General features: G+C 62.1%; 32 protein-coding genes and 1 pseudogene (1 of these 33 cut by a window edge). 20 read left to right on the forward strand and 13 right to left on the reverse strand.

What is annotated here, in order from left to right; translation table 11 throughout:
• On the reverse strand, window positions 1–1808 hold the 5' portion of the coding sequence (locus CGA22_RS23440) for an EAL domain-containing protein (RefSeq protein WP_041022697.1). Its footprint begins 484 nt before the window's first position; 1808 of the gene's 2292 nt are visible here — the first part of the coding sequence; the start codon lies at window positions 1806–1808; the stop codon falls past the left edge of the window.
• 229 nt (window positions 1809–2037) lie between these two features.
• Here CGA22_RS23440 and CGA22_RS23445 point away from each other — a divergent pair, with 229 nt between their 5' ends.
• The 4 genes and pseudogenes from CGA22_RS23445 to CGA22_RS23460 all read left to right on the forward strand — a co-directional run bounded on the left by CGA22_RS23445 (window position 2038) and on the right by CGA22_RS23460 (window position 5183).
• Entirely contained in the window at window positions 2038–3405 is a 1368-nt protein-coding gene (locus CGA22_RS23445; RefSeq protein WP_041022696.1) for an HD domain-containing phosphohydrolase, read from the forward strand.
• 213 nt (window positions 3406–3618) lie between these two features.
• The gene (locus CGA22_RS23450; RefSeq protein ID WP_041022946.1) at window positions 3619–4047 is read left to right on the forward strand and encodes an NUDIX hydrolase; all 429 of its coding nucleotides are present in this window, start codon (window positions 3619–3621) and stop codon (window positions 4045–4047) included.
• A gap of 4 nt (window positions 4048–4051) precedes the next feature.
• Window positions 4052–4689, forward strand: a pseudogene (locus CGA22_RS23455) (LysE family translocator).
• Window positions 4686–5183, forward strand: coding sequence for a GNAT family N-acetyltransferase (locus CGA22_RS23460; RefSeq protein ID WP_041021593.1), 498 nt, complete (start codon window positions 4686–4688; stop codon window positions 5181–5183). Before CGA22_RS23455 ends, CGA22_RS23460 begins: the two are co-directional and overlap by 4 nt.
• A 113-nt stretch (window positions 5184–5296) precedes the next feature.
• Here the strand turns inward: CGA22_RS23460 and metR are convergent, their stop codons facing one another.
• On the reverse strand, window positions 5297–6214 hold the full coding sequence (metR, locus tag CGA22_RS23465) for a transcriptional regulator MetR (protein ID WP_139645131.1): 918 nt from the start codon (window positions 6212–6214) through the stop codon (window positions 5297–5299).
• A 109-nt stretch (window positions 6215–6323) separates the two neighbouring features.
• On the opposite strand from metR, the gene metE reads away from it, so the two are divergent.
• Window positions 6324–8636 (forward strand): 5-methyltetrahydropteroyltriglutamate--homocysteine S-methyltransferase, encoded by a 2313-nt coding sequence (metE, locus tag CGA22_RS23470; RefSeq protein WP_041021592.1) that lies wholly within the window; start codon window positions 6324–6326, stop codon window positions 8634–8636.
• Between the two features lie 260 nt (window positions 8637–8896).
• On the forward strand, window positions 8897–9916 hold the full coding sequence (locus CGA22_RS23475; protein ID WP_041021591.1) for an alpha/beta fold hydrolase: 1020 nt from the start codon (window positions 8897–8899) through the stop codon (window positions 9914–9916).
• Window positions 9917–10108: 192 nt separating this feature from the next.
• Here CGA22_RS23475 and CGA22_RS23480 read toward each other — a convergent pair whose 3' ends face one another.
• On the reverse strand, window positions 10109–10990 hold the full coding sequence (locus CGA22_RS23480) for a LysR substrate-binding domain-containing protein (protein ID WP_041021595.1): 882 nt from the start codon (window positions 10988–10990) through the stop codon (window positions 10109–10111).
• 114 nt (window positions 10991–11104) lie between these two features.
• Between CGA22_RS23480 and CGA22_RS23485 the strand changes: the two genes are divergently transcribed.
• The 6 genes from CGA22_RS23485 (at window position 11105) to CGA22_RS23510 (ending at window position 18632) form a co-directional block, all read left to right on the forward strand.
• Window positions 11105–12742 carry a 5-guanidino-2-oxopentanoate decarboxylase gene (locus CGA22_RS23485; protein WP_041021590.1) on the forward strand — a complete coding sequence of 546 codons (1638 nt, stop codon included), beginning with the start codon at window positions 11105–11107 and terminating at the stop codon, window positions 12740–12742.
• Window positions 12739–14187 (forward strand): aldehyde dehydrogenase family protein, encoded by a 1449-nt coding sequence (locus CGA22_RS23490; RefSeq protein WP_041021589.1) that lies wholly within the window; start codon window positions 12739–12741, stop codon window positions 14185–14187. The genes CGA22_RS23485 and CGA22_RS23490 overlap by 4 nt, the downstream gene beginning before the upstream one ends.
• A 214-nt stretch (window positions 14188–14401) precedes the next feature.
• The gene (locus tag CGA22_RS23495) at window positions 14402–15505 is read left to right on the forward strand and encodes an extracellular solute-binding protein (RefSeq protein ID WP_041021588.1); all 1104 of its coding nucleotides are present in this window, start codon (window positions 14402–14404) and stop codon (window positions 15503–15505) included.
• A gap of 302 nt (window positions 15506–15807) precedes the next feature.
• Window positions 15808–16716 carry an ABC transporter permease gene (locus CGA22_RS23500; protein ID WP_188258719.1) on the forward strand — a complete coding sequence of 303 codons (909 nt, stop codon included), beginning with the start codon at window positions 15808–15810 and terminating at the stop codon, window positions 16714–16716.
• Window positions 16713–17561, forward strand: coding sequence for an ABC transporter permease (locus CGA22_RS23505; RefSeq protein WP_041021586.1), 849 nt, complete (start codon window positions 16713–16715; stop codon window positions 17559–17561). Before CGA22_RS23500 ends, CGA22_RS23505 begins: the two co-directional genes overlap by 4 nt.
• A gap of 15 nt (window positions 17562–17576) precedes the next feature.
• The gene (locus CGA22_RS23510; protein ID WP_041021585.1) at window positions 17577–18632 is read left to right on the forward strand and encodes an ABC transporter ATP-binding protein; all 1056 of its coding nucleotides are present in this window, start codon (window positions 17577–17579) and stop codon (window positions 18630–18632) included.
• 126 nt (window positions 18633–18758) lie between these two features.
• Here CGA22_RS23510 and CGA22_RS23515 read toward each other — a convergent pair whose 3' ends face one another.
• Window positions 18759–19688, reverse strand: a complete 930-nt coding sequence (locus CGA22_RS23515; RefSeq protein ID WP_041020318.1) for an AraC family transcriptional regulator — start codon at window positions 19686–19688, stop codon at window positions 18759–18761.
• A gap of 323 nt (window positions 19689–20011) precedes the next feature.
• On the opposite strand from CGA22_RS23515, the gene CGA22_RS23520 reads away from it, so the two are divergent.
• A complete protein-coding gene (locus CGA22_RS23520; RefSeq protein WP_041020317.1) occupies window positions 20012–20356 on the forward strand; it encodes a putative quinol monooxygenase in 345 nt (114 codons plus the stop codon).
• A gap of 41 nt (window positions 20357–20397) precedes the next feature.
• The gene (locus tag CGA22_RS23525; protein WP_041020316.1) at window positions 20398–20631 is read left to right on the forward strand and encodes a hypothetical protein; all 234 of its coding nucleotides are present in this window, start codon (window positions 20398–20400) and stop codon (window positions 20629–20631) included.
• A gap of 71 nt (window positions 20632–20702) precedes the next feature.
• On the opposite strand, the gene CGA22_RS23530 is transcribed toward CGA22_RS23525, so the two are convergent.
• Window positions 20703–21323 (reverse strand): flavin reductase family protein, encoded by a 621-nt coding sequence (locus CGA22_RS23530; RefSeq protein ID WP_041020315.1) that lies wholly within the window; start codon window positions 21321–21323, stop codon window positions 20703–20705.
• A 172-nt stretch (window positions 21324–21495) separates the two neighbouring features.
• Window positions 21496–21906, reverse strand: coding sequence for a heme utilization protein (locus tag CGA22_RS23535; protein ID WP_188258720.1), 411 nt, complete (start codon window positions 21904–21906; stop codon window positions 21496–21498).
• Between the two features lie 341 nt (window positions 21907–22247).
• On the opposite strand from CGA22_RS23535, the gene CGA22_RS23540 reads away from it, so the two are divergent.
• Entirely contained in the window at window positions 22248–23003 is a 756-nt protein-coding gene (locus CGA22_RS23540; protein ID WP_041020313.1) for a membrane protein, read from the forward strand.
• A gap of 174 nt (window positions 23004–23177) precedes the next feature.
• Here CGA22_RS23540 and CGA22_RS23545 read toward each other — a convergent pair whose 3' ends face one another.
• The 5 genes from CGA22_RS23545 to CGA22_RS23565 form a co-directional block, all read right to left on the reverse strand.
• A complete protein-coding gene (locus tag CGA22_RS23545; RefSeq protein ID WP_041020312.1) occupies window positions 23178–24497 on the reverse strand; it encodes an MFS transporter in 1320 nt (439 codons plus the stop codon).
• A 310-nt stretch (window positions 24498–24807) separates the two neighbouring features.
• Window positions 24808–26142: a sigma-54-dependent transcriptional regulator gene (locus tag CGA22_RS23550; protein WP_041020311.1), complete on the reverse strand. Its 1335-nt coding sequence runs from the start codon at window positions 26140–26142 to the stop codon at window positions 24808–24810.
• A complete protein-coding gene (locus CGA22_RS23555) occupies window positions 26135–27901 on the reverse strand; it encodes an ATP-binding protein (protein ID WP_188258721.1) in 1767 nt (588 codons plus the stop codon). Before CGA22_RS23555 ends, CGA22_RS23550 begins: the two co-directional genes overlap by 8 nt.
• 122 nt (window positions 27902–28023) lie before the next feature.
• Window positions 28024–32475 (reverse strand): SpvB/TcaC N-terminal domain-containing protein, encoded by a 4452-nt coding sequence (locus tag CGA22_RS23560; RefSeq protein ID WP_041020309.1) that lies wholly within the window; start codon window positions 32473–32475, stop codon window positions 28024–28026.
• A 195-nt stretch (window positions 32476–32670) separates the two neighbouring features.
• A complete protein-coding gene (locus CGA22_RS23565) occupies window positions 32671–34194 on the reverse strand; it encodes a fumarate hydratase (protein ID WP_041020308.1) in 1524 nt (507 codons plus the stop codon).
• Window positions 34195–34575: 381 nt separating this feature from the next.
• Here CGA22_RS23565 and CGA22_RS23570 point away from each other — a divergent pair, with 381 nt between their 5' ends.
• Both CGA22_RS23570 and CGA22_RS23575 read left to right on the forward strand, forming a co-directional pair.
• Window positions 34576–35682: a sensor domain-containing diguanylate cyclase gene (locus CGA22_RS23570; protein ID WP_041020319.1), complete on the forward strand. Its 1107-nt coding sequence runs from the start codon at window positions 34576–34578 to the stop codon at window positions 35680–35682.
• On the forward strand, window positions 35675–36622 hold the full coding sequence (locus CGA22_RS23575; RefSeq protein ID WP_041020307.1) for an iron-sulfur-binding ferredoxin reductase: 948 nt from the start codon (window positions 35675–35677) through the stop codon (window positions 36620–36622). The genes CGA22_RS23570 and CGA22_RS23575 overlap by 8 nt, the downstream gene beginning before the upstream one ends.
• A 180-nt stretch (window positions 36623–36802) precedes the next feature.
• On the opposite strand, the gene pyk is transcribed toward CGA22_RS23575, so the two are convergent.
• Entirely contained in the window at window positions 36803–38254 is a 1452-nt protein-coding gene (pyk, locus tag CGA22_RS23580) for a pyruvate kinase (RefSeq protein ID WP_041020478.1), read from the reverse strand.
• Window positions 38255–38627: 373 nt separating this feature from the next.
• Between pyk and CGA22_RS23585 the strand changes: the two genes are divergently transcribed.
• Window positions 38628–39002, forward strand: coding sequence for a tetratricopeptide repeat protein (locus CGA22_RS23585; RefSeq protein ID WP_024781023.1), 375 nt, complete (start codon window positions 38628–38630; stop codon window positions 39000–39002).
• A gap of 269 nt (window positions 39003–39271) precedes the next feature.
• Window positions 39272–39631, forward strand: a complete 360-nt coding sequence (locus CGA22_RS23590) for a PilZ domain-containing protein (RefSeq protein WP_041020477.1) — start codon at window positions 39272–39274, stop codon at window positions 39629–39631.
• Between the two features lie 207 nt (window positions 39632–39838).
• Here the strand turns inward: CGA22_RS23590 and CGA22_RS23595 are convergent, their stop codons facing one another.
• The gene (locus CGA22_RS23595) at window positions 39839–40207 is read right to left on the reverse strand and encodes a DUF6124 family protein (RefSeq protein WP_041020476.1); all 369 of its coding nucleotides are present in this window, start codon (window positions 40205–40207) and stop codon (window positions 39839–39841) included.
• 434 nt (window positions 40208–40641) lie between these two features.
• Between CGA22_RS23595 and CGA22_RS23600 the strand changes: the two genes are divergently transcribed.
• On the forward strand, window positions 40642–43232 hold a 2591-nt coding region (locus tag CGA22_RS23600; RefSeq protein ID WP_188258722.1), incomplete at its 3' end, for a hypothetical protein.

Raw genomic sequence — 43232 nt, forward strand, 5'->3', positions numbered from 1 at the left:
CGGGCGGTGGTGCGCAAGACGTCGTAGATCAGTTCCGGCCCGGTCTTGAGCTGGGTCAGGGACAGGTCGAGGGCGATCACCGGCGGCGCCATGCCCTGGTCGCGCCACTGGCGCATCTGTTGGCAGGCCTGGTCCAGTACCCAATGTCCGAGGGCAATGATGATCCCGGTTTTTTCGGCCGCCGGCATGAACGCCGACGGCTCCAGCCAACCCCGTTCGGGGTGCTTCCAGCGGACCTGCACGCCCATGCCCAGAATCTTGCCGGTGCCGAGGTCGACTTCCGGCAGGTAATGCAGGTGCAGCTCGTGGTTCTCGATGGCCTGGCGCAGGTCGTTGGTCAGGGCGACCCGGTCTGTCACCTCCTGGTTGATCTCCTCGTTATGGAAGTGGTACTGGTTGCGGCCTTTTTCCTTGGAGCGATACAGGGCCATGTCGGACTGGGCCATCAGGCTGTCGGCGCTCTGGCTTTCTGGGGTGTACAGGGCGATGCCGATGCTCACGGAGATCCGTACGTCGTTGCCGTCCAGGGAGTAGGGCGCCACGAGGGTGTCGCGGATCTTGGCCGCCAGGGCGGCGCATTGGGTGGGTTCGTGGACATCCAGTTGCAGGATGGCGAACTCGTCGCCGCCCAGGCGCGCGACCACGTCGTTTTCCCGGGTGCAGCCCTTGATGCGCGCGGCGACTTCCTGCAGCAGCAGGTCGCCGATGGGATGGCCCAGGGTGTCGTTGATCCGCTTGAAATGGTCCAGGTCCAGGTAGAACATCGCGAACGCCGGCGCCCCCCGGCGCGCAGCGGCGAATGCCTGGTGCAGCCGTTCGATCACCGTGGCGCGGTTGGCCAGCCCGGTCAGGCCGTCGGTACGGGCCAGCAGGGCGATTTTTTCCTCGGCCAGCTTGCGCTCGGTGATATCCAGGATGATGCCTTCCACCTCCAGCAACAGGCCTTGTTCGTTGCGCACCGGGATGTAGCGGTTCTCCACCCAGCGGCACGTACCCTCGCCGGTGCGCATGCGGAATTCGATGGACGCCCCGGCCATGTCCCGATCCAGTACCCGGACCATGGCCTGGTCGATCTTGGACTGGTCATCGGGATGGATCAGCGCCTGCGCCCAGTCCGGTGAGTTGACCAGTTGCGCCGCGACATGACCGAACTTGGTGATGTTGTGGGAGATGTACATCAACGGAAACGGTGGTTCGCCGCGCAGACGATAGAGAATGGTCGGGCTGTTCTGCACGATGATGTTGGCGTCGGCCAGTTCCCGGGTGCGTTCCTCCACGGCCTGTTCGAGCATGTCCATCTTCAGCGCCGCGTCTTCGGTCATCTGCCATTTGACGGTCAGGGTGCTGGCCATCTGGCGGATCTCGATGGCGTCGAAGGGCTTTTTCAGGATGAGCAGGCGGTCGCCCAGTTCGAGGCGGTCGGCGATGTCTTCCCAGGAGTAATCCGAGTAAGCGGTGCACAGCGCCACTTGCAGCTTGGGGTCGGCGCGCCACAGCCGTTCGATGGTTTCCAGGCCATCCCAGCCAGGGGGCATGCGCATGTCGATGAAGGCCATGGCATAGGGAAGCCCTTGGGTCAGCGCTGTCTCGACCTTGTTCAAGGCTTCCATGCCCTGGAAGGCCGAATCAAGCACGAAACTCTGGGTAGCGACCGCGACCGGTGCGCCGAACAGGGCCTCTTCGGCACTGCTCAGGTTATCTTCGGCAGGTGCCTGGGGGCTGAGGATCTTGCGAAAATCCTCATGGATGGTCAGGGTGTCGTCGACAATCAGGATTCGCCGATTGGCTTTTTCCAGGGGCAGACTCATGGCCGTGCACCGAGGTGATGCTGACTACAGAACCGTGGGTACATCTGATATCCCTTTCGCTGGCATGAGTATTCTGGCCTGTACTTGGCCCTTCATGGGGTACAGCATAGTCGTCTGATCGGGATGCGCTTGGTCAGCGATGGCAAATCGTGTCTAAATTTACGCAATCTACTAGCCTGTCTTTTGGGGGTAAGGTAGAACGGTGGTCGTCTTATAGGAGGGGGTAGTAATGGAAGATCAATCGCCGGACGTTCCGGTTACGAAGCCGACGGTGCTGTTGGTCGATGACGAAGAGTCGATTCTCAATAGCCTGCGTCGGTTACTGCGCAGCCAGCCCTATGAAATCCTGCTGGCCGACAGCGGTGCCAAGGCCCTGGAAATCCTCAAGGAACGGCCGGTCGACCTGGTGATGACCGATGCGCGCATGCCCAACATGGACGGTGCGACGCTGCTGGCCCAGATCCGCAAGCTCTATCCGTCGACCCTGCGCATCCTGCTCACCGGCTACGCCGATGTGGACATGATGACCAAGGCCATCAACGAGGGGGGGCTGTATCGTTACCTCAGCAAGCCCTGGAACGACGACGAACTGGTGCAGGCCTTGCGCCAGGCCCTGGCCCACCAGCATTCCGAAAGCGAACGCCAGCGCCTCGAAGCGCTGAACCGCGAGCAGAACCAGCAACTCAAGACCCTCAACGCCACCCTGGAAAAGCGCGTGGCGTCACGTACCGCCGAGCTGCAGCAGACCGCCGACATGCTCGACCTGGCCTATGAAGAGCTCAAGCGCAGCTATGTGACCGGCACCGAGGTGTTCTCGCTGATCGCCAACCTGCGCCTGCCCAAGGCCAAGCAGACCAACCGGCAAATCATCGAACTGATCCGGGTCTACAGCCGGCTGCACTTTCTCGACGAGTCCACCGACCGCGACCTGACCATGGCCGCGGCGCTCTACAACATCGGCAAGCTGAGCTGGACCGATAACATGATGGTCACGCCGGCCGACCTGCTGCATCACAACGAATTGGACCTGTATCGCTCCTATCCGAAGCAGAGCGAATCGCTGCTGATGACCCTGGACCCGATGAAGGACGCGGCGCGAATCATTCTCCATCACCAGGAGCGCTGGGACGGCAGTGGTTTCCCCGATCACCTCAAGGGCGAGGCGATCCCGTTCGGTTCCAGGCTGTTGAAGCTGGCGGTGGACTTCATCGAGTTGCAGCGCGGGTTGATTCTCGAACGGCAGATGAACAGCGACGAGGCGCTGGTCTACATCCGCAAATACGCCGGCAAGCTGTACGACCCGGACATGGTGGAGGACTTCATCAAGGCGTGTGGCGAGTACCTGGAAGACGTCACCTTGTCCGACCCGACGGTGAAAGTCATGACCACCCGGGAACTGGAATCCGGCATGGTCCTGGCCCGCAACCTCAACGCCGACAACGGCATGTTGCTGCTCAATGCCGGCAAAGTATTGAGCGGCCCGTTGGTGGAGAAACTCATCGCCTTCGAAGCGATGGAAGGGGCCCGGTACAGCGTGTTCGTCAAGATCCCCGAGGAGGCGCTGGATCCTTCGGCACCGAAGCCGATGTTGGGGTGATCCAAGCCTGACTGGCGACTCGAATCCCCTGTGGGAGCGAGCCTGCTCGCGAAAGCGGAGTGTCTGATGTTGAGCAGTCAACTGATACACCGCTATCGCGAGCAGGCTCGCTCCCACAGGGGTGGTGTCGTGCCTGTACAACTGGGGTAGGCTTTGCTCCAGTCTCTGTGGTCTGTAATCTCCCCGGCATTTTTCCGCCAAGGCCAATCATTCATGACCACTCCCCTCATCCACATCGCCGCCGCCCTGCTGATCGGGCCGGACGGTCGAACCCTGCTGGTGCGCAAGCGCGGTACCCAGGCCTTCATGCAACCGGGCGGCAAGATCGAGCCTCATGAGCAACCGGTCCAGGCCCTGGCCCGGGAGCTGGAAGAAGAGCTGGGGCTGATAATCGATCCGGCACAGGCTCGCTACCTGGGCCCGTTCAGCGCGCCGGCCGCCAACGAGCCGGGTTTTGTCGTCCAGGCGCAGGTGTTCCTGCTGGACATCGATGCTGCGGTTTCCCCCGCTGCCGAAATTGAAGAGGTTCGCTGGATCGACCCGGCCGGCGACGGCGGGTTGTCGTTGGCACCATTGACAGGCGAGGTGATCCTGCCGTTTTATCGGGCTACAGAGCTTTCGAACCCGTGCCTCAAGGATTGACCCCATGATTCCCTTGCCGGACCTGCTGGTTTTTGCCGCCGCCGCGTTGCTGATGGTGCTCACGCCCGGCCCGAACATGATCTACCTGATTTCCCGTTCGATCTGCCAGGGCCGCAAGGCGGGGGTTACCTCCTTGCTGGGGGTGGTGGCGGGGTTCTTCGTGCATGTGTTCGCGGCGGCGGCAGGGCTGACGGCGGTCTTCCTGGCCGTGCCCATGGCCTATGAGATCCTGAAATGGGCCGGCGCGTTGTACCTGTTGTGGCTGGCCTGGCAAGCCGTGAAGCCAGCGCGCGTTCGCCGTTCCAGGCACAGCAGTTGCCTGCGGACTCGACGCGCAAGCTGATCACCATGGGCTTTCTCACCAGCGCCCTGAATCCGAAGATCGCCGTGTTCTATCTATCGGTATTTCCCCAGTTCATCAGCCCGGAACACGGGTCGCTGTTCACCCAGAGCCTGATCCTCGGGCTGACCCAGATCAGCGTCAGTTTCAGCGTCAACCTGTTGATCGCCCTGTTCGCTGCGGGCATTGCTTCGTGGTTCGTTCATAACCCCACCTGGTTGGCGGTGCAGCGTTATTTCATGGGGTTTGTGCTGGGTGCGCTGGCGCTTCGGCTGATGCTTGAGCAACGGCGGGCCGCGTGAGCATCCGACGGCTGCGGGCTGGTGATGCTCCGGCCTATCGCGAGCTGATGCTCCAGGCCTACGGACTGCATCCGCAGGCGTTCACCTCCAGCGTCAGCGAACGGGCGGCGATGCCCATGAATTGGTGGGAGTCTCGCCTGACCAACCGGCTTGACGTGGTGCTGGGGGCGTTCATCGAGGGGGAACTGGCCGGTATCGTCGGCCTGTCCCTGGAGCCCCGACAGAAAGCCCGGCACAAGGCGACGCTGTTTGGCATGTACGTTGTCGATACCCATCGTCACCGTGGGCTTGGCCAGCAACTGCTGGAGGCCGCGCTTGACGAAGCCCGTCGCCATACCTTCCTGCGCCTGGTGCAACTGACCGTCACGGCGGGCAACGATCCGGCGCTCAAGCTCTATCAACGCTGCGGTTTCGTGCTCTACGGCCTGGAGCCGATGGCGATACGGGTGGATGACGAGTATCTCGACAAGATCCACATGTGGCGCGAGCTCTAAGGCGCCATCGCGAGCAGGCTCGCTCCCACATTTGGATTTTTGTGCATACAGAGATCCAGGCCGACACAGCCCCCTGTGGGAGCGAGCCTGCTCGCGATAGCGGCGCCCCGGTATCACCGAACGGCACTGACCCCATCGAGCGTGGAGAACGAGGTGTCCTTAGCCGTCAACAGGAAGTCGCGCATGTACGGTGCATCGAGCATGTCGGTGCGGACTGCAGCGTACAGCGTGGCGAACAGGCCTTTCTCTCCCAGCCGCTTGGCTTTCACATAACCCCGTGAGCTGTATTCGTGCAGGGCCCAGTGGGGCATGCCGCAGACGCCACGGCCGCTGGCCACCAACTGCATCATCATCACCGTCAGTTCAGACGTGCGGACCTGGGCCGGTTCGATGTCGGCCGGCTCGAGGAAACGGGTGAAGATGTCCAGTCGATCCCGTTCCACGGGGTAGGTGATCAGGGTTTCGCTAAGCAGGTCTTCGGGCACGATATACGGTTTGCTTGCCAGCCGATGCTGGTTGGCCACGGCGAGCATCGCTTCGTAGGTGAACAGCGGCACGTAGGTGATGCCCGCCAATTCCAGCGGGTCGGACGTCACCACCAGATCCAGGTCGCCACGGGCCAGGGCCGGCAACGGGGCGAAGGCGAAGCCCGAGGCCAGGTCCAGTTCGACTTCCGGCCAGGCATCGCGGAACTGGTCGATGGTCGGCATCAGCCACTGGAAACAGCTGTGGCATTCGATTGCCATGTGCAAGCGCCCGGCGGTGCCTCCGGCCAGCCGCGCGATGTCCCGCTCGGCGCTGCGCAGCAACGGCAGGGTGGCATCGGCCAGTTGCAGCAAGCGCAGCCCGGCGCTGGTGAATCGCACCGGTTTGGTCTTGCGCACGAACAACTGCATCCCCAGGCGTTCTTCCAGCTCCTTGAACTGGTGGGAGAGGGCGGACTGGGTCAGGTGCAGGCGTTCGGCGGCTTCTACCAGGCTGTCGGCTTCGCGCAGGGCGTGCAGGGTCTTGAGGTGGCGGAGTTCAAGCACCGGAATGGCTCCATGAGTAAAACTTGTGATCAACACGAAAAGGTTGAGTTTGTCTCATGTAGGGTCGACTGTCGACAATGGCGTCATCTTTTACAGGAGGACTCTTACCATGGCCCTGGCCCACACCCTTGGTTTTCCCCGCATCGGCGCCGACCGCGAACTGAAGAAAGCCCTCGAAGCCTACTGGAAGGGCGACCTGGCACCGACCGCGTTGCAGAGCGTCGGGCGCGAGCTGCGGGCCCGGCACTGGCAAGTGCAGAAAGACGCCGGGATCGACCTGCTGCCGGTGGGGGATTTCGCCTGGTACGACCAGGTGCTCGGCCACACCCTGACCCTGGGCGCGGTTCCGGCGCGGTTTCACAACACCTTGAACCCGCAGGGCCGACCGACCCTCGACACCCTGTTCGCGATGGCCCGTGGCGCCACGCCGGCCTGTTGCGCTGCCAACCACGGCCAGGCACAACACGCCCAGGAACTGACCAAGTGGTTCGACACCAACTACCACTACCTGGTCCCGGAGTTTTCCGTCGACCAGACCTTCGCCCTCAGTTGGGAGCAGTTGTTCGATGAAGTGGATGAAGCCCATGCCCTGGGGCATCGGGTCAAACCGGTGATCATCGGTCCGCTGACTTATCTGTGGCTGGGCAAGGCCAAGGGGCGGGATTTCGACAAGCTCGACCTGCTGGAACGACTGCTGCCGGTCTACGGTGAAATCCTCAATCGCCTGAAGGCCCAAGGCGTGGAGTGGGTGCAGATCGACGAACCGATCCTCACCCTTGACCTGCCCCTGGCCTGGCGGAGTGCCTTCGAACGGGCCTACCACATTCTCCAGTATTCGCCGCTGAAGAAACTGGTGGCGACTTATTTCAGTGGTCTGGAAGACAACCTCGGCCTGGCCGTGAGCCTGCCGGTGGACGGTTTGCACATCGATGCGGTACGCGCGCCGGAGCAACTGGGCCAGGTGCTGGACCGTCTGCCGACCTACAAGATTCTCTCGGTGGGCCTGGTCAATGGCCGTAACGTCTGGCGCTGCGAACTGGAACAGGCGCTGGCGCAGTTGCAACCGGCCCAGGAGCGCTTTGGCGACAACCTCTGGGTCAGTACATCGTGCTCGTTGCTGCACAGCCCGGTAGACCTGGAGCGTGAAGACCGGGTCGACCCCGAGCTCAAGCGCTGGCTGGCCTTCGCAGTGCAGAAGTGCGGTGAAGTGGCGGTGCTGCGTGACGCATTGAACGATCCGCAAGCCCCTGGTGTGCAACAGGCGCTGGCCGCCAGCCGCGAGGTACAGGCGAGCCGCGCCGCCTCGACGCGTATTCACAAACCCGAGGTCCAGGCCCGTCTAGCGGCCATCAAACCCCAGGATAGCCAGCGGCGTTCGCCGTTTGCCCAGCGCATCGAACGGCAGCGGGCACGCCTGAAACTGCCGGCCTTTCCTACGACCACCATCGGCTCTTTCCCGCAAACCCCGGCGATTCGCCTGGCGCGTCAGGCCTACAAGCAGGGCAAGCTGTCGGCCAACGATTATCAGGACGCCATGCACACCGAAATCCGCCACGCCGTGCAGATCCAGGAACGCCTGGGTCTGGACGTGCTGGTCCATGGCGAAGCCGAGCGCAACGACATGGTGGAATATTTCGCCGAGCAACTGGACGGCTATGCCTTCAGCCGTTTCGGCTGGGTGCAGAGCTACGGTTCGCGATGCGTGAAACCGGCAATCATCTACGGCGACATCAGCCGGCCGAAGCCTATGACCGTCGACTGGATCCGCTACGCGCAAAACCTGACCGACAAAGTCATGAAGGGCATGCTCACCGGCCCCGTGACCATGCTGATGTGGTCGTTCCCCCGTGAAGACCTGCCGCGTCGGGTCCAGGCGCAGCAACTGGCCCTGGCCCTGCGTGACGAAGTGGTGGACCTGGAAGCGGCCGGGATCAGCATCGTGCAGATCGACGAGGCCGCATTCCGCGAAGGCCTGCCGCTGCGGCGCGGGCAATGGCAGGAGTACCTGGACTGGGCGGTGGAAGCCTTCCGCTTGAGCGCGTCGGGTGTGTGTGACGAAACCCAGATCCACACCCACATGTGCTACAGCGAATTCAATGACGTGATCCAGGCCATCGCGGCCATGGATGCCGACGTCATCACCGTTGAAACCTCACGCTCGGACATGGAACTGCTGGAGGCTTTCGAAGCGTTCGACTACCCCAACGACATCGGCCCGGGCGTCTACGACATCCACTCGCCACGGGTGCCGGACACTGCCGAGATCGTCGGGTTGATGAGCAAGGCCCTGAAGCGGATTCCCGCCGGGCACCTGTGGATCAACCCCGACTGCGGCCTGAAGACCCGGGCGTGGCCGGAAACCGAAGCGGCGCTGGTGAACATGGTGGCGGCGGCGCGACAGTTGCGAGGGCAGTGGGCCTGAGTAACTGCGGAGCTTGGCTGTACCTGTGAGCGCTGAGGAAACTTGTGGGAGCAAAGCTTGCTCGCGATGGCGGCGGCCCAGCCAATATCACTATTGGCTGACTTGGCCCTATCGCGAGCAAGCTTTGCTCCCACAGAAAATTCACACCGCAGGAACCACTCGGCAATCTTCATCAAACTGTCACGCAACTGTGGCAGCGCGCTTGAACGAATTTCATCAGACTCGCGCTCTACTGGGGTTCTGCGTTTTGGTGTTTCTTCATGCGTGTGTTTATTTTTCTGGCCGTCCTGTTGTTCGGCCTGCCGTCGATTGCGGCGTCTCGTTGTGATGTCAACGTCCCGACCCAACGGGTCGATCTGGATCAGGTGAGCCTGGCGTACCAGAGCATTGGCCGTGGCTCCGATCCGGCCTTGTTGCTGGTGATGGGGCTGGGTGGACAATTGATCCATTGGCCGGACGAAGTGGTGGTTGCCCTGTGCGAGCAGGGCTTTCGGGTGATCCGCTACGACAACCGGGACGTGGGCTTATCCACTTGGCGGCAGGCGCCGGGCAGCGCCAACCTGACATTCGAAGCGCTTCGCTACAAACTGGGCTTGACGGTCGACGCGCCTTATACCCTCACCGACATGGCCAATGACGGGCTGGGACTGATGGACGCGTTGCATGTGCAGAACTTTCATCTGCTGGGGGCGAGCATGGGCGGCATGATCGCCCAGCACATGGCCGCCATGGCGCCGCAGCGGGTCGAAAGCCTGACCCTGATCATGACCAGCTCCAGTGCCGCCGGTTTACCGGCGCCCAGCGAAACGCTGGTGCGATTGCTGTCCCGCCGCAGTGCGCCGAATCGCGAGGTGGCGCTGGAACAGCAGGCTGACCTGCTGGCCGCACTGGGTAGCCCCCTGGTAGTCGATGATCGCCAGGCGCTGCTGCATCAGGCTGCTGTCGCCTATGATCGGGCGTTCAACCCCGAAGGTGTGCAACGCCAGATCATGGCGATCATGGCCGAGCCGAGCCGGGTCGAACTGCTCAATCAATTGCAAGTGCCGACCCTGGTGGTCCATGGCACCGCCGACCCGTTACTGCCGGTGATGCACGGCGTGCATCTGGCGGCGCATATCCGTGGCAGTCAGTTGAAACTGATCCCGGGCCTGGCCCATCGTTTCCAGGAAGCGTTCAAGGAGCCATTGCTGGGGGCGGTGTTGCCCTATCTGCAACAGCATCGCGAAGACACCTCGCATTGGGCGCAGGTCGAACCGACGCAGGCGCCGAATCTGCTCTGATAGAGGTCGAGGGTTGTAGAGATCCCTGTGGCGAGGGGATTTAGCGAAACGTCGCACCGCCCCGCTGGGCTGCGAAGCAGCCCTAAAGCCAAGCGACTCGGTGCATCAGATAGATTGAGTCGACTGCCTTGGGGCCGCTTCGCGCCCCAGCGGGGATAAATCCCCTCGCCACAAAGGAGTATCTGCAGGACTTCACCGAACCCGGGCCTGCTCCACCAACCACCCCATCAACTCCTGCAACGGCCCCGAAGCCTGGGTCTTGCGGGGGAATACCAGGTGATAACCCAACCCGGTCCTGACCTTCAGTTCGAACGGCATCACCAGCCGCCCGGCGCTCAGGTCATCGCCGATCAGCGACCAGTCACCTATCGCCACCCCCGTGCCCTGTGAGGCCATGGACATCGCCAGGTCCAGGGTTTCGAAATGCTGGCCCTTGCTGACATTGCTCAAGTGCACCTCGGCCGCATCCAGCCAGGCCGTCCAGTCGCGCTCGTCGCGGGTCGGGTGCAACAGCAAGTGTTGCTGCAGGTCGGCGGGTTCACGCAGCGGCACGGGGCCGTCCAGCACCGGGCGGGAGCAGACCGGCGTCAGTTGCTCATCGAACAGATGCAGGCACGCCAATGAGGTGTCGGGTGGCGGACCATAGATCACGGCCGCGTCGAAGGCCTCGCGCTGGAAGTCCACACCGTGCCTGACAGTGGTGGTCAGTTCCACCGGCACATCCGGCCGTTCCTTCTGCCATTGCAATAACCGCGGCAGCAACCAGCGCATCACACAGGTCGGGGCCTTGAGTTGCAGGGTCTGGCGCTTCTCGCCGATCTGCTCCACCGCGTCGCCGATCAGCCGGAACACCTGTTGCACCCGTGGCAACCACGCCGCCCCTTCAGGCGTCAGGCTCAGGCCGCGGGCCTGGCGCTGGAACAGCGCGTAGCCCAGATGATCCTCCAGCCCGGCGATCTGCCGGCTTACCGCGCCCTGGGTAATGTGCAGTTGTTCAGCGGCCCGGGTGAAGTTGCAGCATTGGGCCGTGATCAGAAACGTGTGCAGCGCCGGAAGCGGAGGAAGTCGTTTCATTTGGATCCAAGCCATGACGTGGGGACATGGCTAGTATGACTTTTTATCCATTGTTGCCGCTATGGCCTGACCGTTCAATGAAGCCATTCCAAGACAAGAAAAAGGGCAGTGGCAATGGCAACGTGTGGCGAAGTACTGGTCAAGTTACTCGAAGGCTATGGCGTGGAGCAGGTGTTCGGCATTCCCGGCGTGCACACTGTCGAGCTGTATCGCGGGCTGGCCCGTTCAAGCATCCGCCATGTGACGCCGCGCCACGAACAGGGCGCAGGCTTCATGGCCGACGGTTACGCTCGCGTCAGCGGTAAACCCGGTGTGTGTTTCATCATCACCGGCCCCGGCATGACCAACATCACCACCGCCATGGGCCAGGCCTACGCCGATTCGATCCCCATGCTGGTGATCTCCAGCGTACAGTCGCGCAGCCAACTGGGTGGTGGACGCGGCAAGTTACATGAGTTGCCGAATCAGGCTGCGTTGGTGGGCGGGGTCGCGGCGTTTTCCCACACGCTGATGTCCGCCGCTGAATTGCCCAGCGTACTGGCCCGAGCCTTTGCGGTGTTCCAGGCCGGGCGCCCGCGGCCGGTGCACATCGAAATCCCCTTGGACGTGCTGGTCGAAGACGCCGATGACTTGCTCGCCAGTATGCCCGTGAGCGTCGATCGCGCCGGCGCCGCGCCGGGCGCGGTGAAACAGATGACGGCGATGCTGGCCTCGGCCAGGCGACCGCTGATCCTGGCCGGTGGTGGCGCCATCGACGCCGCTGTCGAATTGACCGAGCTGGCCGAACGCCTTGGCGCACCGGTGGCGTTGACCATCAACGCCAAGGGCCTGCTGCCGTCCCGTCATCCCTTGTTGATCGGCTCTACCCAGAGCCTGGTCGCCACCCGCGCATTGGTGGCCGAAGCGGATGTGGTGCTGGCCATCGGCACCGAACTGGCTGAAACCGACTACGACATCACCTTTGCCGGTGGCTTCGAGCTCCCTGGTGCGCTGCTGCGCATCGACATCGACCCGGACCAGACCGTGCGCAACTATCCGCCGCGCCTGGCGTTGGTTGCCGATGCCCGCACCGCCGCCCGGGCCTTGCTCGACGAATTGAACCGGCAACCCTTGGCCGAGCGCTGCAACGAATGGGGCGCTGCCCGTGCTACCCGGTTGCGTGCTGACCTGGAAGGTAGCTGGGACGCTGCGGTCCGCGCCCAGAACGTTTTTCTCGACAGCGTCTTGCAAACGCTGCCTGAGGCGGTATTCGTCGGCGACTCCACCCAACCGGTGTACACCGGCAACCTGACGTTCAACCCGGAGCATCCGCGCCGCTGGTTCAACTCGTCTACCGGCTACGGCACCCTCGGCTATGCGTTGCCGGCGGCGATTGGCGCCTGGCTTGGCGGCAAGGAACAGGGCCATGGCCGTCCCCCGGTGGTGTGCCTGATCGGTGACGGCGGCTTGCAATTCACCCTGCCGGAACTGGCCAGCGCCGTGGAGGCGCGGGTGCCGGTGATTGTGCTGCTGTGGAATAACCAAGGCTACGAAGAGATCAAGAAATACATGGTCAACCGCGCCATCGAACCAGTGGGCGTGGACATCTATACCCCGGACTTCATTGGCGTCGCCAAGGCTTTGGGCTGTGCAGCCGAAGCCATCGATGATGTGGCGCAACTGCATGCCGCACTGCTCGCCGCCAACGACCGGCAAGGCCCGACGCTGATCGAAATCGATCAGGCGCGCTGGATGAGCGGGGTGGCGCAATGACTCTTCCCACGGTATTGGAAGGGCTGTACATCAACGGCCAGTGGTCTTGCGGTGAGCAGTATCTGCGGGTGATCAACCCGGCGACCGAGGCCTTGCTGACCACTGTTCATGGCGGTGATGAACGCGCAGTCGACCGAGCCCTGGACGCCGCGACCCCGGCCTTTGGCCCATGGTCGAAAACCACGGGTGGCGAGCGCGGCGCGATCCTGCGCCGTATCGCCGCTGGCGTGCAGGCCGGTCGTGAGCAGTTGATGCAATTGCAATCGCGCAACAACGGCAAACCGCTGTTCGAGGCGGCCATCGATGTCGATGATGTGGTCGCGACCTTCGAGTATTACGCCGAGCTGGCCGAAGGCTTGGACACTCGACAGGACAGTGCGCTGGCCTTGCCCAGCGATGATTTCAGCGCCCGCCTGCGCCGCGAACCTTGCGGTGTGGTCGGCTTGATCGTGCCGTGGAATTTCCCGATGGTCACCACCGCCTGGAAACTCGCACCGGCCCTGGCCGCCGGCTGCTGCGTGGTGCTCAAGCCCTCTGAGGTCACGCCGTTGCCGGAGCTGGAGCTGGCCTCGATCATCGCCGACTGCGGCTTGCCCGATGGGGTCTTCAACCTGATCTGTGGGACCGGCCTGGCTGTGGGCGCGCCGCTGGCCGCCGATCCGCGGGTGGCGAAGATCTCCTTCACCGGCAGCAACGCGGTGGGTGTGCAGGTGATGCAACGGGCGGCGGAAACGGTGAAGGGCGTGAGCCTGGAACTGGGCGGCAAATCGTCCCTGCTGGTGTTGGCCGACGCCGATCTGGAACTGGCGGTGGAGCTGGCCTGTGGCGGCGGCTTCTTCAATGCCGGGCAGATGTGTTCGGCCACCAGCCGTGTGCTGGTCGCTGACGAGCTGGCCGATGAATTCCTGCAGCGGCTCAAGATCCGCGCCGAGGCGATTCGCGTGGCGGATCCGTTCGACCCGGACGTGGAAATGGGCGCGTTGGTCAATCAGGCGCAATACCAACGGGTGCTGGGGCATATCGACCGGGGCTTGAGCGCGGGTGCGACGCTGGTGTGCGGCGGCCAGCGCCCAACGCATCTGTCGCGAGGTTTTTTTCTTCAGCCCACGATCTTCACCGACGTGCCCCCGGACAGTGCGCTGTGGTGCGAGGAGATTTTTGGACCGGTGCTGTGCGTGCGCCGTTTCAGCGGCGTGGAACAGGCGATTGCGCTTGCCAATGACAGCCGTTTCGGCCTGGTGGCCAGCGTCGTCAGCCGTGATCTCGACGTTGCCGAGCAGGTCGCCAACGCTTTGCAGGCGGGCCTGGTGTGGATCAACGCGCCCCAGGTGATCTTTCCCCAGGCGGCGTGGGGCGGCTACAAACAGAGCAGTTTGGGCCGCGAGTTGGGACCCTGGGGATTGGCCGCGTTCCAGGAAATCAAGCATGTGATCCGGGCGGTCTGACAGCACGTTATCGGGTCGCGCATGCCTCGAAAAAAGGCATGCGCCAGGGACATGGCTTCAATGAGTTTTTTTCGATAGTCAGGGATTTTGTGCAACCCCAGGATGGCCTTCGACAACGACAAAGTCCTTGCGGTACGGGGCTTTGGTCGATCTCGAACGGCTAGGGCGCAACGGTTTCAGCCATCTCATACTTAGAAGAACAAAGAGGTCCTCCATGGGCAAGCATGATCTGAACAGACGTCAATTCATCAAGACCGCCAGCGTAGTGTCGGTCGCGGCCGCCGCCATGAGCGTGCCCTTCATCAGCGCCCGGGCCAGCGATACGCGATTCGTCGGCAAGACCCTGCGCCTGCTGACCTGGTCCGACGACACCGGGCTGGCGGCGCTGCGCAACATCGCCGCGACCTTCGAGGCCAAGACCGGGGCCAAGGTCATCGCCGACCGCACCGGCAGCACCTCGGAAATGGTCGCCAAGCTCAAGGCCGGTGGCGATCGGCCGCAGTACGACATCATTACCCTGGCCGGCGTCGGTGCCGAGGGATTGGCTGCGGCGGGCCTGTTGGAAAAGCCGGACCTGAACCGGATCCCCAATCTGGTGGACGTGCCGGCCCAATACCGCACCGGCGCTGGCGGTCATGGCATCGGTTACCTGTTGTGGTGCAACAGCCTGGTCTACAGCACCCGCACCTTGCAACAAGCGCCGGACAGTTACGCTGCGCTATGGGACGCGGACCTGGCGCCGAACATCTTCCTGCCGCCGCCGAACTGGACCGAGGCCATGGACCTGATCATCATCGCCGCCAAGCTGGCCGGCGGTGATGAACACAACATCGAACCGGGCTTCAAGAAACTCGCCGAGCTCAAGGAACGGGTGGTGACCCTGGGCGAAAACCCGAACCAGATCGCCGAACTGTTCCGCACCGGTTCCCTGGACATGGGCGGCTTGTATGCGCCGGCGTTTTTCCCCAAGCAGATCCGCGACCCGGCCTATGGTCTGGGGGCGACGTTCGGCATGAAGGAAGGCTTCTACACCGACCTGATGCTCTCGGTCATGCCCAAGAACCGCCCGGGCGACACCGACCTGGCCTACGCCTTCATCGACCACTCCCTCGACCCGCTGGTGCAGGGCAAGATGGCTGAAGACATCTTCAACGGCCCGGTCAATGCCAAGGCCATCATCTCCGCCGAAGCGCGCAAGAGCCCGTACATCCTCACCCCTGAGCAAATCGCCGAGAAAGCGATCATGCACGACAACGCCTTCCTGGCAACGGTGCACGACCAGTGGATTCGCCGGTACACAGAAATTTTCTCCTCCTGAACCGGATGCCGGGCCCGCTCGATATCCAAGTGTGGGAGCAAGCCTGCTCGCGATAGCGGTGGATCAGTTGATGAAAATGTGGGCTGTGCCGGCGCCATCGCGAGCAGGCTCGCTCCCACAGGGAAGTGGGGGTGGATGCGGGATCTGTGAGCCACCCGAGAGCCCATGTGGGAGCGAGCCTGCTCGCGATAGCGGTGGGTCAGTTGAAGGGGATGCTGGCTGTGCCGGCGCCTTCGCGAGCAATCCCGCTCCCACAAGAAAGTTGTGTTTGTGCTGTCGTTTTCCACTGACGAGATCTTGCCATGGAACACCAACCGTTAGCCCATCCGCGGAGCGTTGCGCCAACGCGTTCCAGCCGGAGTATTTCGCCCACGACGCGGGCGTGGTTTTTCCTGTCGCCGTCGATGTTGTTTCTCGGCGTGTTGATTGCCGCCAGTCTGTTGGTACTGCGCATGAGCGTGGGCACCAAGGGCGCGGAGTGGAGTGGGTTCAGCCTTGCCAGTTACGGGCAATTGCTGGAACCCTATTACCTCAAATCCCTGCTGCTGACCTTGCGTCTGGCTCTGATCAGCGCGGTGATCGCCGTGCTGCTGGCGATCCCTGTGGCTTACACCATGTCGCGCCTGGCCTCGCCATTGTTGCGGCGGGTGTTCCTGGCGGCGGTGCTGTTGCCGCTGCTGGTCAACCTGCTGCTGCAAAGCTACGGCTGGCTGGTGATCCTCGGCCCGGCCGGCATGCTCAACCAGGCGCTCATGGGCCTGGGTCTGATCAAGCGGCCGATCATGTTGCTGTACAACCAGAACGGCGTGCTCATGGGCTTGGTCCAGACCGCATTCCCCCTGGCCGTATTGCCCATCGCCAGTGCCATGCGAGGGGTGGCTCGCAGCTATGAAGAGGCGGCCGCCACCCTCGGCGCCAGCCGCTTCCAGGTGTTTCGCCAAGTGGTACTGCCCATGAGCCTGCCCGGGATCATCACCGGCGCGACCCTGGTGTTCGCCTACAACGCCAGCAGCTTCGTCGTACCGCTGTTGCTGGGCGGAAGGCGGGTGCCGATGCTGGCGGTGATGGTCCATGACCAGATTGCCCCGCTGATGAACTGGCCGGCCGCGTCCGCCGCCGGGGTGGTGTTGATCGTCACCACGCTGCTGATCATGACCCTGTCCGAGTATTTCACCGGCCGCCGTCGGCGGCTGCTGGAGGCCTCTCAATGAGCGCGTTGAGTAAGAAACGCCAGTCACTGTTGCCCGGTGAAACCGGTCGGATCGCGGGGCTGCTGTCGGGTTTCATTCTATTGCTGGCGGTGTTGCCGATCCTGACCATGATCGTCATGTCCTTCAGTGGCGCGGCGAACCTGGATTTCCCGCCAAGCAGCTACAGCCTGCAATGGTATCGGGCTGCCTGGCAGACCTTCGTCTCCCCGGATACCAGCGATGTCCTGAGCCTGGGCCAGGCCATGGGCACCAGCCTGCTGGTGGCGTGCCTGACCATGATCTTCGCCACGCTGATCGCGGTACCGGCGGCCTATGCGCTGACCCGCTGTGAATTCCGCGGCAAGGCCGTGGCGCTGCAATTGATGTCACTGCCGTTGGTGTTCCCCATGGTGGTGCTGGGTCTGGCTTTGCTGTTGGTGTTCGACAGCCTGCCATTCCAGATGACCACCTCAAGGCTGGTCATTGCCCACGTCATCCTTGCCTTGCCGTTCGTGGTGAAGAACTGCACCGCCGCCATGCTCGGCATCGGCAGCGAAGTCGAGGAAGCCGCGCGGATGCTCGGGGCGTCACCGCAGCGGGCTATTGTCGATGTGGTGGTGCCGTTGATGAAGTCGGGCATCCTCGCCGGGATGTTGCTGGCGTTCATTGTCTCGTTCAACGAATTCACCGTGACTTATTTTCTCTACACCGTCGACGTCATGACCGTGCCGATCTGGATGTACAGCCGCACCGTGTCGTCGCTTGATCCCACCGTTTTTTCGTTTGCCGTGCTCATCGTGCTGATCGACTTCGTGCTGATCTGGGCGTTGGAGAAACTGGTGGGCGAGGGCGGCGTTTCCTTTTGATTTCGAGGTGAAGACATGACTGGACTGATACTGGAAAACGTCGAGAAACATTACGGCTCGGCTTGCGCGATAAAGGACGTGAACCTGCATTTGCCGGAAGGCAAGCTGGTCTGTTTTCTCGGGCCTTCGGGTTGTGGCAAGACCACGCTGCTGCGGATGATCGCCGGCCTGGAAAGCCTCAGTGGCGGCGAGATTCGCCTGGACGGCGATGACATCGGTCATACCCCGGCGCACCTGCGCAACTTCGGCATGGTCTTTCAATCGCTGGCGTTGTTTCCCCACATGACCGTCGGCGAGAACATTGCCTATCCACTGAAACTGCGCGGCGTGGGCAAGGCCGGGCAGCAGGCGCGGGTGGTGGAACTGCTGGAACTGATTCAGCTCCAGGCCATGATCGACCGGCCGGTGGCGAAACTGTCCGGCGGCCAGCGCCAGCGCGTGGCGATTGCCCGGGCGATTGCCGCACGGCCGAAAATCCTGCTGCTGGACGAACCGCTGTCGGCCCTCGACGCCAAGCTGCGTGAGTCGATGCAGGTGGAAATCCGTCAGTTGCAACAGCGGCTGAACATCACCACCATTCTGGTGACCCACGACCAGCGCGAGGCCATGACCATGGCCGACATCGTGGTGGTGCTGGGTGAGCATCGGGTGCAGCAGGTGGGGACGCCGATCGAGATCTACCGGCACCCGGCCAACGAATTCGTCGCCGACTTCATCGGCTCGGGCAATATTTTCCCGGCGACCACACTGGGTACCGGACGCGTCGGCCTGCCGGGCGGGGACGCGCTGGACGTGCCGGCCAGCCGTAGCGCCATTGTTGGCGAAAAGATCAAATTGTTGGTGCGCCCGGAAGACGTGCAGCTGTCTGCACCCCAGGCCACGGCGGGTAACCGCTTGCTGGGCAAGGTGACATTCGTGCGTGACATTGGCGCGACCATCGAGACCACGGTGGAGTGTTCCGGGGTTTCATTCACTGCGCTGAGTACGCCGTGCCAGGGAATGGACCTGGGCATCGGACATGCGGTGTCGGTGACCCTACCGGCGGAGGCGTGTCGGTTGCTGGGGGCCTGATCTGGAAACGTGGGGTGTGTCTTCTGGCCCCATCGCGAGCAGGCTCGCTCCCACAGGGGAACGCATTCCAATGTGGGAGCGAGCCTGCTCGCGATGGGGGCAGACGAAGCCAACGCAAAAGCCCAATCAAACCGTCAGCCGCAACCGCGCCAGATCCCGCAACGGCGGTGCCCCGAACAACCGGCTGTACTCGCGGCTGAACTGCGAAGGGCTTTCATAACCCACCCGATACCCTGCCGCCGAGGCCTCCAGCCCTTCGGCCAGCATCAGCCGCCGGGCTTCCTGCAGACGCAATTGTTTCTGATATTGCAACGGGCTCATGGCGGTCATGGCTTTGAAGCGATGATGCAGGGTCGAGACGCTGAGGTTCACTTCCCGGGCCAGTTCGTCGATGCGCAACGGCTGTTCGAAATGACCGTTGAGCCATTTGATTGCCTGGCCGATGCGATGACTCTGGCTGTTGGCGATGGCGATTTCGTACAGCCGGTAGCCCTGGGGACTGCGTAGCAGTCGGTACAGAATCTCCCGTCGCACCAGGGGCGCGAGCATGGAGATGTCCTTGGGGTGGTCCAGCAGGCGCACCAGGCGCAACACCGCGTCGAGCATCGACGTGTCCAGGCGTTCGACATACAGGCCACGACCGGCGGGGCGGGTCGGCACGCCCAGCGGACCGGCATCGGCGATCAGCGCGGTGATTTCCGCCGGGTCGATGTCCAGGCGCAGGGCCAGGATCGGGTGTTCGGGCGAAACGTCGGCGATGCACCCGCTCAATGGCATCGACACCGAGACCACCAGGTAATGGAGTGGGTCGTAATTGAACAGTTCGTCCGCCAGCCGCACCTGTTTGCTGCCCTGAGCCATGATGCACAGCGCCGGTTGCGCCAGCACCGGGGCAAATTTATGGGGCTTGCTGTGGCGAGACAGATTCAATGAGCCGATGGCCGTGGCGTAACTGCCGTCTTCGCGGGTATTACGGTCGATGATCGACGCCAGTTCGGCGCGTTGTTGTTCCAGATGCGGGTCCAGGGGGACGTGGGCGTGGTCGAGCGGCGACATGCCAGGATCCTCGGAAATAGGAGCGATGGACAAAGCTTATGTTTGTGCAAGGCCCAGTGGTAGTCACATTCTGTTGAAAGCTTGCCTGATCCTGCATGGCCTCCGCGCCGGAGCGTTGCAATGCCGCCGAAACTTGCTTGAAATCTTTCGTCTTAAATTAGTCGGTTCTTGTCGGGGCGTTGCGGCTTTGTCGAGCACTTTTACGCAGGATTGTGCAAGGCGTCGGCAGAAATCGACTAACGAACCTGGCGTCGTGGCGCTTAACCTTCAATCCTGTCGCAGCTGTTCCCGGCTGCACAATGGATGACCTGGGAGGGTTGAACATGTCTACACAGATCCCCGTCAGTCACATGGCTTTTGTGCGGGCCCGCGCCGGAAGCTCCAAATTATTGGGCGCGCGTCTGAGTAAGCTCATCGCGCCTTCGCGCCAAGCCCCCGGTTGCGTGCACTTCGCGCTGCAACAATCGCAATGTGATGCCGACTTGTGGTTGATGTCCGGACTCTGGGTCGATCAGCAGGCGATGGATGCGTACTTCAACTCCCCGGCCATGGGGGTTTTCGCCGAGCTGGTGCAGGATCTGGTGGTGAGCAGCCTGGATTTTCATACCTTCAGGGAAGTATCCGCCGCCCAGGCGACGCTGGCGACGGTACACAAACTGGCCGGATGAAGGTTTAATGACTGTCATTTCTCATCGCCAGGATGCGCAATATGGCACGTAAAGTCTTTGGACCCTTTGAAGCTGTTTCCGCCGTCATGCCCCGGGAGGGTGGTGGCTACTATGCAGCAATCGCCACTAAAGCCATCGGTGGCTCGGGTGCGCCGCGTTTCAACAAGCTACTTGAGAAACAGAGTTTCGAGACGGCTGCCAAAGCCGATGAAGCTGCCGCTGTGCAGCTGACCCATCTCAAGGGCGTCGACGAGGAGGGTGGGTTGCTCTGGTGACTTCGATCACTCATAGAGCTTTTCTGTGGCGAGGGGATAAATCCCCTCGCCACAAGGGCTTGTGCACACCCTTACTTCGGGCGATGCATCTTGAACAGTGCCTCAGGCCCCAACTGGAAGTAATCCGCCGGCCCGCCACCGCGCAGGATCGGTTCGGCGGCGGCCGTGTCGTAGACCCCGTCCTTCAACAGCCACTTGGCGATATGCACCGCAACCACTTCGCCGAGGATCAGCCAGCTCGGTACGAGCGCCTTGTCCGCTCGCTGCAACTGAATGATCTGGGTGACCTTGCATTCGAAGGACACCGGGCTTTCAGCCACTCGCGGCACCTGGATCACCCGTGACGCCGTTGGCGTCAAGCCCGCCAGTTCGAATTCGTTGACCTCGGGTGCGACCATCGCGCAGCTCTGGTTCATTCGCTCGGCCAGCGGGCGGGTGGCCAAGTTCCAGGCGAATTCGCCGGTCTGTTCGATGTTGTTCAGGCTGTCTTTGCGTCCGACACTGGAGAAACCAATGATCGGCGGGATGTAATTGAAAGCATTGAAGAAACTGTAGGGCGCGAGATTCAGGCGTCCTTCGGCGTCCTGGGAAGAGATCCAGCCGATAGGGCGTGGGCCGACGATGGCGTTGAACGGATCGTGGGGCAGGCCATGGCCATTGGCAGGTTCGTAATAGTGGATATCGTCGGGCATGAAAGTGCACAGATCCTGGTTTGGGTGGGATTCGAGAATAGTGCCGGGCCGCGTCGGTTTTGTCAGTAGCGCGGCGTTTCGCAGGAAGTCCTTTGCACTGGGATGGCGATTGCCAGGGGGCTTGAACGACTAAGCCCGGCCGAAGCCGGGCTGTAAGGATGCCTTTGGAGGATCAGCTGATGGATGCGCTGCCGGTACGGTCGAAACCGTCTTCAGCGACGGTGGCGCTGCCGGTGCGGTCGAAACCGTCTTCAGCGACGGTGGCGCTGCCGGTGCGGTCGAAACCGTCTTCAGCGACGGTGGCGCTGCCGGTGCGGTCGAAACCGTCTTCAGCGACGGTGGCGCTGCCGGTACGGTCGAAACCATCTTCAGCGACGGTGGCACTGCCGGTACGGTCGAAACCATCTTCAGCGACGGTGGCGCTGCCGGTACGGTCGAAGCCATCTGCAGCAACGGTGGCAGCGCCCGTGCGATCGTAGCCATCAGCGGCAATAGCTGAACCGGTACGGTCGAAACCGTCGGCGGCGAAGGTGTTGGCAGCCAGTACGGACAGGGTCAAGGCAAGGATCAGTTTGGTTTTCATCGTCGTAGCTCCAAAATCGTTGAGAGGGGTGTCTTGCATGGGTTTAATTCTACGCATGCAAATTTGATTAAAAAGCGCAAAATAATGCTAAAAATAATCGATTAATTCGATGTTATAGCTGACGCATCTCACTGCTTTACAAGCCACTGCGTAGGTCACGCACATATCGATTCAAGTGAGATAAGGATGCCCGGCCAACATTAATCGGCGATTAATTCCGTGTCGGACGGGATGTGACAGATTTTTCATGTATTCCCGACCTGTTTTTCACCGTCGCAAAGCCAGCCTTCCGCAGGGCCTGTAATCAAGGCCGATCGCCTCACACTGGAGCTTCCCCTGCGATGAACAAACTGCCTCAAATCACCCTGGCCTTCTGGGTCATGAAAATCTGCGCGACGACCCTCGGCGAAACCGCAGGGGACTTGCTGTCGATGACCCTCAATGTCGGTTATGCCCTCAGCTCGCTGATCCTGATCAGCGTGTTCGTCCTGACGCTGGTGACGCAGTTGATGGCCAAGACCTACAAGCCGTTGCTGTACTGGATCGTGATTCTGTCCACCAGTACCGCGGGCACCACCATGTCCGACTTCATGGATCGCACCCTCGAACTGGGTTACGCCACCGGGTCGATGATCCTGATTGCGATTCTGTTGGCGATCTTCGCGGCCTGGCGCCTGAGCGGCGATTCGCTCAACGTCACCAAGGTGCAAACTTTCCGTGGGGAGATGTTCTATTGGATGGCGATCCTGTTTTCCAACACCCTGGGCACTGCGCTTGGCGACTTCCTGGCGGATGATTCGGGCCTGGGGTTTGGCGGCGGTGCGTTGCTGATCGGCTCGACCATTGCCCTGGTCGTGCTGCTCAAGTACTTCACCAGGATCTCGGCAGTGGTGTTGTTCTGGATCGCATTCGTACTGACGCGTCCCCTGGGTGCTACCTTGGGTGACCTGATGACCAAGTCCCATGAAAAGGGCGGCCTGGACTTCGGCACCATCGGTTCGTCTGCGGTGCTGGCGGGGATTCTGGTGGTGATGATCGCCGGGGCGGCGTATGCGCAGAATCGCTATGGCAAGCAGGGCGCTGCCGAGTTGGGTTGATACCGAGTTGCACCTATCGTCGGATCGCCGCCCGGAGCAGGCTCGCTCCCACAGAGGATCTTCAGTGAGCAAAAAATTCTGCTCACAGCCGATCAAATGTGGGAGCGAGCCTGCTCCGGGCGGCGATCCGACGATGAGGCCCTTACAGTCACTGTTGTAATGACTGCTGAAACATCAGTCCGTCACGATCCGCGAATGTTTGCGGGTGTCTTTCATGGTGATGTACACCAGCAACGACACCGCGATACACGCCGTCACGTACCAGTAGTAGCCCGTCTCCATGCCGATGCTCTTGAACCACAGTGCGATGTATTCGGCCGTGCCACCGAAGATCGACACGGTCAGCGCGTACGGCAGGCCCACACCCAGGGCGCGGATTTCGGTGGGGAACAACTCGGCTTTCACCACCGCGTTGATCGAGGTATAGCCGCTGACAATGATCAGTGCAGCCATGATCAGGAAAAACGCACCCCACCAGGTCTGGATGGTGTGCAGCGTGGTGAGGATCGGCACGGTGCACAGCGTGCCCAGGATGCCGAAGGCAATCAGGATTGGTCGGCGTCCGATCTTGTCCGAGAGCCCGCCGATCACCGGTTGCAGGCACATGAACAGAAACAGCGTGGCGGCGGAAATCGTGGTGGAGTCGGAGATGCTCATGCCGACGGTGTTCACCAGGTATTTCTGCATGTAGGTGGTATAGGTGTAGAACGCCAGGGTACCGCCCATGGTCAGGCCGACCACGGTCATCAGTTCTTTCGGATGGCGCAGCAAGGTGCGCATGGCGCTTTCCTTGGACTTTTCCTTCTTGGTGAACGACTCGGTTTCTTCCATGCCACGACGCAGGTACAGCGCCACGATCGCACACAAGGCACCGATGGCGAACGGAATGCGCCAGCCCCAGGCGTACAGCTGGTCGCTGGTGAGGAACTGCTGCAATACGATCAGCACGCCGAGGGCGATGAGCTGGCCGGAGATCAGGGTCACGTACTGGAAGCTGGAGAAGAAACCGCGACGTTCCTTGGTCGCCATTTCGCTCAGGTAGGTCGCCGACGTACCGTACTCGCCGCCCACCGACAGGCCTTGGAGCAAGCGGGCGAAGACCAGCAGGATCGGAGCGCCGACACCGATGGTTTCATAACTGGGGCTCAGGGCGATGATCAGCGAGCCGAAGCACATCAGGTAGACCGAGGCCATCAGCGCCCGCTTGCGACCGGCGCGGTCGGCGTAGAGGCCCATCAACCATCCGCCGATCGGACGCATCAGGAAGCCCACGGCGAAAATCGCGGCGGTGTTGAGCAACTGGGCGGTGGTGTCGCCCTTGGGGAAGAAGACTTTGGCGAAGTACAACGAGAAAGCGGCGTAGACGTACCAGTCATACCACTCGACCATGTTGCCGACCGAACCGCTGAAGATCGATTTGATCCGGCTGGCGGTGGTTCTTTCACGGGCGGGCACGGCCGCCGACCCGAGGGGCAGGGTGTTGGAGTTATCCATTGAAGGATCCTTCGTTTAATTGTTTTTGTGGAGCGCGTAGGAACGCAGCCTGATTGGGCTATAGCAGGAGCTGTGCCATATGGTGGAAGGCCGATCCAGAGGGGTTTGGCGAATGGAATGAGCGGAAAACCGCCTATCCTGGATTGAGGGTGAGCGGGAATCCGCTGATTCGGCGGTGCATGGATCGGCCTATTCGCGAGCAGGTTCGCTCCCACACAGGATCTTCAGTGGACACGTACCCTGCGACTGGCCCAATCCCCCTGTGGGAGCGAGCCTGCTCGCGATGGGGCCTGTACAGGCGGCACAACACTCAGTTGTCTTGCAAAAACATCTCCCGACTCAACCCATGCCGCTGCATCTTTTCGTTGAAGGTGCGGCGTGGCAGTTGCAGTTCTTCGAGCACGGCTTTCACATCGCCTTTGTGGCGGGTGAGGGCGGCGCGCAGGCATTGGGCTTCGAAGGCTTCCTGCTGGGCGGCGAGGGATTGGCCGGGGTCCGTCTCCAGGGCATGGGCGTGATCCAGCCCCAGCAACTGGCGCTCGGCAACATTCGCCAGTTCGCGCACGTTGCCCGGCCAGTCGTGGCTCAGCAGATGGCTCAATTGCGGGCCGCTCAAGGGCGTGGCAGGGCGGCCCAGGCGTTCGGCGGCGCTGTGGGTGAAATGCTCGAACAGCAAGGGGATGTCCTCGCGCCGTTCGCGCAACGGCGGCAGGCGCAGTTCGGCGATGTTCAGGCGATACGCCAGGTCTTCGCGAAAGCGTCCGGCTCGGGCTTCGTCCAGCAGGTCGGGTTTGGTGGCGGCGATGATGCGCAGGTCCACGGCGATGCTCTGGTTGGAGCCCAGGCGTTCGAGTTTCTGTTCCTGCAAGACCCGCAGCAGCTTGACCTGCTGGGCCAGGGGCATGCTCTCGATTTCATCGAGAAACAGCGTACCGCCATGGGCGTACTCGAGTTTGCCGATGCGCTTGCCCTGGGCGCCGGTGAAGGCCCCGCTTTCATGGCCGAACAGTTCCGCCTCGAAGAGCGATTCGGGGATGGCTGCGCAATTCAACGCCACGAACGGTTTGTTCGCCCGGGGGCCGAAGTCGTGCAGGCAACGGGCGACCAGTTCCTTGCCGCTGCCGGTTTCGCCGCGGATCAACACATTGACCGGCAGGGTCGCCAGGTCCAGCACCTGGCGTCGCAGGTTCTGCAGCGTCCGGGAAACCCCCAGCAAGGTTCCGTCGAGTCGGGCCCTGGCGTCGGCCTGCTCATGCAGGCGGCGGTTCTCCAGCACCAGGGAGCGCTTGTCCAGGGCGCGGCGCAGGCTGCCCAGCAGGGCTTCGGGGCTGAAGGGTTTCTCCAGGAAGTCGTAGGCCCCATCGCGCATGGCTTCCACAGCCATCGGCACGTCGCCGTGACCGGTCAGCAGGATCACCGGCAGATCCGCATCGCGCCGGCGCACTTCGGCCAGCAGCTCCAGGCCGCTGAGCCCGGGCATTCGCACGTCGCTGAGGATCACTCCCGGAAAGTGCGCCGGCAACGCCGCCAGGCATTCTTCGGCGCGGCTGAACAACTGCACCTGGAAACCCGACAGGCTCAGCCATTGTTCGACGGCGCTGCGGATGCTGCCTTCGTCATCGACGACCATGACAGAGTCAAGCATGCAACCGGGTCTCCTGATCGATGGGCAACGCCACGCAGAATACGGCGCCGCCTTCATGGTTGTCCGCCGTCAGTCGCCCGCCGGACTCATGGATGATGGCAAACGATACCGCCAGCCCCAGGCCCAGTCCATCGCCCACCGCCTTGGTGGTAAAGAACGGATCGAAGACCTGGGCCAGGTGTTCCTCGGCGATCCCGGTCCCGCTGTCACTGACCGTCAGGCGCCACAGTTGCTCATCGGCTTCCAGGCGCACTTCCAGGCGTTTCAAGGGTTGACCGGCCATGGCGTCGAGGGCGTTGCGCAACAGATTGATCAGCACCTGTTCGAGGCGGATCGCATCGCCACGCACCCACGCCGGACGGGTCAGGTGCAGCACGGTGCTGACCTGTTCGTCCCGCAGGCGGGTGTCCAGCAGTTGCAGGGCCTGATCCACCACCGCTGCCAGGTCCAGGCGTTCGCGCAGGCCGCTGGGACTCTTGCGGGCAAACGTTTTCAGGTGACCGGTGAGGGCGGCCATGCGGGTGAGCATGTCGTCCACCGGCTTGAGTGCCTTGTAGGCATCGTCGACCCGGCCGTGATCCAACAGCAAGCGCAGGGTCGCCAATTGCATGCGCTGGGCGGTCAGCGGCTGGTTGATTTCATGGGCCAGGGCCGCCGACATCTGCCCCAGCGCCGCCAGTTTGGCCGACTGCACCAGCCCTTCCTGGGCCGTGCGTAATTCCCGGGTCCGTTCTTCCACCAAGCGTTCGAGCTCTGCGCGGCTGCGTTGACGCAGCTTCGCCAGGCGCCAGCGTTGGTTGAGGAACAGCAGCAGAAAAACCAGTGCCAACCACGATCCGGCGGCGGCGAGCCCGGCGTTGCGGCGATCTTCGAAAGCGATCTGCGGCCGACGCAGCAAATGCAGGGTCCAACCTTCGGCCGTCAGCGGCAAGGATTCCCACAGGTAGTCCGCTGGGCCATCAGGGGCATCGACCCGGGCCAGATGACTGTTATCGTCGAAACGCCGCAGCGCTTCGTAGCCCAACGGTTGCAGAGGTTGCTTGTCGTACTGGCGGGTGGCCTTGAGCTCGGCACGGTCGCTGTCGGTCAGGGGCTGCAGATGGCGATAACGCCAGCCCGGCCGGTTGGCGATGAACACGATGCCCCGGGCGTCGCTGACCAGCAGGGTGTCGCTGCCTTGGCGCCATTCACGTTCAAGCTCCGGAAATTCGAGTTTCACTACCATCGCTCCGAGGAACTCGCCGTTGTCGCCGGTCACTGCGCTGGACAGGAAGTAACCCGGAATGCCGCTGGTCACGCCCACTGCATAGAAACGCCCGGTGCCTTGGGTGCGGGTCTGGAGGAAATAGGGTCGGAAGCCATAGTTGTGCCCCACGTAACTGCTGGGCAGGCGCCAGTTGCTGGCCGCCACGGCCAGGCCGGTGCGGTCGAGCAACTCCAGGGTCGAGGACCGCGCGGTGTCGTTGATTTTCTCCAGCTTGCGATTCAGCGCGTCCTGTTGCGCCGCGCTGACCGGGCCCGCCAGGGCCGAACGCAACTCCGGGTCCAGGGCCAGTACGGCGGGCAGGGCACGGTAGCGGTCGATCAGGGTATGCAGGGAGTTGGCGTACAGCGCCAGTTGCTGGTTCGCGCGGCTGGCGTCTTCTTCCAGCGCCTGGCGTTCGGCGTGGCGTATGGCCAGGGCGGCGGCGCCGACAGCACCGGCGAGGATCAGCACGATGATCAGGAACAGGCGCAAGGGACGAGGCATTGCGAGCATGTGAGCGCTTCAAGGGGCGACGGGACTGGCACCATAGCATGCCGCCCGCGTGTCGTAATGCGTCTCGTCCCGGGCTATCGGAGCGCTGTTTGTGTCTGTCTCAGTCGGCCGATGTCCCTGTTTCAGTCCCCAGGATCCGTATCGTTGTAATCGAAGTCGCATTGGTACCAGGGGTGATAGACATGCCAGGCTTCGTGTCCCTTGGCATTGATGACCTTGACCAGGCGTCCTGGCGGATCGTAGAACTGCTGGTCGTGATAACCATGCACGCGCAGCGAAGCGTCGTTGATGTAACGCCAGGCATCGGCGAAATAGGGCCGATAGACTCGCGTGATCAGCCCTTTGTTGTCGTACTCGACCCGTTCGCTCACGCGCCAGCGCTGTTCGGCCAGGTGCTGGAGCGGCTGCCCATTCTGCAACAGCAGCGCACTGTCTTTGGCCACCGCATAGGCTTGCCCGGCTTCCACCCGCTGTTTGCTTTGCAGGGCACGGCCGAATCCGTCGACGGCATTGACGGTGATGCGGATCTGTTGCAAGGGATCGTCCGGGTAACGATCGGCGTTCAACACGACGCTGTGGACCGGCTCGCGGGTCGCTGCCTGTATCAGCACCCGCAGGAGTTCCTCGGCGGCGCTGCGCTCGGTCAGTCGTGCCAGGCGCGTGCGCGCCGAGGCGCGGATGTGGCCGTCGGGCAGGAGGTAGCGTTCTTTGATCCACTCGTCGCGCTGTATGGAAAGTACCAGGGAGAGATCGAGGGACCCCATCCAACTGAGCGCGTCGGTGCGCACGGCACTGGCGATCCGGCCCAGGGTGGCTTCCGGATGGTCGATGGCATGGCCGGGTGTCAGGTCTTCGGGCGGTTGGTAGCTGGCGACATCGTCGAAGCCTGCCGGAGCGCCGTTCTCGCTGCCATGGAAGGTCACGCCCAGTGGAGCGCCCGCCGGGCCATAGAGTGCTTGCTGGATATTGTCATTGGCATCGACGATCTTGCGTGGCAGCAACGCGTGGTAATCGTAATCGACCCGGGTCGTGCAGCCGTCCGGCAGAGTCACGGCGGTGGTCATCAAGTGATAGGCGTCGTGCTCGACGGTGGTCACCCCGTGGCTTTGGGTTTCCTGCAGGGTCGTCAGCTGGAAAAAGCCCTCGAGGGGTTCGTAGGTCGCAAATCCGACTTTCCTGGACCATAGGTTTTCGTGGTCGTCCTCATCCGGGTCGTCTGGCAGAAACAGTTTCATGGGCTCGAAGCCGATGCTTTCCAACTGCTCACGGATATCGAAGGGCGGTGGCAGCTCGTCGTAGGCTTGCAGCGCATGCTTGTCGAATTCGGCCACCTCCAGCGGGCCGCGCAGGGCTTGGAAGGCAATGTCGTCGTGCTCGTCCAGCAGGTAGTTCTGTTCCTGAAGCGCGATCAATTGTCGGGCGGCCTCCCATTGCGGGGAGTCCTGATGTTCGGTGAAGGTTTCATAGCTGACCTGCCCGGGGTTGAGCCCCAACGGCAGTTCCCCTTTCGGACGTTGCAACCCGTTGGCCCTGGAACGCCACGGCAGGCTCAGCCGCTGGCGCAGCCTGTCGTCATCGATCAGGTGCAAGTGCTCGGCGCGTTTCTCGACGAGGTGGAACACCTGCTGCTGGTCGTCATGGGCATCACGCCACCAGCCGTTCTCGTCGTCATTGTCGAAGGGCGGTGGGTCGAGGGCGGTGAGGCGCCGGGCGTAGTGGACGAGGAAACCGTGGATGAGCTGGCCGAACGGGTTCCACTTCAGGTTGAGGGCGTGCTGGATTTGCGGGTCGTCGATAAAGCCGTCGTATTGATAGGTGATCGTCTCCAGATCCAGCACCAGCAGGCTCTTGTGATGGACATGGGGATGGCGCAGCAGGTAGCGCTGTTGGGTCACGGTGTAAGGCCCGGCCGCGCCGGCCGGCTCGGCGGGATGGGTTTCGGTGCGCAACACATGGCCGCCCAGGGCGTAGGCCATCTCCCGCGCGGTGTCCGGGTCGGGGCTGATGATCTCGTTGGCCTCGTCGCTTTCATGGAAGCGGGTCAGCAGCGTCGGGCCCAACGGCACCGCATCGGTGTCCCCTGCAAAACAATCCTTGAGGGGTTGATCGACGGTGCGACCGGTGTGGAACCAGGTCTTGACCAGCACCGGCGCGGTGAAGCCGGTTGGCGTCTCACCTTCGGTCACTTCGCTGTCGACCTGATACAGCCGGCCGAAGCCGCGGAACTCCCGGTAGTGGCTGTCATAGTCGCCTTCGAAGTAAGTGAAGCGTTGGGTCAGGCAACTACCGGTGATCTCGTCCAATTGTTGTTGCCGCGCCACCAACGGCAGGGCCAGGGGCAAGTAACAGGTCAGGGGTTCCCGACTGTCCATGCGTTGCTGTTTTTCATCCAGCCAGTACTGCGCACTGCTGCGATAAGTCAGGGAGCTGCTGCAGCCCATGTTGTTGTTCATGGCATTGAGCAGATAGGGGCGGGCCGCGACGAAGTCATAGCGCCAATGGCCGGGCTTCATGTCAGGCGTCAGGTGCGGCTTGCTCAGGATCAGACTGGCACAACCCAGGCCCTGCAGGTCGGCCAGGGTAACCTGGCACAGATTGTCGTACCGCACGCCTTCGGGCCATGGCACTTGCACGGGCGTCTGTTCAAGACCATTGCCGCCGCGGTTGAGGTAGATCTCGAAGCACTCGCTCTGGAGGTAGATCAACGCCGGAGCCCCGGACCCGTCCAGGTCGGCGATGCGGACCCGGTCGGCATCGAACTGGCTGTAGCTGAAGGGCAGGGCGCTCATGACAAAGCCTTCGCCGAAACGCCCACGGCCCAGGTTCGGCCAGCACTTGATCTCGTTGCAGCGGATGCGGCACAGCTCGGTACTGTCGCTGCCCAGCAAATTGCCGAACATCACCAGCTCGTTGCGCAGGTCACTGAACAAAGGCAGGGTGCTGTCCGGTTCATGGGGCACTGTTACGCCAGGGGCAAATCCTTCCTCGCGGAGGTTGGCGTACAACCGCACACTCTTGGGCCCGATCATGGCCAGGGAGCGCAAACCGTCACCGTTCAGGTCGCCCAATTGCGCGGATGGGTGGAGTAACTCCATCGGGAAACGCTTGAAGTCGGTGAAGGTGGACCAGCTGCGGTCCGGGTTGAGGGTGTAGAAACCGCTCATGCCGGGCTGGACGATGAGCCAATTGAGGCGCCCCCTGCCCGTCAGGTCGGTCAGCACCTGCAACACCGTCGGGTTGTCGGCGGCGATCGGAATGTTCTCCAGGCGTGACCACGGGCCGTAGGCAATTTTGTCGTCGGCCTCGCCGCGTTCCGGTTCGCGGTAATACCAGCCATGGGTGTAGCGGCACAGGAAACCCGGAACACCCTCGCCGTACAAGTCGACGCAGTGGTAGCGCCTGCCGTCTTCAAGGGCGGGCATCGTCTGCAATTCAGAGAACGGTTCAGGTGTCAGATTGAGCTCGAAACCGTTGTAGTGCAGTTCGACAGGAGGACGGTAATCGACGCGGCCCTCGGCGTCCCAGTCCTGATAATGGGCTGCGGTCAGCAGGTTGTAGCCCAGCGCGGTGGCGCTGTATTCCAGCAGCAACCGCGCGACCAGCGCAGGTTCGGTGCCCGCTTCGGCGGGAAAATGGTGGAACATCAGTACCTGGTGGCACAGGCGCCGCGTGCCGACTTCGAAACCGTACCGGTAGGCATGGATCGGGTCGCTGCGCAATTGCCATGGCACCCCTTTGGGGACGTACCAAACCGGTTTGCGCGCAAGGTCGAGGGCGCGCTGGCCATAGTCGAACAGCACATGGAAATGCCAGTGCCTGCTGGCCGGATCGATCTCTTCGAAGCAGTAGAAGTCGTCGCTGGCCGTGGCGTTGCCGTAGCACACCCGCCGCAGGTAGCGCTGGGCGCGATAGTCATGGGGCCCGTCGAATGGACCGGGATCGGCTTCGTATTCATAAAAGATGTGCTCACCCGACGGGCCGAGCTCTTCGAGCAACAACCACTCGGCGATGCGGACGGGCGCTTGCGGATCGGTGTCGGCAACGGGGGCGGCGATGCGCGACGCTTCGCTGTTGCCATAGCAATACAGATGGCCGTTGCTGCCCTGGACCCGCCAGAACGGCGCCTGGCCATCGTCGGGACTCCAGAGTTCATACACATCGAATGCACTTTCGATCCTGGGGTAATAGCGCACCACCGAACAGGCCCGGCTACCGGGCCCGGCCAATGTGCGAATGACCGGCATGCCTTCGTTGAATTCGGGCCAGCGCTCGACCCCGTCGGCATCGATCATCACATCGTCATCGGCATAGTGCGGGATACCTTCGCTGGTGCGGCGGGCGATGCTGGCGAGGGACAACTGCATGCCGATGCCGAAGGTGCCGTTGCCACTCTGGCTGTTGTAGTGCAGCGCCAGCGCCGGTGTCAGATGGCGGGCGCCGGAAAGCGGCAAGGGTAATTGGAAAGAGGCTGCCCCCCGCGTGCCAACGGGGCCGATCCGGCTGCCCATCGCGGCAATGGATGCACTGTTGGCGATGATGGGGGTCACAATCTGGAGGGGCGTTTGTTCTGCCATCGGGGGATCTTCTCGTTAGGCAATGTCAGGGAGTACCCGGGTGAACACGAGGATGCCAAGAGATGAACGATGGGTAACCTGTCAGATCCGACAGGTGCGTAGGTAGGCCGATAAGTGGTAGGCGCTCCCGCACAAAACAAAAAAAGGCCGGTGGGCTTGTCGCCCACCGGCCTTTCTACGGTACGAAAGTGCGCGTTACTGCACTTCTACCGCCAGGCTGTCACTGATCTTCTTCTGCCAGATGGCCGGGCCGGTGATGTGCACCGACTCGCCCTGGCTGTCGACCGCAACGGTCACCGGCATGTCCTTGACCTCGAACTCGTAGATCGCTTCCATGCCCAGTTCGGCGAATGCCAGGACCTTGGATTTGCGAATCGCCTGAGCCACCAGGTACGCGGCGCCGCCAACGGCCATCAGGTAGACGGCCTTGTTGTCCTTGATCGCTTCGATAGCGGTCGGGCCGCGCTCGGATTTGCCGATCATGCCCAGCAGGCCGGTCTGTTCGAGGATCTGGCGGGTGAACTTGTCCATCCGCGTGGCGGTGGTCGGACCGGCCGGGCCAACCACTTCGTCGCCTACCGGGTCGACCGGGCCGACGTAATAGATGAAGCGGCCCTTGAGGTCCACCGGCAGGGTTTCACCCTTGTTCAGCATCTCGACCATGCGCTTGTGCGCCGCGTCGCGACCGGTGAGCATCTTGCCGTTGAGCAGTACGGTTTCGCCCGGCTTCCAGCTCTGCACTTCTTCCGGGGTCAGGGTGTCGAGGTTCACGCGACGAGCCGACGGACCGGCTTCCCAGACGATTTCCGGGTAGGCGTCCAGTGGTGGCGCTTCCAGCTCTGCCGGGCCTGTGCCGTCCAGTACGAAGTGGGCGTGACGGGTGGCGGCGCAGTTGGGGATCATGCACACCGGCAGGGAAGCGGCGTGGGTCGGGTAATCCATGATCTTCACGTCGAGCACGGTGGTCAGGCCACCCAGGCCCTGGGCACCGATGCCCAGTTGGTTGACCTTCTCGAACAACTCCAGGCGCATCTCTTCGATACGGTTCTGCGGGCCGCGGGCCTTGAGTTCGTGAATGTCGATGGATTCCATCAACACTTCTTTGGCCATGACCGCGGCTTTCTCGGCGGTGCCGCCGATGCCGATGCCGAGCATGCCCGGTGGGCACCAGCCGGCGCCCATGGTCGGAACGGTCTTGAGCACCCAGTCGACGATGGAGTCGGACGGGTTGAGCATGGCCATCTTCGACTTGTTCTCGGAGCCGCCGCCTTTGGCTGCCACGTCCACTTCCACGGTGTTGCCCGGGACGATGGAGTAGTGGATGACCGCGGGGGTGTTGTCCTTGGTGTTTTTGCGCGCACCGGCCGGGTCGGCAAGGATGGAAGCGCGCAGGACGTTTTCCGGCAGGTTGTAGGCGCGACGCACACCCTCGTTGATCATGTCGTCCAGGCTCATGGTCGCGCCGTCCCAGCGCACGTCCATGCCCACCCGCACGAACACGGTGACGATGCCGGTGTCCTGGCAGATCGGCCGATGGCCGGTGGCGCACATGCGCGAGTTGATCAGGATCTGCGCCATGGAGTCACGGGCCGCTGGCGATTCTTCGCGCAGGTAGGCTTCGTGCATCGCCTGGATGAAGTCCACGGGGTGGTAGTAGGAAATGAACTGCAGGGCGTCGGCAACGCTCTGAATCAGGTCGTCTTGCTTGATCACGGTCATGAGTCGCGCTCCTCTCTAAGACGGGAACATTCAATAAGGTACCGCTCGTTTGGGTGCATCGGTCGACGGGCGGCACCTCTTAAGACACGCCGGGCATGCTGGCGCGACGCTAAAAAGGCGCGGCAGTATATCGCAGGCGGACACCCTGTGGGAGCGAGCTGCCTTGTGGCGAGGGGATAAATCCCCTCGCCACAGATAAATCCCTCAGCAAATGGGTGTGCGTCGAGCAAGAAACCTCTGCGTCAATATGGGCCATTGCTTTGACGCCATTTTTCTGCTCCAGAATTGAATGGTCATTTGTCCTACACGCCACTAAAGTGGCGTCTGGCCTGTAGCGTAGGACGCCTCCTGTCAGTTTCCTTTCCCATGGTGAGTCAACGATTGACCCATAACGCCATTCAACGTCTCCTGCTCAAACGCTTCGCCCTGGCGGCCGCGACTTACGCGCTGGCGCTGGTGTTGCTGTGGCTGGCATTTTTCAGTGGGCATTACCTCGACTCGTTACGCGGCGTCATCATCGGCAGCGCCCTGGTGGTGCTGTGCCAGGGTGCGCTGTTCGCAGTGTTTATCAGTGGTCGCAACCTGCGGTTCGCCGACCCCAGCCTCACCGAAGTGCAAGTACTGATCGGCCTGGGTTGGCAGACCTGGATGATGGGGCACCTGGACCAGGCCCGGGGCCTGTTCCTGGTGTTCTATGTACTGATCCTGCTGTTCGGGCTGTTTCACCTGTCCCGCCGGGCTTTTGTGCGTTGCGCGTCGCTGGTGTTCTTCAGTTTCACCGGGATCGTCCTCTGGGACGCCTGGTTCTTCCGGCTTTCCGACCCCACGCTGGCCGGTTTGCAAGTGTGCGTGCTGTTTATCGTGCTGGTGTGGCTGGTGTTGTACGCCCGCTATGTCCAGACGTCGCGCCAGCGCATGCGTCAGCGGCGATTTGCCTTGCAGGCGCACCAGGACACCTTGCGTGGCATGATGCGCCAGCTCGAAGACCTGGTGGCCACCGATGAACTGACCGGCCTGTTCAATCGCCGGCATTTCCTGCGCCTGGCGTCCCGTGAACTCAACACGCTCAAGCCGGACATGGCCCATGGCCTGGCCTTGATCGATCTTGACCATTTCAAGCGCATCAACGACCTGCACGGCCACGCTGCCGGCGACCAGGTGCTCCAGGCCTTCGCCAGCGTCGCCACGGCCTGCCTGCGCGAAGGCGACGTGTTGGCGCGTTATGGCGGCGAAGAGTTCGTCATGCTCCTGCCCGCCTGCGACCCCGCGCGCCTGACGGCTTGTTGCGAGCGGCTGCGCCTGGCGTTTGCCGCCGTCGAGTTGACCGGTTTGCGGGTAGGGGCTCTCAGCCTGTCGGCGGGCATGACGCTGTTGGAAATGGACGATGACCTGGACAACGCATTACAACGCGCCGACCAGGCCTTGTACCGGGCCAAGCGAGACGGTCGTAATCGGTGTGCCGCCGCCTGGGAGAATGTCGATGCCTGAACTGACGGTCGCCGGCCGGCAATGGACGGTCGCGCCCGGCAGTAACCTGCTGGACGCGTTGAATCAGTCCGGGGTGCCGGTGCCCTACAGTTGCCGCGCCGGCAGTTGCCATGCCTGCCTGGTGCAATGCATCGGCGGCGATGTGCGCGATGCTCGACCTGATGCCTTGAGCCCGACGCAGCGCGATCAGGGCTGGCGGCTGGCCTGCCAATGCCAGGTAGTCGAGGATGTGCAGATCCACACGTTCGATCCGCAACGTGACGGTCAGGCGGCCCAGGTCGTGGCGGCGGACTGGTTGGGGCCCGATGTGCTGCGTTTGCGCGTCACCCCTGAACGGAGGCTGCGCTACCAGGCCGGGCAACACCTGGTGCTGTGGCTCGGCGACGTCGCCCGGCCCTATTCCCTGGCGAGCCTGCCGGAGGAAGACCGCTTCCTGGAGTTTCACCTCGACTGCCGCCAGCCCGGGCAGTTTATCGACCGGGCTCGTTCCCTGAGCGTGGGGGATCCCATCCGCCTGGGTGAATTGCGTGGCGGTGCGCTGCACTACGATCCCGCCTGGCACGACAAACCGCTGTGGCTGCTGGCCGCTGGTACCGGGTTGGGACCGTTGTTCGGCATCCTGCGCGAAGCCCTGCGCCAGCAACATCGAGGGCCGATTCATCTTGTGCATGTCGCCCATGACGCCAGCGGACATTACCTGGGCAAACCCCTGGCGGCGCTGGCCGCCAAGTACCCGCAACTCAGCGTCCAACTGCTGACCTCGGTCGAGGCGCCTTCAGCGCTGGCGCAACTGCGGCTGGCCTCCCGACAAACCCAGGCCCTGGCCTGCGGCCACCCCGAGCGGGTCGAAGCCTTCGCCAAACGCCTCTACCTGGCCGGTTTGCCGCGTAATCAGTTGCTGGCGGATGTCTTCCTTACCCGTGAGGGCGGCGCAGGCTGAGCCTCCGCCATCGCGAGCAGGCTCGCTCCCACAGTGGATCAGCGGTGCACACAGCATTTACAGACACCACCAGCCCCCTGTGGGAGCGAGCCTGCTCGCGATGGCGTCCGCCCAGGCAAAGCAAAAAACAAAAAGCCCCGCCATTCACATGGCGGGGCTTTTGTCTTTCAGCGGGGGCACTCAGACCATCGGGTCGCCGACGTGGAGGATTTTCATCCCGTTGGTGCCGCCGATGGTGTGGTAGCTGTCGCCCTTGGTCAGGATGACCCAGTCACCGGTCTGCACCACGCCGCGCTTGACCAGCTCGTCCACCGCCGCCTGGCTGACTTCGCCCGGTTGCAGGGCGGCCGGGTCGAACGGCACGGTGTAGACGCCACGGAACATGGCGGCACGGGCCTGGGTTTCGCGGTGCGGGGAGAACGCGTAGATCGGCACCGAAGAACGGATGCGCGACATGATCAGCGGCGTGTAGCCACTTTCGGTCAGGGCGATGATCGCCTTTACGCCCGGGAAGTGGTTGGCGGTGTACATCGTCGCCAGGGCGATGCTCTCGTCGCAGCGTTCGAAAGTCTTGCCGATGCGATGGCTGGAGGTCTTGCCGGTCGGGTGCTTTTCCGCACCCATGCAGATGCGGGCCATGGCCTGCACTGCTTCGAGCGGGTATTGGCCGGCGGCGCTTTCGGCCGAGAGCATTACGGCGTCCGTGTAGTCGAGCACGGCGTTGGCTACGTCGGACACTTCGGCACGGGTCGGCATCGGGTTCTGGATCATCGACTCCATCATCTGGGTCGCCACGATCACCGCTTTATTGTGGCGGCGTGCGTGCAGGATGATCTTCTTCTGGATGCCCACCAGCTCGGCGTCGCCGATTTCCACACCCAGGTCACCACGGGCCACCATCACGGCGTCGGATGCCTTGATCAGGCCGTCGAGGGTTTCGTCGTCGGCCACGGCTTCGGCGCGTTCGATCTTCGCCACCAGCCAGGCGGTGCCGCCGGCTTCGTCGCGCAGTTGACGGGCGTATTCCATGTCAGCGGCGTCGCGGGGAAAGGACACGGCCAGATAGTCGACTTCCATTTCCGCGGCCAGCTTGATGTCGGCCTTGTCTTTTTCCGTCAGGGCCGGTGCCGTCAGGCCGCCGCCGCGGCGGTTGATGCCTTTATGGTCCGACAGCGGGCCGCCGATGGTCACGGTGCAGACCAGTTCGGTGGCGGTGGCGGTGTCGACGCGCATCACCACACGACCGTCGTCGAGCAGCAGTTCGTCGCCCACGCCGCAGTCCTTGACCAGGTCCGGGTAGTCGATGCCGACCACCTGCTGGTTGCCTTCGGTCAGCGGATGGCTGGTGGAGAAGGTGAAGGTGTCACCGATCTTCAACTCGATGCGCTTGTTGGCGAATTTGGCGATACGGATCTTGGGGCCTTGCAGGTCACCCAGCAGGGCAACGAAGCGGCCGTGCTTAGCGGCGAGGTCGCGCACCAGCTTGGCACGAGCCTTGTGCTCATCGGGAGTGCCGTGGGAAAAATTCAGGCGGGCAACGTCCAGGCCAGCCAGAATCAGCTGTTCGAGAACTTCCGGCGAATTACTGGCCGGGCCAAGGGTAGCGACGATTTTGGTGCGACGGACGGACATGCAAGACTCCTCAGGTTCAAGCGCCAGCGAAGGCTACTATGGTCTTTGGGTGTAGTCATTGTTCATGTGCACTACTTATTCGTTTCTTTTTCGAAGTGAACATTCCCGAAGATTTTCACGCCTCTTTGGCCTGGATCACTCTTGTGGCCATGAGCATTCATCTGTGGCGAGGGGATTTATCCCCGCTGGGCTGCGAAGCGGCCCCAAAGCCCTGTTACTCGGTGTCTCAGGCGGATTGAGTCGCCGGTGTTGGGTCTGCTTCGCAGCCCAGCGGGGATAAATCCCCTCGCCACAAGAGCGAGCCCGGCGTCATATAGAGTTGAAGATTTCTAAGGGTAGGCCGATACAGCGCTCAAGACAGGAGAACCTTCCCATGCGATTCGTGCTTTTTATTGCCCTGGCCCTGAGCATCACGGGCTGTACCCGGTGGTCGATGAACCACCACATGAACCTGGCCTACAAGGCCTACGACCGTGGCAATTGCGATCAGGTGATGCTCGAACTGTCCCAGGTCGACCGTGCCAGCCGGGCCCGTCGCTATATGCAGCCGGAAGTCTCGATGCTGCGCGGCCAGTGCCTGGAGCGGCAGAAGCTGTTCGTCGACGCAGCGCAGACCTACCAGTTCATCATCGCCCAATACCCCACCAGCGAATATGCCTTCCGCGCCCGTGCCCGGCTCGAAACCCTCGAAAGCCTGGGGCACTACCCGACCCGCAGTGCCTCGGCGATCCGCCCGACTGCATTCTGACCGCCAACGCGGCACAGCCGCCGAGGGAGATTCCCCGGCGGATGGCCGGCATCGCTACGGGCTGGCTTCTGTCCAAGCTTGAGCTATATTTGTACAACTCGTGGCTAGAGCAAGATCTCTAATGTCGAGGCAACACCTGTGACCGGCAGGAACAGGCTCAAGACGCTTGCAAGCGTCTGGCACCGGGATCGGGGAGAGCGGGCTCGCTTGGGCTCGTTCCGAAGCATTGGGTAGGTCCTCGTTGAGGGCTGGGAAAAGCGATACAAAACATGTACAAAAAACGTCGAATTGATCGGCAGGATCTGCCGTGCTTCTTGAAAGTGTTCAACGGCGTCAATGACAGGCTTATTGGTTATCTGGGGAACGTTTCTGAACAGGGTCTGATGCTGATCAGCACGCTGCCGTTGATGGTCGGCGCAGACTTTGAGCTGCACCTGAAAATCCCCGCCGACGAAGGGCCGCAGAAGAACATCAAGCTCAAGGCCACCTGCCTGTGGTGCCATGAAGACGTGACGCCACAGCATTTCGACGCCGGCTTCAGCCTCCATGGGGCGCCGCCGGAGTACGGTCAGCTGGTCGGCGCGCTGCAGCATTACTTCAGTTTCCACTCGTTGCCGGCTTCGGCTTGATGCCCGCCTGACTTTTGCCGGGCATACTTCAAGCCAGTGAGACAGGCGAGAGGCAAGGTCAGGCTGATCCCGACCCCTTGTGGGAGCGAGCCTGCTCGCGATAGCGGTAGGGCAGTCACATCGATGCTGAATGGACCGCCCTCTTCGCGAGCAGGCTCGCTCCCACAGGTCCTGCATCAACCTTTCACCTCACAGACCATTCGGTCTTCAGCGCTGAATCTTCTCTTCGCCGTCCAGCAGCCTCTCCAGCAACAACACCCCCATCTCGCCCATCTGGTGAATCGCCAGGGCCAGGTTGCGCGGGGCACCTTCCAGATCTTCCGATAAATCCAGAATCAGCGTGCTGACCGAGCAGAAGGTTTCGTAAGTGTGCGCGAGCATGCCTTCGGGATCGGCGTCGGGGGCGACGATGAAGTAATCCAGGTGCTTGGCGGCTTTCGGGTCGGGCTGGCCGTTGTCGGGCTTGAGGTAGTAGTCCAGGGCTCTTTGAGCGGCCTGGTCGAGCCTGGCGGGGTCGAGGGTTTCGTGGGGGGACAGTGGGTCGGTGTGCGGGGGATTGGGTGTTGGTTTGATCATGTTTCGTTATCCATTAAATGGGCTGCCACCGACTCGCGACTAAACGAGGGTGGCGGCTGAACGCAGGTTAGTCGACCGGGAGGATAACGAAAGAACCGGCGCGCCCGAGGGCGCCCTGCGCACAGCCACCATTAAGCACGGGGATAGGGAACCCGACTGGATGATGCTTATGCACTTCGTTATACCTCCGGGCGACTAAACCCGACCGCTGGATATCAGCGACACGAATCAAGTTACGGGGCAAGGCCAAGGCACACAAGCCGGCGGATTCTGGCGGATCTGTAGTCCGTTGCGCAAGGCGTTGTAGTCAGTCGGACAGCCCCTACATCCTTCCGCCGCTCGTCGGTACTGTCGGAACTAACAGGTGTTTGAGCCTCGGACATTGGCTTCCAATGATCTACAACCTACGTGCCGCATTGCCGATGGAGCGAGCTATGAGTATTGATGACGATGCTGAAAAAGGTGATGCAGACGAAGCGCCAAAGGAAACATCGTTGCAATCGTCAGAAAGTGATGAGAGTGAAAGTCACGTCGAGCTTTCTCGTATTGGCATTGAACAGGAAGATACTGAGTGGCCTGCTTCCAGCCGTGCAATTTCAGTTCTGGAGGTCATGCACAGCGGTCAAGTGGCGAAACTTGAAGTGACCTACACCTGGACTGCGGCCGGGACTGTATTTAACTGCTCGGGGGTTCAGTACTGGGTTACTGCTAATGGACGTCATGAAGGCGATGTTAGGTTAGGATTTTCTTCAGTGGGCAGTTGGTATCGCGAACTAACAACAAATGCTCGGCAAGATGGCGTATGGCATTTCTTATCGAGCACGCCAACGGGTGGGGCAGTAGAGGCAAACGCTTCAAAAGCGACCATAGAGTTTTCCTATGTATTTGACCGTAAGGGGGGAGACCCTACTGCCTGGACTTCTATGGATGTGCATTATGCCCCTCCCCCTGTTATTGAATCTCCCTCCGGTGACATCGATACGCTACCGCTCACTGTGACAGGTAGGGGGGGCATCTATGGTCGTGGCTCAATTACCGTTCATAAAGTGAGCGATAACGGTCTTCTGCGCCAAGCTGACATTCGGCTCGATGGTAGCTGGACTGCCACGTTCGACATGCCAAGCGGGTTGGAGACACTGAGTTTTTACGCAGTGCAACAAGTAATGGGTTTCACATCCCCACACTCCAATCGGATGACGGTTAGCTTGGCTGGGACCACCCTTACAACACCTGCGTCGAATGCGGTAGTACGAGCTGATCAACTTGTCTTCAAGGGGGCGGGATTTTCAGGTGCCCGGGTTTGGGTGGTCGTCCCCAATGTTGGAACCGTGCTGTCTGAAACGGTTTCAGTCACTGAAGATAAAACATGGGAAGCCCGGGCGGTACCGTTGAATAATGGGTCTTACACGGCGCAAGCGGCATATCAAATAGGAAACGGGCCCGTTAAATATACCGTGGAGCACCGCCCGTTCACGGTGTTAGCCAAACCCGTCATCACGGCCCCTAGCGGCAATCAGAACATGTCATTCACCCTGAGCGGAACGAACGCGCTGGCGGGCGCCACGGTTCGGGTGAAGATCGACTTCGACAACGTCGTTGTCGGTACTACAACAGCGGTAGCAAACGGGTCTTGGAGCGCCGCTGTGCAAATGCCGAAGGCAGGTCCCACTTCGCTGGTGGCCGAGCAGGTTTATCAAAACGTGCCTTCGCAACGCAGCGACGCCCGGGCAGTCAAGATCAAGCCTCCAAAACTGACCAATATCCAGGTCACCTACCCCAGCCCCGGCACGGCGAAATTCTCCGGCACCGGTCACGTCGGTGCCACGGTGGATGTCCATAAAACCGGCGTTAACGACCCGCAGGTCAGCACGGGCGTCAGTGGCGGCCAGTGGGCGGTGGAATGGTCCGATCAGCCGCCGGGAAGCTACTCGGTGGATATCCGGCAAAAACTCCCCGACGGTTCCGCCTGGATTCATTCGGATTGGAGCGACAGGCTCACGGTCACGATACCTGTGCCGATGCCGACCTTGGAGGTTCAGATCGGCGGGGACCGCAAACCGGTGTTTGCCGGTATCGGTCACAGCTGGACGGGACAACCCGCGGCGCAGATCGAGGTGCTACGAGTGGGCGAATCGACGCCTGCCGTGCCGATTGTCGACGTCGCCAACAACCGCTGGTCAAGTGCTGCGGACGAAGCCTGGAATCCGGGGAGTTATTCCGTCGAAGCCCGGCAGTTGTTCAATAACCTCTCTTCCGAGCCCACTTCAAGGCAATTCGTTATCCGGGCCCCGGTCCCCACCGTGGAGGTTCGCCAGGACGGCCTGACTCCGCGCTTCTCCGGCACCTGCCTGAATGGTGCGCAGGTGCAGCTTCAGTTCGATGGGGACCCGAATTCCCCCTATGCCGCGCAAGTGAGCGGCGCGACCTGGAGTTTTACCCGGACGGAGCCTTTCATGCCCGGCACTTATACCGCCAGGGTGACCCAGTCCTTCGGTGGCCAGACCTCGGATGAGGTGTCCCAACCGTTCGAGGTCGTCGTGTTGCGGCCGGTCATCACCTCACCGGTGAATGATGAAGAGGTGGACCACAACCCGATCATCCAGGGCTCGGGTGGTATCCCTGGGGCTTTGATGCGTGTATTTGATTTCGTGTCAGAAACCCTTCTCGGCGAAGCCGAGGTCACCGACAACGAATGGTCGGTGCCCCTTACCGAGGATCTCGCGTTTGGCGACCAAAAGGTTTACGCGGTCCAGCAGTACGGCGAGTCTCCTTCCGAGAAAAGCGAGCCCGTCAGCTTCAAGGTGATCCTGTTTCCGCCCACCATCGACCATCCCCAGCCGGGCGATGCCATTGCCCGGGTCTCGGTCATTGACGGCTATGCCCGCAAAGTGTCGGGGTTGGACACCGCGACCGTCGAGTTGTGGCTCGACGGTGCGGACGAGCCTTTGGCAAGGGTGCGGGCCAGAGGCAACGATGGCTACTGGTTCTATGACGCGCACCTGCCGGTAGGCACCTATACGCTGCG

Source organism: Pseudomonas sp. PSB18, assembly GCF_014596565.1.
Lineage (GTDB): Bacteria > Pseudomonadota > Gammaproteobacteria > Pseudomonadales > Pseudomonadaceae > Aquipseudomonas.

What these genes read in the sequence shown, in the direction of transcription:
- CGA22_RS23445 (WP_041022696.1), top strand. Translation starts at nt 2,038, where the DNA reads ATGGAAGATCAATCGCCGGACGTTCCGGTTACGAAGCCGACGGTGCTG.
- CGA22_RS23450 (WP_041022946.1), top strand. Translation starts at nt 3,619, where the DNA reads ATGACCACTCCCCTCATCCACATCGCCGCCGCCCTGCTGATCGGGCCG.
- metE (WP_041021592.1), top strand. Translation starts at nt 6,324, where the DNA reads ATGGCCCTGGCCCACACCCTTGGTTTTCCCCGCATCGGCGCCGACCGC.
- CGA22_RS23475 (WP_041021591.1), top strand. Translation starts at nt 8,897, where the DNA reads ATGCGTGTGTTTATTTTTCTGGCCGTCCTGTTGTTCGGCCTGCCGTCG.
- CGA22_RS23480 (WP_041021595.1), bottom strand. Translation starts at nt 10,990, where the DNA reads ATGAAACGACTTCCTCCGCTTCCGGCGCTGCACACGTTTCTGATCACG.
- CGA22_RS23485 (WP_041021590.1), top strand. Translation starts at nt 11,105, where the DNA reads ATGGCAACGTGTGGCGAAGTACTGGTCAAGTTACTCGAAGGCTATGGC.
- CGA22_RS23490 (WP_041021589.1), top strand. Translation starts at nt 12,739, where the DNA reads ATGACTCTTCCCACGGTATTGGAAGGGCTGTACATCAACGGCCAGTGG.
- CGA22_RS23495 (WP_041021588.1), top strand. Translation starts at nt 14,402, where the DNA reads ATGGGCAAGCATGATCTGAACAGACGTCAATTCATCAAGACCGCCAGC.
- CGA22_RS23500 (WP_188258719.1), top strand. Translation starts at nt 15,808, where the DNA reads ATGGAACACCAACCGTTAGCCCATCCGCGGAGCGTTGCGCCAACGCGT.
- CGA22_RS23505 (WP_041021586.1), top strand. Translation starts at nt 16,713, where the DNA reads ATGAGCGCGTTGAGTAAGAAACGCCAGTCACTGTTGCCCGGTGAAACC.
- CGA22_RS23510 (WP_041021585.1), top strand. Translation starts at nt 17,577, where the DNA reads ATGACTGGACTGATACTGGAAAACGTCGAGAAACATTACGGCTCGGCT.
- CGA22_RS23515 (WP_041020318.1), bottom strand. Translation starts at nt 19,688, where the DNA reads ATGTCGCCGCTCGACCACGCCCACGTCCCCCTGGACCCGCATCTGGAA.
- CGA22_RS23520 (WP_041020317.1), top strand. Translation starts at nt 20,012, where the DNA reads ATGTCTACACAGATCCCCGTCAGTCACATGGCTTTTGTGCGGGCCCGC.
- CGA22_RS23525 (WP_041020316.1), top strand. Translation starts at nt 20,398, where the DNA reads ATGGCACGTAAAGTCTTTGGACCCTTTGAAGCTGTTTCCGCCGTCATG.
- CGA22_RS23530 (WP_041020315.1), bottom strand. Translation starts at nt 21,323, where the DNA reads ATGCCCGACGATATCCACTATTACGAACCTGCCAATGGCCATGGCCTG.
- CGA22_RS23535 (WP_188258720.1), bottom strand. Translation starts at nt 21,906, where the DNA reads ATGAAAACCAAACTGATCCTTGCCTTGACCCTGTCCGTACTGGCTGCC.
- CGA22_RS23540 (WP_041020313.1), top strand. Translation starts at nt 22,248, where the DNA reads ATGAACAAACTGCCTCAAATCACCCTGGCCTTCTGGGTCATGAAAATC.
- CGA22_RS23545 (WP_041020312.1), bottom strand. Translation starts at nt 24,497, where the DNA reads ATGGATAACTCCAACACCCTGCCCCTCGGGTCGGCGGCCGTGCCCGCC.
- CGA22_RS23550 (WP_041020311.1), bottom strand. Translation starts at nt 26,142, where the DNA reads ATGCTTGACTCTGTCATGGTCGTCGATGACGAAGGCAGCATCCGCAGC.
- CGA22_RS23555 (WP_188258721.1), bottom strand. Translation starts at nt 27,901, where the DNA reads ATGCTCGCAATGCCTCGTCCCTTGCGCCTGTTCCTGATCATCGTGCTG.
- CGA22_RS23560 (WP_041020309.1), bottom strand. Translation starts at nt 32,475, where the DNA reads ATGGCAGAACAAACGCCCCTCCAGATTGTGACCCCCATCATCGCCAAC.
- CGA22_RS23565 (WP_041020308.1), bottom strand. Translation starts at nt 34,194, where the DNA reads ATGACCGTGATCAAGCAAGACGACCTGATTCAGAGCGTTGCCGACGCC.
- CGA22_RS23575 (WP_041020307.1), top strand. Translation starts at nt 35,675, where the DNA reads ATGCCTGAACTGACGGTCGCCGGCCGGCAATGGACGGTCGCGCCCGGC.
- pyk (WP_041020478.1), bottom strand. Translation starts at nt 38,254, where the DNA reads ATGTCCGTCCGTCGCACCAAAATCGTCGCTACCCTTGGCCCGGCCAGT.
- CGA22_RS23585 (WP_024781023.1), top strand. Translation starts at nt 38,628, where the DNA reads ATGCGATTCGTGCTTTTTATTGCCCTGGCCCTGAGCATCACGGGCTGT.
- CGA22_RS23590 (WP_041020477.1), top strand. Translation starts at nt 39,272, where the DNA reads ATGTACAAAAAACGTCGAATTGATCGGCAGGATCTGCCGTGCTTCTTG.
- CGA22_RS23595 (WP_041020476.1), bottom strand. Translation starts at nt 40,207, where the DNA reads ATGATCAAACCAACACCCAATCCCCCGCACACCGACCCACTGTCCCCC.